A 55976-nucleotide genomic window follows, 5' to 3' on the forward strand; every position below is an offset into this window, starting at 1 on the left:
TCACTCTACCTTGCGCCCGGGCAAGGGACCAGAATGTCGGGCGTCACTTTCAACCGCAACCGGGTCAAACTCAAGAAGGTTCTGGGCATTCGCGCCCGGCTCGCCTTGCTTGCGGTGATGCTGGTCGCGCCCTTGATGCTCGATCGCGTCCGCACGCTGGAGAATTTCCGCTCGACGCAGATCGCGCAGGCCGCGGCCGGCTATGCCAACCTCACCGCGCACGCCGCCGAAACCCAGCGCGAGGTGGTCTCCTCGGTCGAGACCATGCTGAAATCGGCCGCCTATATCCGCGCCTCCGGTGGCATCGGGCAGAGCTGCGAGGTGCTGCGCGCCAGCCTGCCGACGGTGCTGCCGTGGATCCGCAGCATCATGTTCGTCTCCAGGGACGGTCTCGTGCAGTGTTCGACGCTCAACAGCCAGGTCGGACTCAATCTCGGCGACCGCGAATATTTCAAGAAGGCGCAGGACAACCGCGGCTTCGTGTTCAGCGACTATCTGCGCGGCAGGACCAACGGCCGGCCGATGATGATGGCCGCCTATCCGGTGGCCGCGATCAATCCGGAGCTCGACTCCATCGTCGTCGCCGGCATCAACATCGACTGGCTGTCGCAGATCATGGGCAATCTCGGCGGCCAGCCCGGCATGTCGGCGGTTCTCGTCGACTCGACCGGCGTCGTGGTCGCAGCCCCCACCGATCATGCGAGCCTGATCGGCCGCTCGCTCGACACCATCCCCTTGATGTCGGCGATCGCGGAGAAGGCGCTGAGCTACGACGAGCCGTCAGGCTCGGTGTCGTTCACGGCGTCCGACGGCGCGCAGCGCACGCTGAGCTTCGCCCGCATCGCCGGAACGCAATCCCGTCTGATCGTGAGCATGGATGAGGCCAAGGTGACGGCGGCGATCAGCCGCGAGATCCGCACCGCCTATCTGCAACTCGGCTTCGTCTGCCTTTTTGTGCTGCTCGGCGCGTTGGTCGGCGCGGAGCGGCTCGTCATCCATCCGATCGAGCTGATGACCAGCATGGCGCGTCGGTTCGGCGAGGGCGACTGGTCGGCGCGCGTTGCCAAGCACAAGCTGCCGTCGGAATTCGTGCCGCTGGCGCGCGCCTTCAACGCGATGGCGGCGCAGCTCAGCCAGCGCGAGCGTGAGCTCGTCGCCTCCAACGATCGTCTCACCGTGATGGCCTCGATCGATGCGCTGTCCGGCCTCGCCAACCGCCGCGGCTTCCAGAGCCGGCTCGATTTCGAGTGGATGCGGGCGCAGCAATATGAATGCGAGCTGTCGCTGATGATGATCGATGTCGATCACTTCAAGCTCTACAACGACACCTACGGCCATCCCGAAGGCGACGTCTGCCTGACCCGGATCGGCGAGACGCTGGCCGGGATCGCCGCCGACACCATGGGCTTTGCCGGCCGCTACGGCGGCGAGGAATTTTGTCTATTGCTGCCGAACACCGACGCCGCGCACGCACTCGCGATCGGCGAAACGGTGCGCACCGCAATCCTCGGCCTCGCCGTGCCGCATGCGCCTTCCAGCCATTGCGTCGTCACCGTCAGCGTCGGCGTCGCCACGACCAAGCCGAACGAAACCCAGCGCCCCGGCGATCTGATCGAGGCGGCGGACGCCGCCCTCTACGCCGCCAAACGCCGCGGCAGGAATGCCGTGATCGAGCACGGCTTCTTGCAGACGCTGGATGAAGCCGGGATGGCGCTGGCGAGTTAGTACCTCTGATCAAGGAGCGGGCGGAACGAACGGCAAAACTCGGACAAAACATGTCGCGAGGACGCGAAATCGGGCCCCATATCACGCTGTCATCGCCCGGCTCGACCGGGCGATCCAGTACGCCGCGGCCTCTCGGTTCAAGTATAAACGTCTCTGGAATACTGGGTCACCCGGTCAAGCCGGGTGACGACACCGGATCGGTTCCTAGCGGGCTGCCGTGTGGCGACCCTCACCCTTCCCCGCTGTACCGACGGCAGGCCATGAGCATTTGGCAGCCCCCAAGCCGTTGACCCCATGGGCGATTTTATGGCCTAGTCCGCCGTCCCCGGATGGGACCCGAAAACCACCCAAAGCCACCCAGAATCCCTGCGATTTCATGACCGCCGAACGCTACAACGCCCGTGAATCCGAACCCCGCTGGCAAGCCACCTGGGACGAAAAGGCGATCTTCGCCTCCAAGAACGACGATCCGCGGCCGAAATACTACGTGCTCGAAATGTTCCCGTACCCGTCGGGGCGCATCCATATCGGCCATGTCCGCAACTACACGCTCGGCGACGTGCTGGCCCGCTTCATGCGCGCCAAGGGCTTCAACGTGCTGCACCCGATGGGTTGGGACGCGTTCGGCCTGCCGGCGGAGAACGCCGCGATCGAGCGCAAGGTGGCGCCGAAGGCCTGGACCTACGACAACATCGCCGCGATGAAGAAGCAGCTCAAGTCGATCGGGCTGTCGCTCGACTGGAGCCGGGAGTTCGCGACCTGCGACCCCAGCTACTACAAGCATCAGCAGAAGATGTTTCTGGACATGCTGCGCGCCGGCCTCGCCGAGCGCGAGAAGCGCAAGCTGAACTGGGATCCGGTCGACATGACCGTGCTCGCCAACGAGCAGGTGATCGACGGCCGCGGCTGGCGTTCCGGCGCCGTTGTCGAGCAGCGGGAAATGAGCCAGTGGGTCTTCAAGATCACGAAGTACGCGCAGGAGCTGCTGGAGGCGCTGGACGGCCTGGACCGCTGGCCCGACAAGGTGCGGCTGATGCAGCGCAACTGGATCGGCCGCTCCGAGGGCCTGTTGATCCGCTTCGCGCTGGATCCGGCGACCACACCGGCCGGCGAGAGCGAGCTGAAGATCTTCACGACGCGGCCGGACACGCTGTTCGGCGCAAAATTCATGGCGATCTCGGCGGATCATCCGCTGGCGCAGGCGGCGGCCGCGAAGAATCCGGAGCTCGCCGAGTTCATCGCCGACATCAAGAAGATCGGCACCGCGCAGTCGATCATCGACACCGCCGAGAAGCAGGGTTTCGACACCGGCATCAAGGCGGTGCATCCGTTCGATCCGAGCTGGAAGCTGCCGGTCTATGTCGCGAACTTCGTGCTGATGGAATACGGCACCGGCGCCATCTTCGGCTGCCCGGCGCATGACCAGCGCGACCTCGACTTCGTCAACAAATACGGCCTCGGCAACGTGCCGGTGGTCTGCCCCGAGGGCCAGGACCCGAAGACGTTCTTCATCACCGACACCGCCTATGACGGTGACGGCCGCATGATCAATTCCCGCTTCCTCGACGGCATGACCATCGACGAGGCGAAGGAAGAGGTTGCGAAACGGCTGGAAGCCGAGCTGCGCGGGAATTCGCCGGTCGGCGAGCGGCAGGTGAATTTCCGGCTGCGCGACTGGGGCATTTCGCGCCAGCGCTATTGGGGCTGCCCGATTCCCGTCATCCATTGTCCGACATGCGACGTGGTGCCGGTGCCCGACGACCAGTTGCCGGTGACGCTGCCGGAGGATGTCAACTTCGACAGGCCGGGCAACGCGCTCGACCATCATCCGACCTGGAAGCACGTCACGTGCCCGAAGTGCGGCGGCAAGGCGGTGCGCGAGACCGACACGATGGACACCTTCGTGGACTCGTCGTGGTACTTTGCGCGCTTCACCGATCCATGGAACGCGACCGCGCCGACCACGCCCGCGGTCGCCAACCGGATGATGCCGGTCGACCAGTATATCGGCGGCGTCGAGCACGCGATCCTGCATCTGCTCTACAGCCGCTTCTTCACCCGCGCGATGAAGGCGACCGGCCACATCGACATGAGCGAGCCGTTCGCCGGCATGTTCACCCAGGGCATGGTGGTGCACGAGACCTACCAGAAGGCCGACGGCAGCTGGGTCACGCCGGCCGAGGTGAAGATCGAGGTCGGCGGCAACGGCCGCCGCGCGGTGCTGATGGCGACCGGCGAGGACATCGAGATCGGCCCGATCGAGAAGATGTCGAAGTCGAAGAAGAACACCGTCGACCCCGACGACATCATCGCAAGCTACGGCGCCGACGTGGCGCGCTGGTTCATGCTGTCGGACTCGCCGCCGGACCGCGACGTGATCTGGAGCGATGAGCGTGTGCAGGGCGCCTCGCGCTTCGTGCAGCGGCTGTGGCGGCTGGTGAACGAATCGGCCGAGATCGCCAAGCTGGCGTCGGCGGCCCGGCCCGGCACCTTCGGGCCCGAGGCGCTGGCGTTGCGCAAGGCGGCCCATGGCGCGCTCGACAAGGTGTCGTCCGGGATCGAGCGGCTGCATTTCAATGTCTGCCTCGCCCATATCCGCGAATTCGCCAATGCGCTGTCCGAGGTGCTGGCGAAAGGCGACAAGCCGGCGCCGGACGTCGCCTGGGCGGTGAAAGAGGCCGCGACCATCCTGGTTCAGCTGTTCTCGCCGATGATGCCGCATTTGGCCGAGGAGTGCTGGGTGGTTCTAGGCCAGTCCGGGCTGGTTTCCGAGGCCGATTGGCCGCAAATCGAACGCGATTTGCTGGTCGAAGACAGCGTGACCCTGGTCGTCCAGGTCAACGGTAAAAAACGAGGTGATGTTACCGTGCCACGGGCGGCGCAAAATGCGGATATAGAGGCTGCCGTTTTGGCGCTCGATGCGGTAAAAGCCGCACTGGGCGGCAAACCCGTCCGCAAGGTGATCGTGGTGCCCATGAGGATCGTCAATGTTGTCGGCTAGGATCAGGATCGCCGCCCGGCTCGTGGCCGTGGCAGCCTTGGCCGCGCTGACGGCTGGTTGCTTCCAGCCGATGTATGCCGAGCGCACCCTCGACGGCCAGTCGTCCGCCTTGCGCGAAAAGCTGATGGGCGTCGAGGTTCCCCCGGTCGACAAGGCGAACGCGTCCCGCGAGGCCCGGGTCGGCGTCGAGGTTCGCAACGCCCTCGCCTTCAAGCTCTACGGCACCGCCACCGGCGCACCGCCGACGCACCGGCTGGTGCTGCGCTTCTATACCAGCCGCTCCTCGCTGATGATCGATCCGACCACCGCGCTGCCGACCAGCGAGAACTACGGCATCGATGCCCAGTTCAACCTGATCGAGATCGCGTCGAACAAGTCGGTCATGACCGGCACCACGTTCTCGCGTGTGTCCTACGACATGCCGGGCTCGTATCAGCGCTTCGCCCGTACCCGCGCCCTCCGTGACGCCGAGGACCGCGCCGCGCAGGAGATCGCCGACAACATCCAGACCCGCCTCGCCTCCTTCTTCTCAGCCGGGACCTGATCGCCGCATTGGTCGCGCTTCGCGGAAAAGAGATCGACAGCTTCCTCGCCCGGCCTGACGCCGGTCGCCCGATCATCCTGCTTTACGGCCCGGACCTCGGCCTGGTGCGCGAACGCGCCGACGCGCTGATGGCCTCCGCCGTCGACGATCCCAACGATCCATTCTCGCTGGTGCGACTCGATGGCGACGATCTCGCCCCCGAACCATCGCGGCTGGTCGATGAGGCCATGACAGTGCCCCTGTTCGGCGGCCGCCGCGCCATCCGCGTCCGCGCCGGCTCGCGCAATTTCGCAAGCGGCGTCGAGACGCTGACCGAGACCCCAGCACTCAGGGATTGCCGCATCGTGATCGAGGCCGGCGAGCTCAGGCCGGAATCGCCGCTGCGCAAGATCTGCGAGCGCGCCAGGACTGCGGTGGCGATCGGCTGCTATCCCGACACCGAACGCGATCTGACCAAGCTGATCGAGGACGAGCTGCGCGTCTCCAACCTGCGGCTCGCGCAGGACGCGCGCGCGGTGCTGATGTCGCTGCTCGGCGGCGACCGCATGGCCTCGCGCAACGAGCTGCGCAAGCTCGCGTTGTTCGCGCATGGCAAGGGCGAGATCACGCTCGACGACGTGATGACCGTGGTCTCCGACGCCTCCGAGCTGAAGCTCGATCCGATCGTCGACGGCGCCTTCGCCGGCAACGCCGCGTTGGTCGAAAGCGAGTTCACCAAGGCAATGGTCGCCGGCACCTATCCCGGCGTGATCATCTCGGCCGCGCAGCGCCAGGCGGCGTGGCTGCATAAATCGGCGCTCACGATCGCGGACGGCACGCCGGCGTCAGCCGTGCTCGAAGGCGGATTTCCGCGCCTGCATTTCTCGCGCAAGCCGGCGGTCGAGGTCGCGCTGCGCAATTTCACGCCGCCGCGGCTGGTGGCCGTGATCGATCAGCTCGCGACCGCGGCGCTCGACATGCGCAAGCAGGCCGCGCTCGCCGCCGTGATCGCGCAGCGCGCGCTGCTCTCGATCGCGGCGAATGCGAAGCGACGGGGGTGAGACACGATTTTGGAGTGACGTCATTGCGAGCGAGGCGAAGCAATCCATCTTCCCGCATGCTCGGAAAGATGGATTGCTTCGTCGCTGTCGCTCCTCGCAATGACGGAGACAGATGTCGGCGGGCTAACCGCCTTCCAGCCGCCGCACCACCTCGTCGAGCTGCTCGAGGTTGCGGTAGCTGATCTGGACCGTGCCGCCGGGATCGCGATGGCTGACGGTGACGGCAAGGCCGAGCGCATCGCTGACGCGCTTCTCCAGCGCCAGCGTGTCGGCGTCCTTGTCGACCTTCGCCGCGCTGCTCCGCGGCTTCTGCGGCTTGCGCTCCGGCACGCCCTCCTCATGCGCCAGCGCCTCGGCCTGGCGCACGTTGAGGCCCTCGGCGACGATGCGCTTCGCGGCGGTGAGCGGATCGGGCACGCCGATCAGCGCGCGGGCGTGGCCGGCGGAGAGATCGCCCTTCGAGATCAGCGCCTGCACCTCGGCGGGAAGCTTGGTCAGCCGCATCATGTTGGCGACATGGCTGCGGCTCTTGCCGACGATCTTGGCGATGTCCTCCTGGCTGCGTTTGAACTCGTCGGCGAGCGCGTGATAGCCCAGCGCCTCTTCCATCGCGTTGAGGTCTTCGCGCTGGACGTTCTCGATGATCATGATCTCGAGCGCGTCGGAATCAGAGACCTCGACCGGCACGATCGGCACTTCATGCAGGCCTGCGAGCTGCGAGGCGCGCCAGCGGCGTTCGCCGGCGATGATCTCGTAGCGGTCCTGCACGCCCTTGATGGCGCGCACCACGATCGGCTGGATCACGCCACGCGCCTTGATCGAATCGGCGAGTTCGCCGAGCTCCGTGTCGGCGAAGCTGCGCCGCGGATTGCGCGGGTTGGCCTCGAGGAATTCGATCGGCACCTTGCGCTGCGTGCGCGGCCGCTCGACATGCGCGGCCGCCTCGCCGCCGACATCTCCGATCAGGCTTGCCAGCCCGCGCCCCAGTCGCGAACGCGCTTCATCGGCCATTGTTGCGAGCTCCCTTGGATTCACACGCAGTACTCCAGACTTGAATTTCAGAATCGTCGAATGGGCCGCGCGCAGCGAAACCCATCGCTCTCATTGTGTGCAATGATGGGGTTCGCTTCACGGCGCCCATCCACCACATCGTCAATGCGCGCGCAGCTCGCGCTCGCGCTGGATCACTTCGGTGGCGAGCTTGAGATACGCATCGCTGCCGGCGCATTTAAGATCGTAGACCAGCACCGGCTTGCCGTAGGACGGCGCTTCCGAGATGCGCACGTTGCGCGGGATCATGGTGTCGTAGACCTTGTTGCCCATGAACTGGCGCACGTCGGCAACCACCTGGTTGGACAGGTTATTGCGCGAGTCGAACATGGTCAGCACGATGCCGTGGATCGACAGGGTCGGATTGAGCGTCGAGCGCACCTGCTCAACGGTCTGCAGCAATTGCGACAGACCTTCGAGCGCGAAGAACTCGCATTGCAGCGGCACCAGGATCGCATCCGACGCTGCCATCGCATTCACGGTAAGCAGATTGAGCGAGGGCGGGCAGTCGATCAGCACATAGGTGTAGTCGGCTTCCGGCGAGACATTGTTGTTCAGCCCGGCGATCGCATCGCGCAGCCGGAAGGCGCGGCCCGGCGTGGTGCCGAGCTCGAGCTCGAGGCCGGAGAGATCCATGGTGGAGGCGGCGATGTGCAGCCGCGGCACGGCGGTCGCGACCACGGCATCGCGCAACGGCGCTTCGCCGATCAGGACATCGTAGGTCGAGCAGCTGCGGTTGCGGCGATCGATGCCGAGACCGGTCGAGGCGTTGCCCTGCGGATCGAGATCGACGATCAGGACGCGCTCGCCAATCGCAGCGAGTGCGGTGCCAAGATTGATCGCTGTGGTGGTCTTGCCGACGCCGCCCTTCTGGTTGGCGAGCGACAGGATGCGCGGATGGCCAGGCGGCTGGGACGCCTTATCCTCTTGATAAACCTCGTCCATCACAGTCATACCAAAATACCATTTGCTCTTGCGGAGTCCCCTAGCGCCGCTCGATTGACCCGAGTTCGACGATCCAGCCCTGTCCGCCGGTCCGGCTGGAGTGTAGCTTTGGCTCAATAATCCAATATTTAGTGGCCTCGGTCAATTCGGCCTCTACATCTTGACCCTTCAAAAACAGCGCCTTCGCGCCCTTTTTGACCCACGGCTCCGCAAAGCCGATGAGTTGATGTAACGGAGCCAGCGCCCGCGCGGTGACGCAATCGATGGGACCTGCGATTCTATCCACAGTATCCCCGATATCAGCCAGATGCACCGTTCCCGGTGATGCCGTTACCCGTATCGCCTCGCGCAAGAATGCGGCCTTCTTGGCGATTCGCTCAACCAAATGGATCCGCGCGCCTTGTGTCTCGGCCAACGCACAGGCGAGGACGACGCCGGGAAAGCCCCCGCCGCTGCCGAGATCGACCCAGGATTTTGCTGAGGGTGCGAGGCTCAGGAGCTGCAGCGAATCGGAGACATGCCGCGTCCAGAGATTCGGAAGCGTGGAGGGCGCGACGAGATTGGTCTTGGCCTGCCACTCCAAAAGGAGGGCGATGTAGCGATCGAGCCGTGCCTCTGTTTCACGTGAAACAGGCGTGAGCGCGAGCGCTGCGGCCTTGTCCTTGGCAGAGACGCTGAGTTCGGCGGATTGCGGGGCTGGAGCCATTCTTGGTACAGGCCGTTTGTCTGACGTAATGAAAGCCGGTCGCGAGGCCGACGAGCGGCGCGTCGATCGATTCGCCTTCACAAAAGATAGGCGCTCACCTCGCGTGTTTCACGTGAAACGTCAGGCGGTCGCCTTGGCCGATTTCCGCCGCGCCTCGCGCCGCAGATACGCCGCTAAAATACCCAGCGCTGCCGGCGTCATGCCGTCGATCCGGCCCGCCTGCCCGACCGTCCGCGGCTGCGCCTTCTGCAGCTTGGCGCGCGCTTCGTTCGAGAGACCCGGCACATCGGCATAGTCGACATCGGTCAGGACCAGGCCCTCGTCGCGCCGGAAGGCGTCGACATCGGCAGTCTGGCGCTTCAGATAGACGTCGTATTTGGCATCGATCTCGAGATGCACCGCGATCGCAGGGTCAATGGCCGACAGCTCCGGCCAGATCGCCTGCACCGCGGGCCACTCGATCTCCGGATAGGCCAGCAGCTCGAAGGCAGACCGACGATGACCGTCGCGATTGAGCGCCAGCCCGTGCTTGGCCGCCTCATTCGGCGTGATCGCAAGCGACTTCGCCAAGGTCTTGGCCGCATCCAGGGCCGCCATCTTGGTCCGATGGCGTTCCGCGCGCGGCGTTCCGACGCATCCGAGCGCGATGCCCTTATCGGTCAGCCGCTGGTCGGCATTGTCGGCCCGCAGCGTCAGCCGGTATTCGGCCCGCGAAGTGAACATGCGATAAGGTTCGGTGATCCCGCGGGTCACGAGGTCGTCGATCATCACCCCGAGATAGCCGTCAGCGCGGTCGAACACGATCGGATCGGTGCCGCTGGCCGCCAGCGCGGCATTGAGCCCGGCAACGATGCCCTGCCCCGCAGCCTCTTCATATCCCGTGGTGCCATTGATCTGGCCGGCCAGGAAAAGCCCGCGCAGACGCTTGGTCTGCAAGGTCGGATCGAGCTCGCGGGGATCGACGTGGTCGTATTCGATTGCGTAGCCCGGACGGACCATTTTCACCTGCTCGAGGCCGGGGATGCTGGCGAGGATCGCGAGCTGGACCTCTTCGGGCAGCGAGGTCGAGATGCCGTTGGGATAGACCGTGCTGTCGTCGAGCCCTTCCGGCTCCAGGAAGATCTGATGGCCGTCGCGATCGCCAAAGCGGACGATCTTGTCCTCGATCGAGGGGCAATAGCGCGGTCCGGAGCTCTTGATCTGGCCGGAATACATCGGCGAGCGATGCACATTGGCCCGGATCACCTCATGGGTCGCCGGCGTGGTGCGGGTGATGCCGCACTGGATTTGCGGAGTCGTGATCCGGTCCGTCATGACCGAAAACGGCTCCGGCGGCTCGTCTCCGGGCTGCATTTCGACCGCGGACCAGTCGATCGTGGTGCCGTCGAGGCGTGGTGGCGTCCCGGTCTTGAGCCGGCCGAGCACAAAACCTGCCCGTTCGAACGAGACAGACAGACCCATCGCCGGCGCCTCGCCGACACGGCCTGCCGGCCAGTTCTTCTCGCCGAGATGAATCAGACCGCGCAGGAAGGTGCCGGTGGTGATGACAACCGCACCCGCTGAAAGCTGGCGGCCATCGCCCAGGCGAATGCCGGTTACGCCTCCGTCGACGACAATCAGCTCGTCCGCCTCGCCCTCGATGACGCTGAGATGCGCGGTCTCGGTGATCGCCGCCTGCATCGCGGCCGCATAGAGCTTGCGGTCGGCCTGGGCCCGGGGCCCACGGACCGCCGGACCTTTGCGGCGATTGAGCATGCGGAACTGGATGCCGCCGGCGTCGGCGACCCGGCCCATCAGACCGTCCAGCGCATCGACCTCGCGCACCAGATGGCCCTTGCCGAGCCCGCCGATCGCGGGATTGCAGGACATCGCGCCGACGGTCGCGAAACGATGGGTCACCAGGGCCGTCTTCGCGCCCATCCGGGCAGCCGCACTGGCGGCCTCACAGCCGGCATGGCCGCCGCCGATGACGATGACGTCAAATGAGTCTGCCCTGATAGTCATGGCGGGACTTCTATCGCGGAGTGATGAAAGCCGGAAGAACGAAGTTAGGTCGCAGGTCCGAGAACCAAGCCTGGGTTGCTTCCGCCTTCGCCCAGCATTCGGCGGATAAGCTGCCTCGTTCGCAACAACGGGCGGACCTGTTTCACGTGAAACAGGCCCGGTCATGCCGCGACAATTGTTTCACGTGAAACGGGAGAAAGTGTCCTTAACCAGATCGAAACCATGTTTCACGTGAAACAGACGGCCGCCCGCTACTTCCCGACGCAGAACTCGCGGAAGATGACGTCCAGGATGTCCTCGACATCCACCCGACCGAGCAGACGTCCGAGCGAAAAAGCGGCCCTGCGAAGTTCCTCGGCGGCGAGTTCCTCGCCCTGCCCGACCACATCGATGCAACGCCGAAGAGATTCGACGGTCTCCTCAAGCATTCCGCGCTGCCGCGTCCGGCTGATCAGGCCGCCCTCGCTGGTTGCGAAATAGTCGTGAGCGAAACCGACCAATGCGGCGATCAGTTCGGAGAGGCCGTCGCCGCGGGCCGCCGAGATCCGGAACTCGGGGTAACTGCCCCCGTCCCCCGACGGGGCCCTGACGAGGTCGATCTTGTTCCGCACCAGCCACGTTGGCGTCGTTCCGCCATGCCCGACCTTGGCGCCGCGGCTGTCGGCCAGCCACAGCACAAGATCGGCTTCCGCGGCGCGGGCCCGGGCGCGGCGAACCCCCTCCTGCTCCACCGGGTCGTCGGTCTCGCGGATCCCGGCGGTGTCGATGACCGTGACTGGATAGCCGTCGAGATCGAGCTGCACTTCGATCACGTCGCGCGTGGTGCCGGCATGCGGCGAGACGATCGCGACCTCGCGCTTGGCGAGCTGATTGATCAGGGTCGATTTGCCGACATTCGGCGGACCTGCGATCGCGACCACCAGGCCGTCGCGCAGCCGCTCGCTTTGGCCCTGCCCCGCCAGCACCTGCTTGATCTCATCATGCAGCGCCCGGATCTTCTCGAGCGCCGGCGCGATCAGCTCTGCCGGCACATCGCCTTCATCTGAGAAATCGATGCCGGCCTCGATCAGCGCCGACGCCGCGATGATCCGCTCGCGCCAGTCGCGCGCGCGATCGCCGAGCAACCCTTTCAGCTGGCGCAGCGCCTGGCGCCGTTGACGGTCGGTATCGGCATGGATCAGATCGTCAAGGCCTTCGGCCTCGGTCAGGTCGAGTTTGCCGTTCTCGAACGCCCGCCGGGTGAACTCGCCGGGCTCGGCCGGCCGCACATTCTCGAACGCCGCGATCGCATCGAACAGCGCTGCCAACACCGCGCGTCCGCCATGGACATGAAACTCGGCCACGTCCTCGCCGGTCGCACTCGCCGGTCCCGGGAACCACAGCACGACCGCATCATCGATCGGCTGATGGTTCGAATCGCGGAGCAACGCGCGGGTCGCCATCCGCGGGGCCGCCGTCTTGCCTGCCAGTCCGGTAATGACCGACTCGGCCATTGGGCCAGACAACCTGACAATGGCGATCGCACTCGGCGGCCGCCCGGAGGACAACGCGAAGATGGTCTGGTCGCGCGGATGCATTGCCTATTTCTTCCAGCAAATCGGCAAAGGCAATGCCGCTTCCATTTTGCACGCCGTGCCGCAATATGCTGCGCTGCAACACAGCTAATCTCGTTGCGGCCCAGCGCGCAGCAATTTTGCTGCACTACCGTCGACCTGACCACAATCTCTACGGTATAAAGGTAAATTATATCAGATAGTTATGTGAATATTCGGTGAGCCGAACCTGCTCTATCCATGCTGCGCCCTACCGCAGTAAATCCGCAGCATGAAAAAGGCGCCCCGTTTGTGCGGAGCGCCCTATTCGGTTTGGCCGTGGCCTCAGGTGTTCATGGAATCGAAGAATTCCGAGTTGCTCTTCGTGTTCCGGAGCTTGTCGAGCAGGAAGTCGATCGCGTCCATGGTGCCCATCGGATTGAGGATGCGGCGCAGGACGTACATCTTCTTCAGCACCTGCGGATCGGTGATGAGCTCCTCCTTGCGGGTGCCGGAGCGGGCGATATCGATCGCCGGGAAGGTCCGCTTGTCCGAAACCTTGCGGTCGAGGATCAGTTCGGAGTTACCGGTGCCCTTGAACTCTTCGAAGATGACTTCGTCCATACGGCTGCCGGTATCGACCAGCGCGGTCGCGATGATGGTCAGCGAACCGCCCTCCTCGATGTTGCGCGCGGCACCGAAGAAGCGCTTCGGGCGCTGCAGGGCGTTGGCGTCGACACCGCCGGTCAGCACCTTGCCCGATGACGGCACCACGGTGTTGTAGGCGCGGCCGAGACGCGTAATCGAGTCGAGCAGGATCACGACATCGCGGCCGTGTTCGACGAGACGCTTGGCCTTCTCGATCACCATCTCGGCGACCTGGACGTGACGCACGGCGGGTTCGTCGAAGGTCGACGACACCACCTCGCCCTTCACCGAGCGCTGCATGTCGGTGACTTCTTCCGGACGCTCGTCGATCAGAAGTACGATCAGATAGCAGTCGGGATGATTGGCGGTGATGGAGTGCGCGATGTTCTGCATCAGCACCGTCTTGCCGGTGCGCGGCGGCGCCACGATCAGCGCGCGCTGGCCCTTGCCGATCGGCGCGACGATGTCGATCACGCGGGCAGAGAGATCCTTCTTGGTGGAATCCTCAAGCTCCATGCGGAAACGCTGATTGGGAAACAGCGGCGTGAGGTTGTCGAAATTGACCTTGTGCTTGGCCTTCTCGGGATCCTCGAAATTGAGCGTATTGACCTTCAGCAGCGCGAAGTAGCGTTCGCCTTCCTTCGGGCTGCGGATGTGCCCTTCGATGGTGTCGCCGGTGCGCAAGCCGAAGCGGCGGATCTGCGAGGGCGAGACGTAGATGTCGTCGGGACCAGGCAGGTAGTTCGCGTCGGGCGAACGAAGGAAGCCGAATCCGTCGGACAGCACCTCCACGACGCCCTCGCCGACAATGTCGGTCTCGGCGGCGGCGAGGTTTTTGAGAATGGCGAACATCAGCTCCTGCTTGCGCATGGTGCTGGCATTCTCGACCCCGTTCTCTTCCGCGAACGAGACGAGCTCGGCCGGCGTTTTCGATTTGAGGTCCTGGAGTTTGATTTCCCGCATCGGGGTCGTCCTGTGAGGAAGTAAGTAGGGAAGGGGTGCGAGGTGGCTTGGAAAAAGCGGACGCCAAAGGAAGGTCCGCAGGTCTCAGCCAGGAAAGTGCCGTTTGGGCTTTCAAACCTGATGCGGCGCCGGCCCGAAAAGAACCGAAACGCGACCACATCCGCCTGCGTGGGGTGGGATAGGACCTATATAGAAAATCGATTCGTTCTTCGCAAGAAGGACTGAAGCATGGGTCCTAAACATCGCGATGTCTAGAACGGCTTCACGACCACCATGATCACGATCAGGATCATCAGAAGCGTCGGCACCTCGTTGATAATGCGATAGAATTTCTGAGTACGTTGATTCCGGTCGGCGGCGAAATCCTTCACGCAGCGAGACAAAAAGCCGTGGATACCCGACATGATGAGGACCAGCGTAAATTTGACGTGAAACCAGCCCGATAGGTACCAGTGTCCGGCCCAGGCCAGATAAAGCCCGGCGAGCCAGGCCACGATCATCGCGGGGTTGATGATCGCCTTCAAAAGCCGCCGCTCCATGACCTTGAAGGTCTCGGACTGCTTCGAGCCTGTCTCGGCCTCACAATGATAGACGAACAGCCGCGGCAGATAGAGCATGCCCGCCATCCAGGAGATCACGGCAACGATGTGCAGGGCCTTGATCCAGTCATACAACATCGCGGCGATGCCTTTCAGGGAACAGCTCGGGTGGTCTCAGCGTTGCGAGCCAAGCTCTGCTTGCGAGGGACCGATACATATCCGCTCACACGGCTCTCCTAAACTTAATTAAGTTTAGAATCTAAGGTTTGAGTCTAAGTGACGGTGAATTGGACTCATGCAAAACAATCCAGCCGTTCTTGCGGGCTTGTTCACATCCCTCAACATTTCGGCCAGCAGGACCGGATATCCGGAATCTGTCGCTCAACTCAATCGGTTGCGTACCTCTGTGACCAGCTTATGAAGAGACAAATCCACAGCGGTTCACTATCATCCGTCCGATGACGTCGACTTATCCTTTTCGGCGGTGCTGTGAAGAAGGGGACGAGATATACAGGGACCTGGCGGCGGACCCGGATTCTTCTCCTCGACCTCCACAGGGATTCACAGGATAGACAGGGGCCCCGGTGCCGACGACCTCCAATTATTTCCACCTGCATCTGGTGTCTGATTCGACCGGCGAGACGCTGATCACCGTGGCGCGCGCGGTCGCCGCGCAATACGCCAACGTGACGGCGGTCGAGCATGTCTATCCTTTGGTGCGCAGCCAGAAGCAGCTCGATCGCGTGCTCGACGAGATCGAGGAATCGCCCGGCATTGTCCTGTTCACGCTGCTTGAGAAGGATCTGGTCGGTCGGCTCGAGGGCAAGTGCAAGGCGATCAACGTTCCGAGCCTGTCGATCATAGGGCCGGTGATGCAGTTGTTCGAGGCGTATCTGGGTGCCGCGACGACCGGACGCGTCGGTGCGCAGCATGTGCTGAACGCGGAATATTTCAGCCGCATCGACGCGTTGAATTACACGATGATCCATGACGACGGTCAGCATGTCGAAGGCCTCGAGGACGCCGACGTCGTCCTGGTCGGTGTGTCCCGCACATCGAAGACGCCGACCTCGATCTATCTCGCCAACCGCGGCATCCGCACCGCGAATGTGCCGCTGGTGCCGGGCATCCCGCTGCCGCACCAGCTCGAGACCCTGAAGAAGCCATTGGTGGTCAGCCTGCATGCGACGCCGGAGCGCTTGATCCAGGTCCGGCAGAACCGCCTGCTCACGATGGGCGATCGCGACAACGACACCTACATCGACAAGCAGGCGGTGGCCGACGAAGTCGCGTTTGCACGGCGCCTGAGTGCGAAATTCAACTGGGCATTGCTCGACGTGACGCGTCGCTCGATCGAGGAGACTGCGGCTGCGATCATGAAGCTCTATAACGACCGCCAGCGCGCGCGGCCGTCGGAGTAACGGCCAAATCATGAGCATCTGGCGCGGCCCGCAGAAGCTGATCCTTGCGTCGCAAAGCCGTGCGCGAAGGATGCTGCTCGAAAACGCCGGCCTCGAGTTCGAGGCGCTGCCGGCCGATATCGATGAACGCGCGGTGCAGAAAAACTCCGGCCTTTCGGCGCCGGGCGAGATCGCATCGCTCCTGGCGCGTGAGAAGGCGCTGTTCATATCGAGGCAGAGGCCGGGTCAATATGTCGTCGGCGCCGACCAGACGCTGGCGCTGGGGGAGCGGATGTTCAGCAAGCCTGCCGGCCGTGCCCAGGCTGCCGAGCAGCTCGGCCTGCTCGCCGGACAGACGCATGCGCTACATTCAGCCGTCTCGGTCGCGCGCGATGGGAAAGTCCTGTTCGACGATGTGAGCGTGGCCCTGATGACGATGCGGCGGCTTGCTGCCGAGGAGATCGAAGCCTATCTCGACCAGGCCGGGGAGGCGGTGACGACCAGCGTCGGCGCCTACCAGCTCGAGGGCCTCGGCGTGCATCTGTTCGAGCAGATCGAAGGCGACCATTTCACCATCCTCGGCCTGCCGATATTGTCGCTGCTCGCATTCCTGCGCCGCGAAAAACTGCTCGCGGTGTGAGGTGCCGAGGCATGGCGACGGAGAGATGCTGAACCGATGTTGATTTTGGGACTGACCGGCTCGATCGGGATGGGAAAATCCACCACAGCCAAACTCTTCATCGAGGCCGGCGTGCCGGTGTATGACGCCGATGCGGCCGTGCATCAGCTCTATGAGGGCGAAGCCGCACCTGCGATCGAGGCAGCCTTTCCCGGCACCACGGCGAACGGCAAGGTCGACCGCGCAAAACTCTCGGCACGCGTGGTGCACGACCCTGCGGCAATGCGGCAGCTCGAGCAAATCGTGCATCCGATGCTTGGCGCGTCGCGGCAGAAATTCTTTGCCGATGCGGAAGCCGCCGGCGCGCCGATCGTCGTCGTCGACGTGCCGCTGCTGTATGAGACCGGCGGCGAGAAGCGCGTCGATGCGGTCGTCGTCGTTACCACCTCGCCGGAACTGCAGCGCGAGCGCGTGCTGGCGCGGGGCACCATGGATGCCGCCAAGCTCGACGCCATCATCGCCAAGCAGATGCCGGACGCCGAGAAGCGCAAGCGCGCGGATTTCATCGTGGATACCTCGCACGGACTTGATCCGGTGCGGGCGCGCATCCGCGACATTCTGGCCGAGGTTGTTAAGATGCCGGAGCGGCGAACCTGATTCGCCCCGCTTGTCCGGGATTCCCTCACGTCATGCGCGAAATCGTTCTCGATACCGAAACCACTGGCCTCGATCCGCTGCGCGGCGACCGGCTGGTCGAGATCGGCTGCGTCGAGATCTTCAACCGCATGCCGACGGGGCAGACCTACCACGTCTACATCAATCCCGAACGCGACATGCCGGCCGAAGCGTTCGCCGTGCACGGGCTGTCGACCGAATTCCTGGCCTCCAAGCCGCTGTTCAATGAGGTGGTCGACGAGTTCCTGGCCTTCATCGGCGATACGCCGCTGGTGATCCACAACGCGTCGTTCGATATCAGCTTCATCAATGCCGAGCTCGACCGCATCAAGCGGAAGGCCATCCCGAAGGACCGGCTGGTCGATACGCTGCTGCTGGCGCGACGCAAGCATCCCGGCGTGTCGAACCGGCTCGACGATCTCTGCTCGCGCTATCAGATCGACAATTCGCGCCGCACCAAGCACGGCGCCTTGCTCGATGCCGAGCTGCTGGCCGAAGTCTATATCGACCTGATCGGGGCGCGGCAGTCGCAGCTCATCCTGGCGTCGGAAAATTCGGATGCGCGCAGCGGAAGCTATGGCGATACGCCGCGGCGGCAGCGCGAGACGGCGCTGGTTGCGCGGGTCAGCGACGCGGATCGCGAGGCCCACCGGGCGTTCGTCGCGACGCTCGGCGACAAGCCGATCTGGAACGATTACTTGCCGCCGCCAGCGCCCGCTGCAGCACCGGCGGCTTGATCGCTTATACGTATTCCCGTCATGCTGAGGAGCCGCGAAGCGGCGTCTCGAAGGATGAACGGCCCGGCCGGTGGCCCGTCGGTCCTTCGAGACGCGCTACGCGCTCCTCAGGATGACGGGGTCAGGCTTCGGTATTCTCTAACTCAGTTCAGCTCGGCTTGACGCCAGAAGCGGCCTGGGCGGCTGCCTGCCGCTCCATGTTCTGGCGGTAGAGGCCGACGAAATCGACGGGGTCGAGCAGCAGGGGCGGGAAGCCGCCGTCGCGGACCGAGGTCGCGACGATCTCGCGCGCGAACGGGAACAGCAGCCGCGGGCACTCGATCATGACCAGCGGGTGCAAATTCTCCTTCGGCACGTTCACGATCCGGAAGACGCCGGCATAGGCGAGGTCGAAGCTGAACATCACCTTGCCGGCCGACTCGGCCTTGCCCTCGATCGAGAGGATCACCTCGTACTCGTTCTCCGACAGGTTGTTGGCGGAGACGTTGATCTGGATGTTGATCGCCGGCTGCTGTTGCTGCTGGCCGAGCGAGGTCGGCGCATTCGGGTTCTCGAACGACAGATCCTTGGTGTACTGCGCCAATACGTTGAGCTGGGGAGCGGGCTGCTCGACGGGGGCGCCGTTGCCATTGGTCATGAAAATGTCTCCTGGAGCGGCGCTCGGGACTGGATGTCCGACGGCACGCGTTAAGGTTTGGGAATGCCGATGCCGGCGAGTGGCTATCATAGGCCCGGCTCGGTCCACAAGGACGACGAGCGCGTGCGGGCTGGCGTCCCTGCGGCCAAATCGCCGGCATCGGGATCGTGAACGCAACTCCGCCCAATCCCTTAACGGCTTCCTAAATTATTGAAGATACGCGATTTCCGGGAAGGAACGGGTTTCCCCCCGGGGTCAAAACGCGCTACACTTGCCCGTGCCAAAAAGCGCCATTGGCCGGGCATAGTTTCGTGCCTACATGCTGCGGACTCAATCGGTGATGTAATCTCTGCCGTTCCCGACCGGGAACGCTTTGATGCCCGGCCCGTTGCCGGCAGAGACCAGAAAGCGAATTCGACGTGGATATCTACACCATCATCTTCCTGGCGCTGGCCGTATTCATCTTTCTGCGCCTGCGCAGCGTTCTCGGCCAGCGCACGGGAAGCGAGCGGCCGCCGTATGATCGTGCAGCACCCAACGTCCTGCAGCGCAGCCAGGATAACAACGTCGTGCCGATCCCGGGATCGGTGATCGATCAGCCGGCCCCGGCCGCGCCCGCCGAACCGGTCGAACCCACGGAACGCTGGAAGGGCATCGCAGAGCCCGGCACGCCGCTGGCGCAGGGTCTTGACGCGGTTGTCGCCCAGGATTCCTCGTTCGATCCGCGGCATTTCCTCTCGGGCGCCCGCTCGGCCTATGAAATGATCGTGCTGGCCTTCGCCAACGGCGATCGCCGCGCGCTGCGCGACCTGCTGTCGGCCGAGGTCTATGAAAGCTTCGAGGCCGCGATCAAGGATCGCGAGAAGCACGAGCAGAAGACCGAGACGCGGTTCGTGTCGATCGACAAGGCCGAGATCGTCAGCGCCGAGACGCGCGATCGCTCGACCCAGCTGACCGTCCGCTTCGTGTCGCAGATGATCTCGGTCACGCGCGACAAGGCGGGAACGATCGTCGACGGCAGCCCGGACAAGGTCGCCGACATCACCGACATCTGGACCTTCGCCCGCGACTCGACTTCCCGCGATCCGAATTGGAAGCTGGTTGGAACTGGAAGCGCTCACTAAACATCTCAGCTACGGGCGCCTCGCGATCGCGTGCTGTGCGCTCGCGGTTGTGTGCTCCACCGCGGCGATCGCCGCGCGCTACAGGTCGAGCCGGCACGCTCCGCCGCGACACGAGCATAGCCACCCGATCCCCTATCCCAATCTGGAACTGCCGTTGCAGGTCAGCGGCAGCCAGTACGAGCCGCTCGCCTGGGCCAACGTCTCCGGCTGGAGCGACGACGATCATCTCGCGGCCTACAAGGCGTTTCGCACCAGCTGCAAGCCGATCGCGGCCCAGCAGGGCGCGCCCGCGGATTCGAAGGCGCTCGGCAGCTCGCTGCGCGATCCCTGCGGGATCGCCAAGGGACTCGATCTCGCCAGTGGCGCGAAAGCGAAGGAATTCTTCGAGCAGAATTTTGTGCCGCTGCGGATCTCGCGGCTCGGCGAGGATGCCGGCTTCGTCACCGGCTATTACGAGCCGGTGCTCGATGGCTCGCGGACCCAGACCGACGTCTACAATGTTCCGGTCTATCGCCGGCCGTCCAACCTGTTCGTGCGCGGCAAGACGCAAGCGTCGGTCGGCCTGCCCAACAGCGGTCCTGTGTATCGCAAGATCGGCCGGCGCAAGCTCGTGCCCTATTACGATCGCGGTCAGATCGAGGACGGCGCGATCGCCGGCCGTGGGCTGGAGATCGCCTGGCTGAAGAGCCAGACCGATCTGTTGTTCGCGCAGATCCAGGGCTCGGCGCGGATCAAGTTCGAGGACGGCACCACCCTGCGCATCAATTACGACGCGCATAATGGCTATCCCTATACGCCGGTCGGACGGGTCCTGATCGACCGCGGCATCATCCCGAAGGACCAGATGTCGATGCAGAAGATCAGGGAGTGGATGGAGCAGAATCCCGACGGTGCCAAGGAGCTGCGGCGGCAGAATCGCGCCTATGTGTTCTTCCGCGAGGTTCCGCTGTCCGACAAGGACGAGGCGGTCGGCGCGCAGGGCGTGCCGCTGACGCCCGGCCGCTCGATCGCGGTCGACAAGGCGCTGCACGTCTACGGCACGCCGTTCTTCATTGCCGGCGAGCTGCCGATCGAATCCGAGCAATCCAAGACGCCGTTCCATCGCCTGATGATCGCGCAGGATACTGGATCGGCGATCGTCGGCCCGGCGCGCGCCGATCTCTATTTCGGAGCCGGCGCGGACGCCGGAAAGGTCTCGGGCCGGCTGCGGCACAATATGCAGTTCGTGATGCTGGTGCCGAAGGGTCTCGATCCCGTTGCGCGCGGCCACAAGCTGCCGATCCCTGACGAGCGGCCGTCGGCCAAAATCGCGAAGCTGTTTCCGCAGACCGATCCGCAGAAGGACAAGCCGGCGGATGTACCGACTGCGACCGTCGCTAGGGCTGGGAGCAAGGACGCCGCCAAGGCCCCGCCCGCGAAGGATGCTGCGCCCGCAGCACCGGCTGCAATGACCTCTGTTGCACAGTCGGCGCCTGTGGCAGAACCTGTGCCGCTGCCGGTCGCCCGGCCCGACATTCCGCAACCGGAGAAGCGGCGCACTCGGCGCTATCGCCATCACCGCGATCAATGAAACGACCCGCGCCGATCCCCGACCTGTCCGCTCCGTCACGGCGCAAGCGTGCGCTGAGCGAGGAAGAGCGTGCGCTCTGGGAGAGCGTGGCCAAGCAAGTCAAGCCGCTGCGCAAGAAGCCGGCCGCACCGAAAGCCCACGCCGACGCTTCTGACCCGGCCACGCACCACGCCGCGGCCAAGCCCATCCCGGTCAAGCCGGTGACGTCGGTCAAGGCGACGCCGGCGCCGCGCCCACAGGTGCCGCCGCTGGCGCCGATCGGCCGCCGCGAACGTGCAAAGCTGTCGCGCGGCCGGCAGGAGATCGATGCGCGGCTCGATCTGCACGGCATGACGCAGATCCGCGCGCACCGCGTGCTGTTCACCTTCCTGCAACGCGCGCACAGCGACGGGCTCACCTTCGTGCTCGTCATCACCGGCAAGGGCAAGGTCGGGGGGGCGGATTCCGAACGCGGCGTGCTGCGCCGCCAGGTGCCGGAATGGCTCAGCCTGCCGGAATTCCGTTCGCTGGTGGTCGGCTTCGAGGAAGCGCATATCGGCCATGGCGGCGAGGGCGCGCTCTATGTGCGCGTCCGGCGCGCGCGCTGAGCATGATCCGGAAAAGTGTGAAGCGGTTTTCCGAGAATGATCATGCGCAAACAAAATGATTAGAACGGCCGCACGATTCCGACGCGGGGGATCAACGTAACGATCCAGCCTGATATCGTCGTCTTGCGATCGTCTGACGGGATCGGCGGCACGTCCTTCGACGCTGGCAGCATCCTGGTGGCGTGCAGCATCAGGAACATGCAAACCGCCCAGTTCGAGATCCAGCGCGAATAGTCGAACACGGTCACGAACATCCCGAAATAGCCGGCGCTGATCATGATGAGTGCGGCGAACACGATCCGCCGATGCAGCTCGTTCGCAAGCGCGCCGATCAGCCGCGCGAAATAGCGCCACAGCGGCGCATGCAGCCAGATCAGCAGCGCAAACACCGGGACGCCCAGGATGTTCGAGGGCATCCGCGCCCAGGTGTCGGCGAACTCCTTCGACAGCGGCTGGTACCAGATGTAGCCGAACTGAAGCAGGTCGGTCCGCGACGGATCGGCCATCCGGCTTTGCAGGTGACGGATGAATTCATCGTAAGGCACTTCGACCGTGCCGGCGAACTGCGCGACCAGGAACAGGATGCCGACTGCCGCGAGCGCCATAAGGCCGATGGCGATGTTCCGCGGCGTCACGCGTTGCATCAGATAGAAGCGCAGCACCACGATTGCCGCGATGGTCGGCACATACATCAGGACGAAGATGTGATGGATCAGGATCAGCAGGATCGAGAACAGCGCCGCGATCAGCACATAGACGACCGAGCGCGCCGGAATCAGCAGCAGCACGATCGTCAGCGCGCAGCCATAGATGTCGAAATGGCCGAGGGTGTGCATGAAATTCTTCAGGAAGAACGGCGATCCCGCGATGAAAATGAACAGCGGCCAATGCGCATCGTCGAAGCCGAATGTCCTCTGAAAGAGTGTGGCGAACAGGGCGAGCGTTACCAGCCAGACCGCGCCAGCCAACGCGAACACCAGCCACACCGGCACCTTGTCGGTGAACAGCGACACGATCGCGCCGATCAACGCGCGCTTGGTGAAGCCGTAGTGATAGTCGACCAAGAGATGGATGTACGGGACGAAGGGCGGCAGCGCGATCTTGTGCAGGAACACCCCGACCAGCACGGCCGCGTTGACGGCCAGCATCAAGCGCCAGGGATTTTGCCACCATCCTAGGTTCAAACTCATTGTCGTCCCGGGCAAGCGAAGCGCGACCCGGGACCCATAACCACAGGCCCGCGTTTGACGAGGACTGGTGCTGCAGCTTGCTTCAACGACGGGTGCCGGTGGTTATGGGTCCCTGCTTTCGCAGGGACGACGATCTTAGCGGGGCTGCCTACAAAATAAACCGGCTCAGATCGGCGTTCTTGGCGAGGTCGCCGACATGCTTGGTCACGTAATCGGCGTCGACCTGGATGGTCTCGCCGTGGCGATCGGGCGCGGTGAAGGAGATCTCGTCCAGCACCCGCTCCATCACGGTCTGCAGCCGGCGCGCGCCGATATTCTCGACCGTGGAATTCACCGCGACTGCGACATCGGCCAGCGCATCGATTGCGCTGTCGGTGACGTCGAGCGTGACGCCCTCGGTCTTCAGCAGCGCGACATATTGCTTGATCAGCGACGCCTCCGGCTCGGTCAGGATCCGCCGCATGTCGTCGCGGGACAGCGCCTGCAGCTCGACGCGGATCGGCAGGCGACCCTGCAGTTCGGGCAGCAGGTCCGAGGGCTTCGCGATATGGAAGGCGCCCGAGGCGATGAACAGGATGTGGTCGGTCTTGACCGCGCCGTGCTTGGTCGAGACCGTGGTGCCCTCGATCAGCGGCAGCAGGTCGCGCTGCACGCCTTCGCGGGAGACGTCGCCGCCCTGGCGGTTCTCGCGCACGCAGATCTTGTCGATCTCGTCGAGGAAGACGATGCCGTTGTTCTCGACGGCGTTGATCGCCTCCTGCACCAGCTGGTCGGTGTCGAGCAGCTTGTCGGATTCCTCGTTGACGAGGATCTCGTGCGAGCCTTCGACTGTCAGGCGGCGCGTCTTGCTGCGTCCGCCCATCTTGCCGAAGATGTCGCCGAGCGAGATCGCGCCCATCTGGGCGCCGGGCATGCCGGGGATTTCGAACATCGGCATGCCGCTGCCGGACGACTGCGTCTCGATCTCGATTTCCTTGTCGTTGAGCTCGCCGGCGCGCAGCTTCTTGCGGAACGACTCCCGCGTCGCCGGGCTCGATGCGGGGCCGACCAGCGCATCCAGCACGCGCTCCTCGGCGGCGAGCTGAGCACGGGCCTGAACGTCCTTGCGCTTGCGCTCGCGGGTCTGCGAAATCGCCACCTCGACGAGGTCGCGGACGATCTGCTCGACGTCGCGGCCGACATAGCCGACCTCGGTGAACTTGGTGGCTTCGACCTTGAGGAACGGTGCGCCCGCAAGCTTGGCCAGCCGCCGCGCGATCTCGGTCTTGCCGACGCCGGTCGGCCCGATCATCAGGATGTTCTTGGGCAGAACCTCCTCGCGCAGGGAACCGGCAAGCTGCAGCCGCCGCCAGCGGTTGCGCAGCGCGATCGACACCGCGCGCTTGGCATCGGCCTGGCCGACGATGAAACGGTCAAGTTCAGAAACGATTTCGCGGGGGGAGAAGTCGGTCATTGGCTCTAGCTAGGTTGAAAGAATGGTCTCGGCAAGCGCCGTTCCGCGCCTGCGACGTTAGCTCATTGTTTGAGCATGATCTTTTCGGAAAACCGCTTCGCACTTTTCCGGATCATGCTCTAGGTCATTTGTCGCGGATCATCAGCAGCGCAGGCCCATCAGGCGTATCGACCATTCCGGCCTCCCGAAAGCCCGCTTTCGCATAGGCACGCACGGCACGCGCATTGGCCGGATCGGGATCGGTGACGATGCGTGGCGCGCCTTGCGCCAGCCGGTCGTCGACAAAGGCGCGGATCAGCGCCGAGCCGTGACCACCCACCATCATGTCGGGCGCGCCGATGAAGAGATCGATGCCGCGGGTGCCTTCCGGTTGCTTGCCGAAGCCGGAATTCCACGCCGTCAGGTCGTAGCACTGGATGTAACCGAAATCGTTGCCCTCGGCGGCAACGATGAACTGGTCCATCGCCGGCTCGTCGAGGTCGCCGCTGACGAGCGCATATTGCTCGGCCGGATCGCCCCACCACTCCCTGACATGCGGCAACGCCAGCCACTGCCTGATCCGCGGCAGGTCGGCTGTCGTCATCGGGCGGAAACGATAGGGGCCGGCCATGCTCAGCCGCCGATCGTCTCGATCGTCACGTTCCGGTTGGTGTAGACGCAGATATCGGCGGCGATATCCAGCGCGCGGCGAACGATGGTCTCGGCGTCCTTGTCGGTATCGACCAGCGCCCGGGCCGCGGCGAGGGCGTAGTTGCCGCCGGAGCCGATCGCCATGACCCCGGATTCGGGCTCCAGCACGTCGCCGGTGCCGGTCAGCACCAGGGAAACGTCCTTGTCGGCCACGATCATCATGGCTTCCAGCCGGCGCAGATAACGGTCGGTCCGCCAGTCCTTGGCGAGCTCGACGGCTGCCCGGGTCAGCTGCCCCGGATATTGCTCCAGCTTGCTCTCCAGCCGCTCGAACAGGGTGAAGGCGTCGGCGGTGGCGCCGGCAAAGCCGCCGATCACGTCGCCCTTGCCGATCCGGCGGACCTTCTTGGCGTTGGCCTTGATCACGGTCTGGCCGATCGAGACCTGCCCGTCGCCGCCGATCACCACCTTGCCGCCCTTGCGGACCGTGCAGATCGTGGTGCCATGCCAGACCGGCAGCTCATTTTGGGATGCTTGCATAGGTTACCTCTCTTCCGGGCCAGATTTAGGCGGTCGGGCAGGGGGTTACAATCAGGCGATTTAGCAAGGAATTTGGGTCACCATGGCCCGAAGTTAGGGCGTTTCGGGGTCATCCCGCAGTAGCGAAGGTGACATCAGCCTGTTAAAAGACCGGCGTTTTCGGCACGGGAAAGCTTAATCTTCATGCGCACGGCAACCATCAAGCGCAAGACCAAGGAGACCGACATCGAGGTGACGGTCAACCTCGACGGAGCAGGCGTATCCACGGTTTCGACCGGGATCGGCTTCTTCGACCATATGCTCGACCTCCTGGCCCGGCATTCGCGCATCGACATCACGGTGAAGGCGGATGGCGATCTCCATGTCGATTACCACCACACCACCGAAGACGTCGGGATCGCGCTCGGGCAGGCCGTGAAGCAGGCGCTCGGCAACATGGCCGGCATCACCCGCTACGCCTCGATCCACATGCCGATGGACGAGACGCTGTCGCGCGTCGTGATCGACATTTCCGGCCGCCCGGTGCTGGTCTTCAAGGTCGAGTTCCCGCGCGACAAGATCGGCGAGTTCGACACCGAGCTGGTGCGCGAATGGTTCAACGCCTTCGCGATGAACGCCGGCGTGACTCTCCACGTCGAGACCCTATATGGCGAGAACAGCCATCATATCTCCGAATCCTGTTTCAAGGGTTTGGCGAGGGCACTCCGGACCGCGGTTGCGATCGATCCGCGTGCCCAGGGCGAAGTGCCCTCGACGAAGGGTCAGCTCGGCGGCTGACCCCGGGAGCATGATCCGGAAACGGTGGCACCGGTTTTCCCGGAGATCATGCGGTAAGTAAAAGTCCATCCTCGGCGGAGCGTTCGATGCCGGTCTATACAGTGCATGCCCCCGTGGCCAACGGCGCCGATCTCGCGGCGGCCGACAAGTTCGTCTTCGTGCGCGACGGCTTCCATTTCTGGGCCGCGGTCGCCGGCGTGGTCTGGCTGGCCTGGAACAGGCTCTGGCTGGCGCTGATCGGCTGGCTGGTGCTGACCTTTGCGATCGACTTTGCGCTGGCCAAGCTCGGGATCGGCCGCGGCGCGATCTTGCTCGTCGACCTGGTGTTGATGGTGCTGATCGGGCTGGAGGCCGCGACCTTGCAACGCTGGACGCTGTCGCGGCGCAAATGGCGCCAGATCGATATCGTCGTGGCCGACAACAGGGACGCCGCCGAGCGCCGCTTCTTCGAGCGCTGGACCGCGCGGCATCGCGGCGCCGTCAACGACCAGCGGTCTGTCGATCGCGGCGGACCGCCGCCGACCCGGGACGTTCCCGGTCAATCATTCTCAAAACCCCCGCCGATGCCGCAGGGCGGCATCATCGGATTGTTTCCAGAGCCAGGAGGATCGCGATGACCGTTGCAATCATCGATTACGGCTCCGGCAATCTGCATTCGGCGGCAAAGGCCTTCGAGCGCGCCGCGCGCAGCATGCAGGATCCGCAAGCCATCAAGGTGACGCGCGATCCCGATGCGGTGTATCGCGCCGATCGGATCGTGCTGCCTGGCGTCGGCGCGTTCGCCGATTGCCGCCGCGGCGTCGATGCGGTCGACGGTATGCTGGAAGCGCTCACCGAGGCGGTGCGGGTCAAGGCGCGGCCCTTCTTCGGCATCTGCGTCGGCATGCAGCTGATGGCGACGCGCGGCAAGGAGCACGTGATCACCGAGGGCTTCAACTGGATCGGCGGCGATGTCGTGAAGATCGAGCCGCGCGACGAGAGCCTGAAGGTCCCGCACATGGGCTGGAATACGCTCGACATGGTGCGCGAGCACCCGGTGCTGGAGCGGCTGCCGCTCGGGCCGAAGGGGCGTCACGCCTATTTCGTGCACTCCTATCACCTCAACGCCGCCAACGAGGCGGACGTGCTGGCGCGCGCCGACTATGGCGGGCCGGTGACTGCGATCGTCGGCAAGGACACCGCGATCGGCACCCAGTTTCACCCCGAGAAGAGCCAGCGCTTCGGCCTCGCTTTGATCTCCAACTTCTTGAAGTGGAAGCCGTGATTCTCTTTCCAGCGGTTGATCTGAAGAACGGCCAGTGCGTGCGCCTGGAGCAGGGCGACATGGCACGCGCCACCGTGTTCAATCTCGATCCGGCGGCGCAGGCTAAGAGCTTCGCCGCGCAGGGCTTCGAATATCTCCACGTCGTCGATCTCGACGGTGCCTTCGCGGGCAAGCCGATGAATGCGCATGCGGTGGAGGCGATGCTGAAGGCCGTCACCATGCCGGTGCAGCTCGGCGGCGGCATCCGCGACCTCAAGACCATCGAGGCCTGGCTCGGCAAGGGCATCACGCGCGTCATCATCGGCACCGCGGCGGTGCGCGATCCTGAGTTCGTGAAGGGCGCCGCCAAGAAATTCCCCGGCCGCGTCGCCGTGGGCCTCGATGCGCGCGACGGCAAGGTCGCGGTCGAGGGCTGGGCCGAGACCTCGCATGTGACCGCGCTCGAGATCGCGCAGCGCTTCGAGGACGCCGGCGTCGCCGCGATCATCTTCACCGACATCGCCCGCGACGGCCTGCTCAAGGGCCTCAACCTCGACGCCACGATCGCCCTCGCCGACCGCATCTCGATTCCGGTGATCGCCTCCGGCGGCTTTGCCTCGATCGACGACGTCAAGGCGTTGCTGGAGCCGCGTGCCAACAAGCTCGCCGGCGCCATCGTCGGCCGCGCGCTCTACGACGGACGGCTTGATCCCGCCGCCGCGCTCAAGCTGATCCGCAGCGCGGCTTAGGAGACAGAGACATGTTCAAGGTTCGTGTGATCCCCTGTCTCGACGTCAAGGACGGGCGCGTGGTCAAGGGCGTCAACTTCGTCGATTTGCGCGACGCCGGCGATCCGGTCGAGGCCGCGATCGCCTATGACGCCGCCGGCGCCGACGAGCTCACCTTCCTCGACATCACCGCCACCCATGAGAACCGCGGCATCATGCTGGATGTGGTGCGGCGGACGGCGGAGGCCTGCTTCATGCCGCTGACCGTGGGCGGCGGTGTCCGCACTGTCGACGACATCAAGACCCTGCTGCGGTCCGGCGCCGACAAGGTCTCGATCAATTCCGCGGCCGTCAGCCGCCGCGAATTCGTCAAGGAGGCGGCCGAGAAGTACGGCGAGCAATGCATCGTGGTCGCGATCGACGCCAAGCGGGTCAAGCGCGCCGGCGGCTCGGAGCGCTGGGAGATCTTCACCCATGGTGGGCGTAATGCCACCGGGATCGATGCCATCGAATATGCCCAGGAGGTCGTCGCGCTCGGCGCCGGCGAAATCCTGCTGACCTCGATGGACCGGGACGGCACGAGGCAGGGCTTTGACCTGCCGCTGACCCGGGCGATCGCGGACAGTGTTCCCGTACCGGTCATCGCGTCCGGTGGCGTCGGCAATCTCGATCATTTGGTCGATGGCGTCCGCGAGGGTCATGCCACCGGCGTGCTGGCCGCCTCGATCTTCCACTTTGGGGAATTTACCATCCGCCAAGCCAAGGATCACATGGTGCGCGCCGGCCTGCCGATGCGCCTCGATCCTTAGTGCGTGGTCCGGAATAGTGGAGACGGGTTTTCCGAAAAGACCACGCTCAAACAGAGTGGTTGGGGACTCCTTGTCACAAAAATGCTAAGCCCCCACGTAGGGATGGCACCAAAGCGGTGCCGGTGCGCATGCTTGAGTTGAGTTGATGTCGCGTTTCACGGTCCACGATCTGGCTGCCACCATCGACGCCCGCGCTGCAACGGGCGGCGAGGCGTCCTATACCCGCAAGCTGCTCGACAAGGGCGCGGAGCATTGCGCCAAGAAATTGGGCGAGGAAGCGGTCGAGACCGTGATCGCCGCGGTCGGGAATGACCGTGATCATCTCATCGCGGAAAGTGCCGATCTGGTGTTTCATCTGCTGGTTCTGTTGAAGTCACGCGGCGTGAAGCTGGAGGATGTCGAGGCCGCGCTGGAGAAGCGCACCTCGATGTCGGGACTGGAAGAGAAGGCGTCGCGCAAGCGCGACTAGCGCACATGATCGAGCGCATTGATGAGAGGGGCGGCCTCATGGACATCCGGGCACCAGATCAACAATACAACCCCTACCGCACCTTCACGCGCCAGCAATGGTCGCATTTGCGCGACGATACGCCGATGACGCTCGAGCCGGGCGAGTTCGACCGCCTGCGTTCGATGCACGACCGCCTCGATTTGCAGGAGGTCGAGGACATCTACCTGCCGCTGTCGCGACTGCTCTCCATTTATGTCGATGCGACCCAGCGGCTGTATTATTCGCAGCGCCAGTTCCTCAACATCCGCGACCGCAAGATGCCCTATATCGTCGGCGTCGCCGGCTCCGTCGCGGTCGGCAAGTCGACCACGGCCCGCGTGCTGCAGGCGCTGTTGGCGCGCTGGTCACCGCGGCCGAAGGTCGACCTGATCACGACCGACGGTTTCCTGTTTCCGAATGCCGTGCTCGAGCGGCAGGGCATCATGCAGAAGAAGGGCTTTCCTGAGAGCTACGACCTGCCGACCCTGCTGTCGTTCCTCAGCGACATCAAGGCGGGACGGCGCCGCGTGCGTGCGCCGGTTTATTCGCATCTGACCTATGACATCGTGCCGAACAAATGGGTCGAGATCGACCAGCCCGACATCCTGATCGTCGAGGGTGTCAACGTGCTGCAGACCGGGCGGCTGCCGCGCGACGGCAAGGCGGTGCCGTTCGTTTCCGACTTCTTCGATTTCTCGGTCTATATCGACGCCGACGAGTCCGCGCTGCGGCAGTGGTACATCAAGCGCTTCCTGGCGCTGCGCGACACCGCGTTCACCGATCCAAGGTCCTACTTCCACCGCTATGCGCTGCTGTCGGACGAGGAAGCGACCGCAACCGCGATCGCGATCTGGGAGCGCACCAACCTCGCCAATCTCGAGGACAACATCCTGCCGACCCGGCCGCGCGCGACGCTGATCCTGAAGAAGGGCGCCGACCACGTGGTGCAATCGGTCGCGCTGCGCCGGCTGTAAGTTCTGACCCGCTAAAAGCTGACCACATCAGTGGTGTCGTCCCGGCCAAGTGCGCAATTGCGCACGGGGGGCCGGGACCCATACGCCGCCGGCCCTTGCAAAAGGCACGCGGAGAGACGGTCGTTCACCAATTAACATTAGTGGTTATGGGTCCCGGCCTTCGCCGGGACGACGCGGAGTTTGCGGCCACTACGCCGCGACATGCCGCGCAGCGGCCAGGCCCGCGAGCGCTTCCTCAAGCTTCTCGCGGTCGAGTGGCTTGATCAGGAAGCCATCCATGCCGGCTTCGAAGCAGGCGTAGCGATCCTCCACCAGCGTGTTGGCGGTCAGCGCCAGGATCGGCGTCCGGCGTCCGGACTGGCCGGCCAGCCCGCCGGACTCGTGGGCGCGGATCTGCTTGGTGGTCTCGATGCCGTTGAGGCGCGGCATCTGGATGTCCATCAGCACGAGATCATAGGGCGTGCCGGCCGACGTCGCCGAGAGCCAGGATTCCATCGCCTGCTCGCCATTGGTGGTGATGACGACGCTGTGGCCGAGCCGGGCGAGCAGCGAGCGCATCAGGAGCGCGTTGATCTCATTGTCTTCTGCAACCAGGATCGTGAGCCCTAGCGGCGCGGCCGCCGGCGCAGTGGGCGCGGACTCAGTGACTGTCTCGATTGCAGGGCTTGGCGTCGCAAGACTTGGCGTCACAAGGCTTGGTGCGGTGATTTCGGGTGACGCGGTCAGGCGCGCGGCGAGCGACGACGCACGCAGCGGCTTGACCAGATAGCCGGTGAATGCGGCCGTCTCGGAGGCCGAAAGGTCCTGCCGCGTCGCCGGCGTGACCATCACGATGCGATGGGTTGCGTGGATGCGAGCGGCGTTGGCGAACGTCTCCATCGCCTGCGTGCCGAGCGTGTGATCGATCAGGACCGTGTGCCAGCCCCGCTCCGGCAGCAATGCCTCGGCGACATTGGGATCCGACACGATGCAGGTCTGCGCGCCCCAGCGCTGCAACCGCCGCGAGATCAGCGAGGCCTCGATGCTGTGCGGCGCAACCAGCATGATGGATTGGCCGGCGAGGTCGGGCGCTGTGAAGCCATGGGCCTCGCCGGTGTCGGCGGCGGCGAGCGGGATTGAGACCTCGAAGGTCGAGCCTGCGCCCGGCGTGCTTGCGAGCGAGATGCGGCCACCCATTCGCTTGACGATGCGGTCGCTGATCGAGAGGCCGAGGCCGGTGCCGCCATAGCTGCGCGCGATGCGGTCGTCGGCCTGCTCGAACTCCCGGAAGATGCGCTGCTGCGCTTCCGGTGCGATGCCGATGCCGGTGTCGCGAACCAGGAAGCTGATCTCGTTCGGCCAGATGCCGGGCTCGACGATCAGCGCGACGCCGCCGGTCGCGGTGAATTTGATGGCATTGCCGGCGAGATTGAGCAGCACCTGACGCAGCCGCGCGGCGTCGCCGGTCACCTGCATCGGCAACCGCTCGTCGACATAGGCGGCGATCTCGATGCCCTTGGCCTGTGCGCGGGGCGCCAGCAATTCGGTGATGTCCTCGATCAGGCCGGACAGCGCAAAGGCGCGGTGTTCGAGATCGATCTTGCCGGCCTCGATCTTGGAATAGTCGAGCAGCTCCTCGATCAGCGCGAGCAGCGCGTCGCCTGAGGTCTTGACCGCCTTGACGTAGGTCGTCTGCTCCGGTGTCAGCTGGGTGTCCATCAGCAGCCCGCTCATGCCGATGATGCCGTTCAGCGGGGTGCGGATCTCGTGGCTTGCCATCGCAAGGAAGCGCGACTTGGCGCGGTTGGCGGCGTCGGCCTGATCGCGCGCTTCGGCCAGCGCGCGCTCGCTCTCGGTGCGGTCGGTGACGTCGCGGCCGACGCTCTGCATCTCCGCCGGCGCGCCGGCATCGTTGCGCACGAGGCCCTCGCGCCAGGCGATCCAGCGCGGCCCGAGCGGTCCCTCGATCTTCTGGTCGTAGACCCGCGTGCCGTTGGATTCGAGCGCGGTGTCGCCCTGCTCGAGCACCTTGAGGGTCGCGGTGCTGCCGATCAATTCGCCACGGGGGATTTGTGCCAGCTCGCAATAGGCGTCGTTGGCGTAGGTGATGAGGCCGTCGAGGTCGCGCAGCACGATCAAATCGTCTTGCGCCTCGAACAGGGTGGAGGCGCGCTGTTCGGCCTCCTGCAGTTCCCAGTTGCGATCGGCCATTGCCTCATTGTGCATGACGATGGTGCGCAACCTTCTGCGCATCAGCCGCAACCGGATGCCGAGCGTCACGATCCAGAGACAGGCGAGCGCGAACAGGAAGCTGACGCCGATCGCGAATATGTTGGGATCGTAGCCGCTGTGGCTCGAGAGGGCGCCGGAAATGAACCCGAAGGCGCCGCCGAATGCGACGGAGAAGATCGTGAAGGAACGGACGATCGTCGCGACCCAGGAATGGCGCCGCAGGAAGCGGCGAAGGCGTAACTTGATCCGGAAGAAACGCCCCATCAATGGTGGTCCTGAGAGTGCCCGATCTGGTGATGACGATGCGTCGGCCACCTTGAAAAGTGCTTGAGGTTGGTGACGGTTTCGCGCCGGCCCTCGGAACAGGGTTAGCGGGAGGTTAACTCCGCCATTGTCTGGTCGCGGAAGCGCGCGTGCGGCGCGAGCGATGCCGCTTCGAGACGGCGGTGTCCGCCGCGGGCGCTGACGATCAGCGCCGCGGCGTCGCGCGCCGAGAACGTCTTCGACTGCACGTAGACGCGGTAATCGAACGGACCGTCATGGGAAAGATAGATGATCGGGCCGGTTGCGGTCGGCGCGCCGGAAATCCCGATCAGCTGCGGCACGGCGTTGCTTTCGCAGGCGCCGGCCTCGGCATCGTCGATGTCGTCGATCATCGTGAAGTCGGCGGCCTCGGCGCTGTCGGCGATCCGGACCCGGACGGTGGCAAGGCTGGGGTCGTCGGTGAAGCTGACGTGAAGCTGCGCCTGCCAGGGGACCGATGCGATCTGCATCGTGGCGCCGCCGACCTCGATGCAGGGCCCAGGACCCGGCAGGAATTCAGCGCGGGCGAATACCGCGGCCACGGCAAGGGGGACCACCGAGGCCAGAACCTTCATACGCAACATGACACAACTCGCTCGACCCAAGCTTGCCGCGGATCGCGGTGCTTATGGTTTGCGGAGCGTAAATGAGAGTGGTTACCGTCGTGTTGACGCGGATGATTCCGGCATGAATCGGGACAGTGCTCCGGTTCGAGTCACGCCGCGCGGCGCAAATCGTCGGCCAATGCACGATAGGACAGCGCTTCGGCGAGGTGCAGCCGGCCGATCGTCTCGGCGCCGTCGAGATCGGCGAGCGTGCGCGCCACCCGCAGCACGCGGTGATAACCGCGCGCGGTGAGGTGCATGGTCTCGGCCGCTTCGCGGAGCAGCTTCTGGCCATGCGCGTCGGGCTGCGCGATGGTCTCGAGCAGCGCGCTCGGCGCTTCCGCATTGGTGCGGACATGCGGCATGCCGGCCGCCGCGAAGCGCGCAAGCTGGATGTCGCGCGCGGCCGCGACGCGGGCGGCGACCTCGGCCGAGCCCTCCGCCGGCGGCGGCAGGATCAGATCGGCCGCGGTCACGGCCGGCACCTCGATCCGCAGGTCGATCCGATCCATCAGCGGCCCGGAGATCCGCATCTGGTAATCTGAGGTGCAGCGGTCGAGCCGGCCGCGCTTGCAGGAATAGCCGGGCTCAAAGGCGTGGCCGCAGCGGCACGGGTTCATCGCTGCGACCAGCATGAAGCGCGCCGGATAGGTGACGCGATGGTTGGCCCGGCTCACCGAGACTTCGCCGTTCTCGAGCGGCTGGCGCAGCGAATCCAGCACACGCGGATCGAACTCCGGCAATTCGTCGAGGAACAGCACGCCCTGATGCGCGAGCGAGATCTCGCCCGGCTTGGCGCGCATGCCGCCGCCGGTCAGCGCCGCCATGCTGGCGGAATGATGCGGGCTGCGGAACGGGCGCCGCGCGGTCAATGCGCCGTCGCGGATCTCGCCGGCGACGGACGCGATCATCGAGACTTCGAGCAATTCGGATGGCGACAGCGGTGGCAGGATCGAAGGCAGCCGCGCCGCCAGCATCGATTTGCCGGCGCCGGGTGAGCCCATCATGAGCAAATGGTGTCCGCCGGCGGCGGCGATCTCGAGCGCGCGCTTTGCGCTCTCCTGGCCCTTGATGTCGCGCAGGTCGAGCAGCGCTTCCTCGCGCGCCTCGTTTTGGTCTTGCACCTTCGGCTGCGGGCGCGACAGCACCTGCGTGCCCTTGAAGTGATTGGCGATCTGGATCAGCGATTGGGCTGCGATGATCTGGATGTCCGGGCTCGCCCAGGCGGCCTCCGAGCCGCAGGCGGCCGGACAGATCAATCCCTCGTCGCGCGAATTGGCGCCGATCGCCGCCGGCAGCACGCCCGCCACCGGTGCGATCGAGCCGTCGAGCCCGAGTTCGCCAAGCACGGTGAAGCCGCTGAGCGCATCCGGCGGGATCGCCCCGATCGCCGCCATCAGGCCGAGCGCGATCGGCAGGTCGTAATGGCTGCCCTCCTTGGGCAGGTCGGCCGGCGCGAGGTTGACGGTGATGCGGCGGGCGGGAAGCGCGAGGCCGGAGGCGATCAGCGCCGAGCGCACCCGCTCGCGCGCCTCCGACACCGCCTTGTCGGGCAGGCCGACGATCGCAAACGCCGGCAATCCCGGCGCGACCTGGACCTGTACGTCGACCGCACGGGCCTCAATCCCCTCGAAAGCGACGGTGGAAACCCGCTGGACCATGCTGCCCCTATCTTCCGCCACCCAAGGTAGCGGAGCGGATTGCCCAGCGCAAGAACATTAAGGGAACATCCGGAGGCAGCGCACGCCGTCCCCGGATGCGCCGCCGTTACAACGTCATCTGCATCGGTTCCGGATAGTAGTGGAAGCCCTCGCCGGCCTTGGCGACGTGGCCGTAGCCGGGCCAGGCGAAGTGATAGGACATGACAGGCGTCTTGTTCGCGGCCAGCATCTCGAGGAGCTTGACCCGCGAGTTCGCCGCCTGCTTCGGATCGGTATCGTAGGAGAACTCCATCCGCGGCCGCTCCAGCAGCAGCACCGCGTGATGCGAGAGGTCGCCGAGGAAGGCAAAGGACTTGCCGCCCGAGCTCACCATGAAGATGGTGTGGCCCACGGTGTGGCCGGGCGCTGCGATCGCCTGCACGCCGGGCAGGAATTCCTGGCCATCCTTGAAGAACACGATGCGATCGCGCACCGGCAGCAGGTTCTTGCGGGCGTGCACCACAAAGTCCTTCAACGGACTGCCCATCTTGCCTTCGTCGGTCCAGAAATCGAGATCGCTTTGCGCGATGTAGTACTGCGCATTCGGGAACAGCGGCTTGTTGTCGGCATCGACAATGCCGCCGATATGATCGATGTGCGCGTGCGACAGCACGACGGCGTCGATGTCCTCCGGCTTGATGCCGGCTTCCTTCATGCTCTTCTGCTGCCGGCCGGTGGTCGGACCGAACGCCTTCGACGTGCCCATGCCGGTATCGAACAGGATCAGTTTGTCGCCCATGTTGACGATCGGCGAGTTCTGCTCGAGCACGACATTGTCGGGCGAGAGGAAGTTGTCGGAGAGCATCTTCTTCACTTCTTCCTTCGGCACGCCGGTGAAGGTGCCGGAGGGATCGCCGAGCGGAAGCGGGCCGTCGGAGACGACGGTCACTTCGGCATCGCCGAGAACGAAGCGGTGCCAATAGGGTGTCTGCGTGCCGAGCTTCGGCGCGCGTGCCTGCGCGGTGCCGCCGAGAAGTGTGCTGGCGCCGAGACCGGCACCGAGCGCGAGCAAGGATCGTCGTGAGACATTGAGCGTCATAACGTCTTCCTCCACAATTTTTATGATGTTTTCGCGTTGTTGCCCGCGCGTTGACCCGCCGCTTGACCTGACGCAGGCAAGAGAATGCTGCCCTCGCCCGCGCAAGCTGGCAAGTAGAATAAGGCGAACGCACACGCGCCCGTACGCTGGCTAAATTTCAGCCAGCCTGTGCAGCGCACAAGGGAGGAGGATTATTTCGCGGCGCGCTTCTTCTCGATGGTATCCCAGATCATCGCTGCGACATCCGGGCCGTTGAGCCGCTGGATGGCGCGGATGCCGGTCGGCGAGGTGACGTTGATCTCGGTCAAATTGCCGTCGATCACGTCGATGCCGACGAACAGCAGGCCGCGTTCGCGCAGCGCAGGTCCAAGTGTGGCGCAGATTTCGCGCTCGCGATCCGAGAGCTCGGTCGCCTTGGCCGCACCGCCGCGCACCATGTTGGAGCGCAGATCGTCGGCTGCCGGCACGCGGTTGACGGCGCCGGCGAATTCGCCGTCGACCAGGATGATGCGCTTGTCGCCATGCTTCACCTCGGGGAGGAAGCGCTGGATCACCCAGGCCTCCTTGAAGGTCACCGAGAACATGTCGAACAGCGAGCCGAAGTTCATGTCCTCCGGCAGCACGCGGAAGACCGCGGCGCCGCCATGGCCGTGCAACGGTTTCATCACGACGGCGCCGTGCTGGTCGCGGAACGCGTTGATCTCGTCGAGGTCGCGCGAGATCAGGGTCGGCGGCATCAGCTGCGGGAAATTCATCACGAACAGCTTTTCCGGCGCGTTGCGCACGCTGGCCGGATCGTTGACGACCAGGGTGCTCGGATGGATGCGCTCGAGGAAATGCGTCGAGGTGATGTAGGCGAGGTCGAACGGCGGGTCCTGCCGCAGCAGCACGACGTCGAAGCCGTTGAGCGCCTCCCGCTTCGGCTCGCCCAGCGTGAAGTGATCGCCGACCTCGTCGCGCACGGTGAGCGACTGCACCGGCGCCACCAGCTCCTCGCCGCGCAGCGACAGCTTGTCGGGCGTATAGTAGGAAATGCCGTGGCCGCGCTTCTGCGCCTCGAGCAGCAGCGCGAAGGTCGAATCGCCGCGGATGTTGATGCGCGCGATGGGATCCATCTGGACGGCGATCTTCAATTTCATAAGCGTGTCCCGCGAGGTCTGAGGGTAACTTTAAGGGCTTGCGTCGAATGCCGCTAACAAATGGCGCGGCAGGCTCTTCGGCGCAATCAGCACGGCGTCGAATCTGAGATCAAATTCGGCATGTTCGGGGTGCGCCATCAGCCAGGCCTGGGCGGCGTTGACGATGCGCTGCTGCTGGCGCGGCGTCACCGCATAGGCGGCGTCGTCGAGGCTGGCACGGGCCTTGACCTCGACGAAGGCGAGCAGATTGCGCCGGCGCACCACCAGGTCGATCTCGCCATAGGGGGTGCGGAAGCGCCTTGCCAGGATGCGATAGCCCTTGGCGATCAGAAGCGCCGCGGCGCGGCTTTCGGCCGAGATGCCGGTGCGGAATGCCGCGACGCGTTCAGGCGAGGCGCTGTCAGTCTTCGCCATCGCCGTCCCCGATGGTCTTGGCAATTTCTTTGGCGAGCTCGAGGGCGCGGGCGTAGACCTCGCGGCGCGGCCGACCCGACAGCTCGACGGCGTGCGCCACCGCATCCTTGACGCTGCCGCGCGCGAGCTGCACGCGCAGGAGATCGTCGAGTGCGTCCTGGCCCATCATGCCGGCATCGTCTGGTGGCGGCCCGATGACGAGCACGAATTCGCCGCGCGTCTCCAGCGCGTCCGCGCCTGCCGCAAGCTCGGCGACCGGCGCGCGCTTGACCTCCTCATGCAGCTTGGTCAGCTCGCGGCAGATCGCCGCATCGCGTCCAGCCATGATCGCGGCGAGATCGCGCAGCGTGTCCTGCACGCGATTGCCGGATTCGAACATCACGAGCGTCGCATCGATCCGGGCGAGCTCGGTAAGCCGCGCGCGGCGCGCGTGCTCCTTCGCCGGCAAAAATCCCTCGAAGAAGAACCGGTCGGTCGGCAGCGCCGCAACCGACAGCGCTGATAGCACCGATGATGGCCCCGGCACCGAGATGACGGCATGCCCGGCGGCGCAGACGTCGCGCACCAGCTTGAAGCCGGGATCGGAGATCAGCGGCGTGCCGGCATCGGAAACCAGCGCGATCGAGGCGCCCTGCGCCAGCCGCTCGAGGATCTTGGGCCGGGCCTGGGCCGCGTTGTGCTCGTGATAGAGCGCCAGCTCGGCGGTGATTGCGTAACGTTCGGTCAGCCGGCGCGTAATCCTGGTGTCCTCGCAGGCGATGACGTCGACGCCCGCCAGCGTCTCCAGCGCGCGAAGGGTGACGTCGGCGAGATTTCCGATCGGGGTCGCCACCAGATGGAGCCCGGGCGCGGCCTTTGGCGCAGCAAGCTGCTGGCCGCCGATCGAAAAGGTCCTGGCCGCTGTGCCTGTCGTGGCATCGGAATGGTGGAGGGAACTGGCTTTTGCGCGCATAATGCCAATCTAGAGGGATGGCAGCACTTGCGCCACATCCGGCAACCGCGATGACGGTAGGCGGTTGCTGAGGGAAACGGGAGCCGCGGCAACGGCGCCGCGAGGCCATAATCCTTTTGTTTTAGTTAACTATTCGCCGACAATATGCCTGAATCCACCCGCCTCATCAGAGCTGGATGGAGTCCTGGCCGATCCTGGTCGGTCAAGAGAAGAGAGACGATGGCAGGCCCGCATCACCGCATGTCCCCGCCGTCGGGCACGACCCGGCGAACCGCGCTAGGTCTGCTCGTGGGCGCGCCGTTGCTGACGGCCTGTTCTGGCGTCCAGCAGAGCCTGAGCCAGTTTTCCAGCCCGTTCGGCGGCAACCAGGAAGCCGGTCCTGCCGGCCCGCCGCAACAGCCGCAGGCGGTCGGCACCGGGCAAGTCAAGATCGGGCTGATCCTGCCGCTGTCGGCCTCCGGCAATGCCGGGCTCGCCGCGCAGTCGATGCGGAACGCCGCCGAAATGGCGCTGGCGGAATTTCAGAACCCCAACATTCAACTCCTGATCAAGGACGATGGCGGCAGCCCGCAAGGTGCGGCGCAGGGCACCCAGCAGGCGCTGTCCGAGGGCGCCGAGATCATTCTGGGACCGCTGTTCGCAGGCTCGGTGCCCGCCACCGCGCAACTGACGCGGCCGCGCGGCACCTCGGTGATCGCATTCTCCACCGATTCGAGCGTCGCCGGGCGCGGCGTCTATCTGCTGAGTTTCCTGCCGGAGTCCGACATCAATCGGATCGTCGACTATTCCTCGGGGATCGGAAAACGCTCGTTCGCCGCGATGGTGCCGGACAACGCCTATGGCAACGTGGTCGAGGCCGCGTTCAAGCAGGCGGTCGGCCGCAAGAACGGCCGCGTCGTTGCCTTCGAGAAATATGGCGCCGACCGCGCGACGCCGGCGCGGACCGTGGCCCAGGCGCTCGGCCAGGCCGACGCGCTGCTGCTCGCCGACGACGGCGATTCGGTGGTCGCGACCGCCGACGCACTCACCGCAGCGGGTGCCAATCTGCGCAACATCCAGCTGCTCGGCACCGGGCTGTGGGACAATCCGCGGGTGTTCGCGAGCCCGGTCCTGCAGGGCGGCCTCTACGCCGCGCCCGATCCGTCCGGCTTCCGCAGCTTCGCCGGCCGCTATCGCGCCAAATACGGCGGCGAGCCGGTGCGCACCGCAACGCTTGCCTATGACGCCGTGGCGCTGATGGCGGCGCTGGCGCGCACCCAGGGCGCGCAGCGTTTTGCGCCGGAGACGCTGACCAATCCATCCGGCTTTGCCGGCATCGATGGTCTGTTCCGTTTCCGCTCCGACGGCACCAATGAACGCGGCCTTGCCGTCATGAAGGTGGCTTCCGGCGGCGGCACGCCGGTCGCCGGCTCGCCGAAGAGCTTTGGCGCTTAACTTTCGTCAGGCGGTCAAGCTGCCTTGTCGAGCGCCGGAACCCGCCAGCTACTTTGCATGGGGTTGTTTTCGATATTTTGGCAGCGTGCACCTAGAGCGTTTTCGAGCGAAGTGGATACCGGTTCGCGTGAAGAAAACGCGTCAAAACAAGAATCTGGAGCCCCGTTCCGATTCAATCGGAACGGGATAGGCTCTAGGCGGCGAGATCCGCGACGACCGCGTCGAGCACCGGAAATCCCGACTTGGTCACGCGCAGCCGTCCGTCGGCATCGACGGCGATGGCGCCTTCCTCGCGCAGCATCGCGATCCGGTGCGGGTCGAGCTTGCGGCCGGAAAGCTTCGCATAGCGCGTGGGATCGATACCTTCGGCGAGCCGCAGCCCCATCAGGAGGAATTCGTCGGCGCGCTCTTCGCTGTTGAGGCTGTCATCGGTGACGACGCCATGGCCCCGCTCCTCGACGTTCAACAGCCAGGCCTCGGGGCGCCGCTCGGTCGCGGTTGCGTGCCTGACGCCGTCGATGTCGAGCCTGCCATGCGCGCCGGGGCCGATACCGGCATATTGCTCGCCGCGCCAATAGACGAGGTTGTGCTTGCACTCGGCGCCGGTGCGGGCGTGGTTGGAGATCTCGTAGGCCGGCAGTCCTTCGCGGGCGCAGACCTCCTGCGTCACGTCGTAGAGCGCGCGCGCGGTCGCTTCATCCGGGGTCTGCAATTTGCCGGCGGCATGCAGCCCGAAGAACGGCGTGCCTTCCTCGATCGTGAGCTGATAGAGCGACAGATGCTCGGCCGCTTCCGAGATCGCCTGCTTCAATTCGTTGGCCCACATCTGCGGCGTCTGGTCGGGCCGCGCGTAGATCAGGTCGAACGAGTAACGGTCGAACGCGCTTCGCGCGATCGCAACCGCGTCGAGCGCTTCGCGCGCGGTATGCAAGCGGCCCAATGCCTTGAGCGACGCATCGTCCAGCGCCTGCACGCCGAGCGAGACGCGATTGACGCCGGCTGCGCGATAGCCGCGAAAGCGCGTCGCCTCGACGCTGGTCGGATTGGCCTCGAGCGTCACCTCGACATCGCGCGAGACCTGCCAGTGCTTGCCGATCGCATCGAGCACGGCGCCGACGGTCTGCGGCTGCATCAGCGAGGGTGTGCCGCCGCCGAGGAAGATCGACGACACTTCGCGTCCCGGCACCCGTGCCGCCGTGGTCTCGATCTCGCGGGCGAACGCGCGCACGAAGCGCGCCTCGTCGACCGGCGCGTGCCGGACGTGGCTGTTGAAATCGCAATACGGGCATTTGGACAGGCAGAACGGCCAGTGCACGTAGACGCCGAAAGCTTCTCGTTCAGCGTGGCTCAAGGCAGATCTCCGCGAGCTTCACGAAAGCGCGGGCGCGATGCGACAGGCCGAGCCCGAGCGGCGGCAGGCCGTGCTTCTCGATGCTGCTCATCTCGCCAAAGGTCCGCGTGTGCCCGTCGGGCAGGAAAGCCGGATCATAGCCGAATCCGGCGGTGCCGCGCGGCGGCCAGACCAGGGTTCCATCGGCGCGGGCCTCGACCTCTTCGAGGTGATCGTCCGGCCAGGCCACGCACAGTGCGGAGACGAAGTGCGCACTTCGGCGGTCCGGCGCGGTGGCGCCGCGCTCCTGCAGCAGGCGCTCGATCCGCGTCATCGCCGCCATGAAGTCCTTGCCCTCGCCGGCCCAGCGCGCCGAGTAGATCCCGGGCGCGCCATCGAGCGCGTCGACCACGAGGCCGGAATCGTCGGCGAAAGCCGGCAGTCCCGTCGCCTTCGCGGCCTCGATGGCCTTGATCGCCGCGTTGGCGCGAAAGCTGTCGCCGGTCTCCTCGGGCTCGGCGAGACCGAGCTCGCCGGCCGACACCGCCTCCACGCCGTGCGGCGCCAGCAGTTCCCGCATCTCGGCAAGCTTGCCGGGATTATGGGTGGCGATGACGAGCCTTCCGGTGATTCGGCGGTGCATGACCAATCTGACTACGCCACCGCGATCTTTTGCAAGTCGACCAGACGCGCGACACCTTTGCGCGCCAGGGCCATCAGCGCCAGGAATTCACCTTCCGAGAACGGCGTCTTCTCGGCGGTGCCCTGCACCTCGATGATGCGGCCGTCGCCGGTCATGACGAAATTGGCGTCGGTGTCGGCCTCGGAGTCCTCGGCATAGTCGAGATCGAGCACCGGCGTGCCCTGGTAGATGCCGCAGGAAATCGCCGCCACGTTGTCGCGCAACACGTTGGTCTTCAGCATGTTGCGGGTCTTCATCCAGTTGATGCAGTCGGCCAGCGCCACCCAGGCACCGGTGATCGAGGCGGTGCGGGTGCCGCCATCGGCCTGGATGACGTCGCAATCGACCGTGATCTGGCGCTCGCCGAGCGCCTCGAGGTCGACGGCCGCGCGCAGCGAGCGGCCGATCAGCCGCTGGATCTCGACCGTGCGGCCGCCCTGCTTGCCGGCGGAGGCCTCGCGGCGGGTGCGTTCCAGGGTGGCGCGCGGCAGCATGCCGTATTCGGCGGTGACCCAGCCGCGGCCCTGGCCCTTCAGCCAAGGCGGCAACCGCTCTTCCAACGTGGCGGTCACCAGCACATGGGTGTCGCCGAACTTCACCATGCAGGAACCCTCGGCATATTTGACGACGCCGCGTTCCAGCGACACGGGACGCAGTTCATCGGGCGCACGGCGGCTTGGCCGCATTGGAAATCCTCCAGAATTCCGAGAAAGTGGGTTGGGCGTGCTTGTAGGAGGGGGAAGGGGCAGCGGCAAGGGTTTTCGGCCCCGGTATGGTCCGGTGCCGGGGGGCCGAATGCATGCTTGTCACCGGCCTCCGGGAGCGACAGATTAGGCAGCAATTGTGAAGGACTGGGAGTGTGACGCACCACGATCCGATAGGCCTGATCGCCCCGCATGCCGGGCTCGCCCAGCTCAACGAGCGGTCGCGCGACATTTTTCGTCAAATCGTCGAAAGCTATCTCGCGACCGGCGAGCCGGTCGGTTCGCGCAATATCTCGCGCCTGATCGCGTTACCGCTGTCGCCGGCCTCGGTCCGCAATGTGATGTCGGATCTCGAGCAGCTCGGCCTGATCTATGCGCCGCACACCTCGGCGGGCCGGCTGCCGACCGAACTCGGCCTGCGCTTCTTCGTCGACGCCCTGATGCAGGTCGGCGACCTCACCGAGGCCGAGCGGCAATCGATCCAGACCCAGCTTGCTGCCGTCGGCCGTGCGCAATCGGTCGAGGCGGCGCTTGGCGAAGCGTTGACGCGGCTGTCGGGGCTGACCCGTGCGGCGGCGGTGGTGCTGACGCAGAAGTCGAACGCGCGGCTGAAGCACATCGAATTCGTCCGGCTGGAGCCGGAGAAAGCGCTGGTCGTGCTGGTCGGCGAAGACGGCCAGGTCGAAAACCGGGTGCTGGCATTGCCGCCGGGCGTTCCCTCCTCGGCCCTGATCGAAGCGACCAATTTCCTCAATGCGCGGATTCGTGGCCGGACGCTGGCCGAAGCGCGGCTCGAACTCGAGACGGCATTGACGCAAAACCGCGCCGAGCTCGATCAGCTCACGCAAAAGGTCGTCGCGGCCGGCATCGCGAGCTGGTCCGGCGGCGAGAGCGAGGACCGCCAACTGATCGTGCGCGGTCACGCCAATCTGCTCGAGGATCTGCATGCGCTGGACGATCTCGAGCGCATCAAGTCGCTGTTCGACGATCTCGAGACCAAGCGCGGCGTGATCGATCTGCTTGGCCGTGCCGAGCGCGGCGAGGGCGTGCGGATCTTCATCGGCTCGGAGAACAAGCTGTTTTCGCTGTCGGGTTCCTCCACCATCATCGCGCCCTACGGCGACGCCCAGGGCCGGATCGTCGGCGTCCTCGGCGTGATCGGACCGACGCGGCTGAACTATGCGCGGGTGATCCCGACCGTCGACTATGCCGCGCGCATCGTCAGCAAGATGCTGGGTGGCTGAGCGGACTGGATTTCGCCTTCATTTGACGGGTTTTCTTCGCCCGAACTGGAGATCCCACTGCCTGAGGCCGGTATGTTGCGCTTGATTTTCGCCGCCCAAAGCACGATATCCCGGGCAGCAATCCCCAAGATTTGAACCGACGCGAGTTTTCGAGAAGGCAAGCCATGACCGATCCGAACCGGGCCAATGATAACACCGAGAATTCGGCGCCGACGGGTGAGCCCGTGGTCTCGAAGCCCTACATCATGCCTGACGATCCCGAGGTGGGATCGGTTGAGGCGCTGACCAAGGAACTCGCCGAGGCGCGCGACCGGACGCTGCGCACGCTGGCCGAGATGGAGAACCTCCGTCAGCGCACCCGCCGCGAGGTTGCCGACGCCAAGACCTACGGTATCACCGGCTTCGCCCGCGACGTGCTCGATATCGCCGACAATCTGCAGCGCGCGATCGATGCCGTGCCGGCCGAGACCAAGGAATCCGCCGATCCCGGCCTGAAGGCGCTGATCGAAGGCGTCGAGCTGACCGAGCGTTCGCTGCTCAACGCGCTGGAGAAGAACGGCGTGAAGAAGTTCGATCCGATCGGCGAGAAGTTCGATCCGAACTTCCAGCAGGCGATGTTCGAGGTGCCGGACACCTCGGTGCCGTCGGGCACCGTGGTGCAGGTCGTGCAGGCCGGCTACATGATCGGCGATCGCATTCTGCGTCCGGCGCTGGTCGGCGTCTCCAAGGGTGGCGCCAAGGCGGCCCCGAGCGCCGACATCACGGTCTGATCGCTTCGACGCCAGCCCTGAAGCTGCGAGCTTGCTGCTGTCGTTTCACGGCAGCGGCTTCTTATGCGCCTTCGGCCAATAGGTGCCGAAGCTCCAGAGATTTCCTTCCGGGTCACGGCAGGCGAAATCGCGGCTGCCATAGTCGGTGTCACGCAGTTCCATTTCGTCGCGGTAGATCACGTGCTCGGTGAATCCGATCACTGTCTTGAGCCAGCCGATCATCGCCTCGGCGTCCTTGCAGCGCAGGGTCGGGTAGATGCGCGGGGATTCGATGTCGTGCGTCATGGTCGCGCCGTCTCGCGGTAACCTGTAATTCCGACAATCGCCTCAAGCTCGGCCATGCGGATCTCGCGCGGAATGCCTACGCGATGTCCGACGACTGGATCCGCTTGACGCCGGCCTTGTCCATGTCGGTCCAGGCCTTGGCGAGCGATCCCTGGGTGTCGATGCCGCGGCAGGCGTCCTCCACAACATAGGTTTCGAAGCCGGCCTTGCGCGCATCGAGCGCGGTCCATGCCACGCAGAAATCGGTGGCGAGCCCGGCCACGAAAACCCGCTCGACATTGCGCGCCTTCAGATAGGCGGCAAGCCCCGTGGTAGTCTTGCCGTCGGCTTCGGTGAAGGCGGAGTAGCTGTCGACGTCCTTGTGAAAACCCTTGCGGATGATCAGCTCGGCCTGCGGGATCGCGAGATCCTTCGACAGCGAGGCGCCGTCGGTGCCCTGCACGCAGTGGTCGGGCCACAGCACCTGCTTGCCATAGGCGAGGTCGATGGTCTCGAACGGCTTCTTGCCGGCATGGACCGAGGCAAACGAGATGTGTCCAGGCGTGTGCCAGTCCTGCGTCATCACCACATTGGCAAAGCTCTTGGCGATCTTGTTGATGACAGGCACCACCTGCTCGCCGTCCTTCACCGCGAGGCTGCCGCCGGGCAGGAAGCAGTTCTGGACGTCGATCACGAGCAGCGCGGAGCCATCGTCGGGCTTGATCGCAGCCGCCCAGAGGCTCCTGGGAACCAGGGTCGCAAGCGCCAACGTGCCGAGGCCTGCAAATATCTGTCGTCGATCCAACATCGCGCCCCTCCTCGCTTTGATACCGCGCGAGGAGGCTAGTTCCGTTCGGCGAACGGCGAAAGTGGGATTTTTCCAACCGGCCTTGCGAAGGGCCGATCAGCCGCGCGGCTGGATGCCGTCGCGGACCGCGCGGAAGCGCGGGAAGGCCGTCTCCCAATCGGTGCGCGGCGAGCTGCCGATGACCCGCAGCGATGTCTGCGCGCCGAACCGCAGCCACTGCACGATGGTCACCGGGGTGTTGTCCTTGCCGCTGACGGCGTCGATCCGGGTCTCGAAGCCGGGCTGGCCGTCGATCCGGATCGGTTCGGACATGGTGATCCGCCCGTCGCGCACGCCGGGGATCGTGGTGGCGATCTGCTGGGCAAAGCGGCCGCGATCGTCGGGCGTGGCCGGCGCCGAAGTGATGATGCCGAGCAGCATGAAGGGCTTGGCCTCAAGGGCCTTGTCGTCGCCGTCGGCCATCAGCAGCGCTGCGCCCGGCGCCAGCATGCGGATGTTCTTGAAGCTGCTGAGCTCGGTGACCTTGAACGGCATCATGGCGAGCTGTTCGTCGACCGGCACATCCTTGCGGATTTCGGCGGAGGCGAACATCTGCCGGACGGCGTCGTCGGTGTAGATCTTGCTCGCGTTCTCCGGCACTTGCACCGCGACATAGCCGGAGAAGGTCGGCCCCGGCAGGATCATGGAATAGCGCCGCACATTGCTGGCGCCGTCGCGGGCGCTCTCCACGGTGTAGTAGGCGAGGCCGGCCGGCGTCTCGAGGCTCTCGGGCTTGATGTTTCCGGTGCCGGCGGGGTTGGCCTTGAAGGCCGTCACGACCTCGTTGTAGGCGTCCGCGGGCAGGTCGGCGATCAGGACCTTGACGCCTTGGTCCTCGGTCTCGAAGCCGATGAATGATTTGGCGCGGACGAGGCCCACCAGCGGTTTCATCCCGACATGCGCGCCCGGCGGAAACACCACGTCGGCGGCAAAGCCACGACAGGTGGCAGCAATCAGCAAGGCAACCGCAGCGAGAACTCGAAAAGGCGTCATGGGGGATCTACCGGTTTTGCTTGGTGGCCGCGCAACGGGGCCGGTGCAGGGCTGGATGGCCTCTTCAGTCGGACCGCTTTTAGCGGTTTTGATGGCCCTGCAACAGGCCGCCAAATCTCCGCCCCGGACCGGCCAGCTCGATTCCATAGGCTTTTCGCCTTGATTGGCAGGCACTTTCCAGTTTCCCGAGGTTTCCAGGAGCGACCACCTGCGGCCGCCAGCGGCCAAACAGCGCGCCCTCGACCCGTGCGCCGCTCTCGCATACGACGTTTGTGAGCGTTCACTCAACAGCGCTGTCGTCGCGCCGTTGATGTCGCGGTCGACGACGGGCGGCATTCTTGCCGATTTGTTAACTTGGTCTGGGCTTGAACCGGGGCCGCAGCCGGGCTGACACAATCTTTCAAACGTCAGTCTTTTCAGGCCTCAACGTTGCGTCCAGTCCTTGCGGGCAGGACCCTCTCTCCTATATCAGGCTCACCGTCGCAATATCGCGAGTATGTGAACGTCTGGGGGTTCGGTACGGAGCGCCGTCAGGGCCCAACCAACCTGCCGTAGCAAAGAGGATATCAAAACCATGGGTAAGGTCATTGGGATCGACCTCGGCACCACGAATTCGTGCGTCGCCGTGATGGATGGCAAGAACGCCAAGGTGATCGAGAATGCCGAGGGCATGCGAACGACGCCGTCGATCGTTGCTTTCACTGACGATGGCGAGCGCCTCGTCGGACAGCCGGCGAAGCGCCAGGCGGTGACCAATCCCGAGCGTACGTTCTTTGCGGTGAAGCGCCTCATTGGCCGCCGCTATGACGACCCGATGGTCGAGAAGGACAAGAAGCTCGTTCCCTACAAGATCGTCAAAGCATCGAACGGCGATGCCTGGGTCGAAGCCGACGGCAAGACCTATTCGCCCTCGCAGGTCTCGGCCTTCATTCTGCAGAAGATGAAGGAGACCGCGGAGGCGCATCTCGGCCAGAAGGTCGATCAGGCCGTCATCACGGTTCCTGCTTATTTCAACGACGCGCAGCGTCAGGCCACCAAGGATGCCGGCAAGATCGCCGGCCTCGAAGTGCTGCGCATCATCAACGAGCCGACGGCTGCCGCGCTCGCCTACGGTCTCGACAAGACGAAGGCCGGCACGATCGCCGTGTACGACCTCGGCGGCGGCACCTTCGACGTCTCGATCCTCGAGATCGGTGACGGCGTGTTCGAGGTGAAGTCGACCAACGGCGACACCTTCCTCGGTGGTGAAGACTTCGACATGCGCCTGGTCGGCTATCTCGCCGACGAGTTCCAGAAGGAGCAGGGCATCAACCTGCGCAACGACAAGCTCGCCTTGCAGCGCCTGAAGGAAGCCGCCGAGAAGGCCAAGATCGAGCTGTCGTCGACCACGCAGACCGAAATCAACCTGCCGTTCATCACGGCTGACCAGACCGGTCCGAAGCATCTGACGATGAAGCTGACCCGCGCCAAGTTCGAGGCGCTGGTGGCCGACCTCGTCGAGAAGACCATCGAGCCGTGCCGCAAGGCGCTGAAGGATGCCGGCCTGACCGCCGGCGAGATCGGCGAAGTGGTGCTGGTCGGCGGCATGACCCGCATGCCGAAGATCCAGGAAGTGGTGAAGCAGTTCTTCGGCAAGGAGCCGCACAAGGGCGTCAATCCCGACGAAGTCGTCGCGATCGGCGCTGCGATCCAGGCCGGCGTGCTGCAGGGCGACGTCAAGGACGTGCTGCTGCTCGACGTGACCCCGCTGTCGCTGGGCATCGAGACGCTGGGCGGCGTGTTCACCCGCATCATCGACCGCAACACCACGATCCCGACCAAGAAGAGCCAGGTGTTCTCGACGGCCGAAGACAATCAGGGCGCCGTCACCATCCGCGTCTTCCAGGGCGAGCGTGAAATGGCGGCCGACAACAAGATGCTCGGCCAGTTCGATCTGATGGGCATTCCGCCGGCTCCGCGCGGCATGCCGCAGATCGAGGTGACCTTCGACATCGATGCCAACGGCATCGTCAACGTCTCGGCAAAGGACAAGGCGACCGGCAAGGAACAGCAGATCCGGATCCAGGCATCCGGCGGTCTGTCCGAGGCCGACATCGACAAGATGGTCAAGGACGCCGAGGCCAATGCGGCCGAGGACAAGAAGCGCCGCGAGGCGGTCGACGCCAAGAACCATGCCGATGGCCTGGTTCATTCGACCGAGAAGGCTTTGGCCGAACACGGTTCGAAGATTCCGGAGACGGATCGTCGCGCCATCGAAGACGCCGTCAGCGACCTCAAGGAAGCGCTGAAGGGCGACGACGCCGAGGCGATCAAGGCCAAGACCAACACGCTGGCGCAGGCCTCGATGAAGCTCGGCGAGGCCATGTACAAGCAGCAGGCCGAGGCCGATGCGGCCAAGGACGCTGCGAAGGATGACGTTGTCGACGCGGAGTTCACCGAGGTCGACGACGACAAGAACAACAAGAAGTCTGCTTAAGCGGGCTTGCGATCATGGCCCTCACACCAAAGAGCACGCGACGCGTCTCGGAGGGGTGGGGGTCATTTTTCTTTAAGGCGATCGCTGCATCTTCCAGACAGGCGCAATCCTTGACGCAATCCTTGACGCAATCCCTTGCGCAATCCTCTGCGCAATCCTTGGCGATCGCGACGAACTTCGGACGGAATTGAAGGATGTCCACCAAGCGCTGCTATTACGAGACCCTCGAGGTTGAGCGGAACGCGGACGAGACCAAGCTGAAATCGGCTTTCCGCAAGCTCGCGATGAAATGGCATCCGGACAAGAACCCGGGCGACGCCAGCAGCGAGGTCCGGTTCAAGGAAATCAACGAAGCCTATGAGGTGCTGAAGGACGGCGACAAGCGCGCCGCCTATGACCGCTTCGGCCATGCCGCTTTCGAGCAGGGCATGGGCGGCGGCGGTCCCGGCTTCGGCGCCGGCTTCGCCTCCTCCTTCTCCGACATCTTCGAGGACCTGTTCGGCATGGCCGGGCAGCGCCGCGGCGGCGGCGGCCGTGAACGCGGTGCCGACCTGCGCTACAATATGGAGATCACGCTCGAGGAGGCCTTCCAGGGCAAGACCGCGCAGATCGAGATCCCGGTCTCGGTGACCTGCGAATCCTGCTCCGGCACCGGCGCCAAGGCCGGCACCAAGCCGAAGACCTGCTCGCATTGCGGCGGCGCCGGCCGTATCCGGCAGGCCCAGGGCTTCTTCACGCTGGAGCGGACCTGCCCCGGCTGTCAGGGCCGCGGCCAGATGATCGAGGACGCCTGCACCTCCTGCGCCGGTTCCGGCCGGGTGACGCGCGAGCGCACGCTGTCGGTCAACATTCCCCCGGGCGTCGAGGACGGCACCAGGATTCGTCTCGCCGGCGAAGGCGAGGCCGGTGTCCGCGGCGGACCGCCCGGCGACCTCTACATCTTCCTGTCGCTGACCACGCACCAGTTCTTCCAGCGCGACGGCGCCGACCTGCACTGCCGCGTGCCGATCTCGATGGTGACCGCAGCCCTCGGCGGCGAGTTCGAGGTGCCGACCATCGACAAGAGCAAGACCAAGGTGAAGGTGCCGGCCGGGACCCAGTCCAGCCGCCGATTCCGCATCGCATCAAAGGGTATGCCGGTGCTCCGCTCGCGCCAGACCGGCGACATGTATGTCCAGGTTGTGGTCGAAACGCCGCAGAATCTGACCAAGAAGCAGCAAGAATTGCTGATGGAGTTCGAAAAACTGTCGTCCGGCGCAACTCAACCGGAGGCAGCGGGTTTCTTCTCTAAGGTCAAGGACTTCTTCGGAAGCCGCTCCGTCTAGCCGCAGTCGTTATGCTTGACCGTAACGACTTCGATCTATACGTGTTTATGACTGTTTTCTGACAACCGCTCGATTGTGCGCGGTCCCGCCTGGTAGCGACATGCCTCTGCAATCGTCCGTGCGTGCGTCGAAGAAGCCCCTCCGTCTCGACGACGAGGTTCGATTTCTCCGTTCATGGATCGAGAAGCCGCTGCATATGGGCGCGGTGATGCCGTCCGGGCGGCTGCTCGCACGCACCATGGCGCAATATGTCGATCCCGAAGCCGAAGGACCGGTTGTCGAGCTCGGACCCGGCACCGGTGCGATCACCAATGCGCTGATCGAGCATGGCGTCGATCAAAAGCGTCTCGTCCTGGTTGAGTACAATCCCGGCTTCTGTGCGCTGCTGCGCGAACGCTATCCGCAGGCCAAGGTGGTCCAGGGCGACGCCTACAGGCTTCGCGATACGTTGTGGGACGTCATGAAGTCTCCGGCCTCGGCCGTGGTCTCCGGCCTGCCGCTGGTCACCAAGCCGATGCTGACCCGCCTGAAGCTGGTCCGCGACGCCTTCCTGGCCCTCGCGCCCGGTGCGCCGTTCGTCCAGTTCACCTATTCGGTGGCGCCGCCGATTCCGAAGTCGCTGCCCGGCGTGTCCACAGAGGCGTCCGAGCGGATCTGGATGAACCTTCCGCCCGCGCGGGTCTGGGTGTATCGCAAGGGCTGACGCGTATTCCGCAAAAGTGGGTACCGGTTTTGCGCATGGAATACGCGCAGAACATTAGCTAAGAGCATTTTCAGAGAAAATGCTCGCCCTGCGTCGTCGCGCCGGGTCGACGACCCAACCGCGATTGCCAAATGTCCGCGCTGAAAATCCTCGTGATCCCCGGATCGCTTCGATCAGGCTCGCTCAACGCGAAGCTCGCCGCTGTCTTGGCCCAAGAGCTCGCGCAGCTCGGGGCCGACGTCACCCGCATCTCGCTCGGCGATTTTCCGCTGCCGATCTATGACGGCGATCTGCAGGCCAAATCAGGCGTGCCGCAGCACGCCGTCAATCTGAAGCGGATGATCGGCGCCCATCATGGCGTGCTGATCGTGACGCCGGAATACAATTCCTCGGTGCCGGCGCTGGTGAAGAACACGATCGACTGGGTGAGCCGCGTGCAGGATCTGCACGAGACCCGTGGTCAGGTGTTCCATGGCCGCGCCTTCGCGCTAGCTGCGGCATCCGGCAACCGGCTCGGCGGCACGCGCGCGCTGGCGGCGCTGCGCCTGATCCTGACGGCGTGCCATGCCGCCGTGATCCCGAACCAGCTCGCGCTGTCATTTGCCGAGCACGCCTATGACGACATGGATCGTCTGAAGCACCCGGCCGACATCGATACGATGCGGGCGCTGGTGCGGCAGCTGATCGACCATTCCCAACGCATGATGTGAGGTGACATGCAGCCAGCCAAGATCGCTCCAAGGATCGCTCCAAGAGACCGGTTGATTGTGGCGCTCGATTTGCCGTCGGTCGCCAGCGCCGAGGCGATGATCGACAGGCTCGGCGACAGCGTTACCTTCTACAAGATCGGCTATCAGCTCGGTTACGCCGGCGGCCTCGCGCTGGCGAAGCAGCTTGCGGGCAGCGGCAAGAAGGTCTTTCTCGATCTCAAGCTGCACGACATCGGCAACACGGTGGCGCGCGGGGTCGAAAGCGTCGCCGCTCTCGGCGCGACCTTTCTCACCGTGCATGCCTACCCGCAGACCATGAAGGCGGCGGTCGAGGCGCGTACCGGCTCCGGTCTGAAGATCCTCGCGGTGACGGTGCTGACCTCCTACGACGACAGCGACCTGCACGCGGCGGGCTATCGCCTCAACGTCTCCGATCTCGTCGAAGCGCGCGCCAGGCAGGCGCAGGCACTCGGTGTCGACGGCCTCGTCAGCTCGCCCGAGGAAGCTGCCGCCCTGCGCAAGATCGTCGGTGATCAGATGAACCTGGTGACACCGGGCATCCGCCCCGCGGGCTCGGCGACCGGCGACCAGAAGCGCATCATGACGCCGGCCCGCGCCATTACCGCCGGCGCCGACTATCTGGTGGTCGGACGTCCGGTGATGGAAGCCGCCGATCCGAAAGCCGCGGCCGAAGCCATTCACACCGAGATCGCCCAGGCACTCGCCTGAGCCAACAACAAGGGAGAACAGAGATGGCGAAGGGATACTGGATTGGACGCGTCGACGTTCATAACGAGGAAGGCTACAAGCCGTACATGGCGGCCAACCCGGCGATCTTCCAGAAATTCGGCGGCAAGTTCATCGTTCGCGGTGGCAAGTTCACCGGCGTGGAGGGCCAGAGCCGCTCGCGCAACGTCGTGATCGAATTCCCCGATTACGCGACCGCGCTCGCTTGCTACCAATCGCCGGAATACCAAGCCAACATCAAGGTGCGGCAGCCGCACTCGATCGCCGACCTGATTATCATCGAGGGGCACGACAGCCCGTAGCCCGGACGCCGGTTCGGCCGCTCGGAACAAGCCTCCGATGGCCGTCGTTTAGGCATGTTGTCGTGCCGGAAAACCGGTTTCCACTTTGCCGGATCATGCTTTATACGGCGGTGAGAGGTGAGCCATGGCTGACATGCGTCTGATTGTTGCGGGAGCCGGCGGCCGGATGGGCCGCACGCTGACGCGGGTGATTTCCGAAACCCCGGGGGCGGTGCTGGTCGGCGCGCTGGAAGCGCCGGGCTCGGAACTGCTCGGCAAGGACGCCGGCGTGCTCGCCGGCCTTCCCGCCAATGACGTCAAGCTGTCGGCCGATCTGTGGTCGATGTCCGCGGCTGCCGACGGCATCCTGGATTTCACCGTGCCGGCCGCGACCATCGCCAATGTCGCCATCGCGGCCGAGCGCGGCCTTGTTCACGTCATCGGCACCACCGGCCTGTCGCAATCCGACGATGCGGTGATCCGCAGCGTCACCAACCGCGCCATCGTGGTGAAGTCGGGCAATATGAGCCTCGGCGTCAATCTGCTTGCCGCGCTGGTCAAGCGCGTCGCGCAGTCACTCGACCAGAGCTTTGACATCGAAATTCTCGAGATGCACCACAAGTCCAAGATCGATGCGCCGTCGGGCACCGCCTTGATGCTCGGCGAAGCCGCCGCCGCAGGACGCAAGATCGCGCTGGAGCAGCATTCGGCGCGCGGCCGCGACGGCCTGACCGGCGCACGGCGCGCCGGCGATATCGGCTTTGCCTCGCTGCGCGGCGGCACCGCGGCCGGCGATCACAGCGTGATCTTTGCCGGCCCGTCGGAGCGCATCACGCTCTCGCATCATGCCGAGGACCGCGCGCTGTTCGCGCAGGGGGCGCTGAAGGCGGCGCTGTGGGCGCACGGCAAGAAGCCCGGCATGTATTCGATGACCGACGTTCTCGGGTTGAGCGACTGAGACCGCGCGACGAAATCAAATCCAGCCAAGCGAAAACGGAATCTGAAATGAGTGATCGTCTTCTTGTGCTCGTTCGTCACGGTCAGAGCGAATGGAATCTGAAGAACCTGTTCACCGGGTGGAAGGATCCCGATCTCACCGAGCAGGGCATCGCCGAAGCCAAGGACGCCGGCCGCAAGCTGAAGGCGCAGGGCCTGTCGTTCGACGTCGCCTTTACGTCAGACCTGACGCGCGCGCAGCACACGCTGAAGCTGATGCTGGAGCAGATCGGCCAGACCGGGTTGCCGACCACGAGGAATCTGGCGCTCAATGAGCGCGACTACGGCGATCTCTCGGGCCTCAACAAGGACGACGCCCGCAAGAAGTGGGGCGAGGACCAGGTCCTGGTCTGGCGCCGCTCCTACGACGTGCCGCCGCCCGGCGGCGAGAGCCTCAAGGATACGCTGGCGCGCACGCTGCCCTATTACGTGCAGGAGATCCTCCCCGGCGTGCTGCGCGGCCAGCGCACGCTGATCGCCGCCCACGGCAATTCGCTGCGCGCGTTGATCATGGTGCTGGAGAAGCTTTCGCCGGAGCAGATCCTCAAACGCGAACTCGCAACCGGCGCGCCGGTGGTCTATCGGCTCAACGCCGATTCCACCGTTGCGTCCAAGGTCGATCTCGCGGCTTAAAAACGTTTAATCCGTCATCCTGAGGTGCGAGCGGAGCGAGCCTCGAAGGATGCACGGCCACCAGCGGGGCCGTCGACCCTTCGAGACGCGCTTCGCGCTCCTCAGGGTGACGGTGAGAGACCGGTTTTGCTTAGTGCAATCCCACCTGGCCGGCTTCCCAGCCCAGCATCGCCTGCTTGCGGGTGATGCCCCAGTGATAGCCGGTCAGCGCACCGCTCTTGCCGAGTGCGCGATGGCAGGGCACCACGAACGACACCGGATTGCGGCCAACCGCGGCGCCGACGGCGCGCGAGGCCTTCGGGTTGCTGATCTTGCTGGCGATGTCGGAATAGCTTACGGCGCGGCCCATCGGGACCTTGAGCAGCGTTTCCCACACCCGCACCTCGAAGTCGGTGCCGATCAGCACGACGCGCAGCGGCTGGTCCGCCCGCCACAGCCGTGTATCGAACACGCGCTGCGCCAGTGCGGTGGTGCCGTCGGTGTCCTCGACAAAGGTCGCGTTCGGCCAGCGGCGCTTCATGTCGGCAAACGCGGTCTGCTCGTCGCCGGGGTCGGCGAAGGCAAGCCCCGCGAGCCCGCGGTCGGTTGCGATCA

Annotated in this window: 56 protein-coding genes (1 of these 56 cut by a window edge); 30 read left to right on the forward strand and 26 right to left on the reverse strand. The window is 64.9% G+C overall.

Going from position 1 to position 55976, the window contains the following annotated elements; all coding sequences use genetic code 11:
* Positions 1 to 33 precede the first annotated feature (33 nt).
* The 4 genes from JQ573_RS33785 (at position 34) to holA (ending at position 6310) form a co-directional block, all read left to right on the forward strand.
* Positions 34 to 1725 (forward strand): diguanylate cyclase domain-containing protein, encoded by a 1692-nt coding sequence (locus tag JQ573_RS33785; RefSeq protein ID WP_212312783.1) that lies wholly within the window; start codon positions 34 to 36, stop codon positions 1723 to 1725.
* A gap of 376 nt (positions 1726 to 2101) precedes the next feature.
* On the forward strand, positions 2102 to 4726 hold the full coding sequence (leuS, locus tag JQ573_RS33790; RefSeq protein WP_212312781.1) for a leucine--tRNA ligase: 2625 nt from the start codon (positions 2102 to 2104) through the stop codon (positions 4724 to 4726).
* A complete protein-coding gene (lptE, locus tag JQ573_RS33795; protein ID WP_097676204.1) occupies positions 4713 to 5270 on the forward strand; it encodes an LPS assembly lipoprotein LptE in 558 nt (185 codons plus the stop codon). Before leuS ends, lptE begins: the two co-directional genes overlap by 14 nt.
* 8 nt (positions 5271 to 5278) lie before the next feature.
* Entirely contained in the window at positions 5279 to 6310 is a 1032-nt protein-coding gene (gene holA, locus JQ573_RS33800) for a DNA polymerase III subunit delta (RefSeq protein WP_212312778.1), read from the forward strand.
* 123 nt (positions 6311 to 6433) lie between these two features.
* Here the strand turns inward: holA and JQ573_RS33805 are convergent, their stop codons facing one another.
* From JQ573_RS33805 to mnmE, 5 genes are all read right to left on the reverse strand, one after another.
* A complete protein-coding gene (locus JQ573_RS33805) occupies positions 6434 to 7321 on the reverse strand; it encodes a ParB/RepB/Spo0J family partition protein (RefSeq protein ID WP_212312776.1) in 888 nt (295 codons plus the stop codon).
* A 141-nt stretch (positions 7322 to 7462) separates the two neighbouring features.
* Positions 7463 to 8314: a ParA family protein gene (locus JQ573_RS33810; RefSeq protein ID WP_212312775.1), complete on the reverse strand. Its 852-nt coding sequence runs from the start codon at positions 8312 to 8314 to the stop codon at positions 7463 to 7465.
* Positions 8315 to 8345: 31 nt separating this feature from the next.
* Positions 8346 to 9011, reverse strand: a complete 666-nt coding sequence (gene rsmG / locus JQ573_RS33815; protein WP_212312773.1) for a 16S rRNA (guanine(527)-N(7))-methyltransferase RsmG — start codon at positions 9009 to 9011, stop codon at positions 8346 to 8348.
* A 120-nt stretch (positions 9012 to 9131) separates the two neighbouring features.
* Entirely contained in the window at positions 9132 to 11015 is a 1884-nt protein-coding gene (mnmG, locus tag JQ573_RS33820; RefSeq protein ID WP_212312771.1) for a tRNA uridine-5-carboxymethylaminomethyl(34) synthesis enzyme MnmG, read from the reverse strand.
* A gap of 251 nt (positions 11016 to 11266) precedes the next feature.
* Positions 11267 to 12592 carry a tRNA uridine-5-carboxymethylaminomethyl(34) synthesis GTPase MnmE gene (gene mnmE / locus JQ573_RS33825; protein WP_212312769.1) on the reverse strand — a complete coding sequence of 442 codons (1326 nt, stop codon included), beginning with the start codon at positions 12590 to 12592 and terminating at the stop codon, positions 11267 to 11269.
* On the opposite strand from mnmE, the gene JQ573_RS33830 reads away from it, so the two are divergent.
* Positions 12528 to 12680, forward strand: coding sequence for a hypothetical protein (locus tag JQ573_RS33830; RefSeq protein ID WP_249132639.1), 153 nt, complete (start codon positions 12528 to 12530; stop codon positions 12678 to 12680). The two genes, mnmE and JQ573_RS33830, sit on opposite strands and share 65 nt — an antisense overlap.
* Positions 12681 to 12892: 212 nt before the next feature.
* On the opposite strand, the gene rho is transcribed toward JQ573_RS33830, so the two are convergent.
* Entirely contained in the window at positions 12893 to 14158 is a 1266-nt protein-coding gene (rho, locus tag JQ573_RS33835) for a transcription termination factor Rho (protein ID WP_028341998.1), read from the reverse strand.
* A gap of 251 nt (positions 14159 to 14409) precedes the next feature.
* Positions 14410 to 14832, reverse strand: coding sequence for a protoporphyrinogen oxidase HemJ (gene hemJ / locus JQ573_RS33840; RefSeq protein ID WP_212313001.1), 423 nt, complete (start codon positions 14830 to 14832; stop codon positions 14410 to 14412).
* Positions 14833 to 15281: 449 nt separating this feature from the next.
* Here hemJ and JQ573_RS33845 point away from each other — a divergent pair, with 449 nt between their 5' ends.
* The 4 genes from JQ573_RS33845 to dnaQ are packed head-to-tail and all read left to right on the forward strand — an operon-like array spanning position 15282 to position 18128.
* Positions 15282 to 16118: a pyruvate, water dikinase regulatory protein gene (locus tag JQ573_RS33845; protein WP_212312755.1), complete on the forward strand. Its 837-nt coding sequence runs from the start codon at positions 15282 to 15284 to the stop codon at positions 16116 to 16118.
* A 10-nt stretch (positions 16119 to 16128) separates the two neighbouring features.
* The gene (locus JQ573_RS33850) at positions 16129 to 16737 is read left to right on the forward strand and encodes a Maf family protein (RefSeq protein ID WP_212312753.1); all 609 of its coding nucleotides are present in this window, start codon (positions 16129 to 16131) and stop codon (positions 16735 to 16737) included.
* A gap of 36 nt (positions 16738 to 16773) precedes the next feature.
* Positions 16774 to 17373, forward strand: a complete 600-nt coding sequence (coaE, locus tag JQ573_RS33855; RefSeq protein WP_212312752.1) for a dephospho-CoA kinase — start codon at positions 16774 to 16776, stop codon at positions 17371 to 17373.
* 32 nt (positions 17374 to 17405) lie between these two features.
* Positions 17406 to 18128 carry a DNA polymerase III subunit epsilon gene (dnaQ, locus tag JQ573_RS33860; protein ID WP_092121030.1) on the forward strand — a complete coding sequence of 241 codons (723 nt, stop codon included), beginning with the start codon at positions 17406 to 17408 and terminating at the stop codon, positions 18126 to 18128.
* 148 nt (positions 18129 to 18276) lie between these two features.
* On the opposite strand, the gene secB is transcribed toward dnaQ, so the two are convergent.
* The gene (gene secB / locus JQ573_RS33865) at positions 18277 to 18765 is read right to left on the reverse strand and encodes a protein-export chaperone SecB (protein ID WP_092121028.1); all 489 of its coding nucleotides are present in this window, start codon (positions 18763 to 18765) and stop codon (positions 18277 to 18279) included.
* Positions 18766 to 19184: 419 nt separating this feature from the next.
* Between secB and JQ573_RS33870 the strand changes: the two genes are divergently transcribed.
* From JQ573_RS33870 to JQ573_RS33880, 3 genes are read left to right on the forward strand one after another with little or no spacing between them, the layout of a single operon-like run.
* Positions 19185 to 19889, forward strand: coding sequence for a Tim44/TimA family putative adaptor protein (locus JQ573_RS33870; protein ID WP_212312750.1), 705 nt, complete (start codon positions 19185 to 19187; stop codon positions 19887 to 19889).
* Positions 19873 to 21459 carry an MltA domain-containing protein gene (locus JQ573_RS33875; RefSeq protein ID WP_212312993.1) on the forward strand — a complete coding sequence of 529 codons (1587 nt, stop codon included), beginning with the start codon at positions 19873 to 19875 and terminating at the stop codon, positions 21457 to 21459. Before JQ573_RS33870 ends, JQ573_RS33875 begins: the two co-directional genes overlap by 17 nt.
* The gene (locus tag JQ573_RS33880; protein WP_212312748.1) at positions 21456 to 22046 is read left to right on the forward strand and encodes a Smr/MutS family protein; all 591 of its coding nucleotides are present in this window, start codon (positions 21456 to 21458) and stop codon (positions 22044 to 22046) included. The genes JQ573_RS33875 and JQ573_RS33880 overlap by 4 nt, the downstream gene beginning before the upstream one ends.
* Before the next feature lie 59 nt (positions 22047 to 22105).
* Here the strand turns inward: JQ573_RS33880 and JQ573_RS33885 are convergent, their stop codons facing one another.
* From JQ573_RS33885 to hslV, 4 genes are all read right to left on the reverse strand, one after another.
* On the reverse strand, positions 22106 to 23236 hold the full coding sequence (locus JQ573_RS33885; RefSeq protein ID WP_212312746.1) for a hypothetical protein: 1131 nt from the start codon (positions 23234 to 23236) through the stop codon (positions 22106 to 22108).
* Positions 23237 to 23384: 148 nt separating this feature from the next.
* Positions 23385 to 24689 carry an ATP-dependent protease ATPase subunit HslU gene (gene hslU / locus JQ573_RS33890; protein WP_212312744.1) on the reverse strand — a complete coding sequence of 435 codons (1305 nt, stop codon included), beginning with the start codon at positions 24687 to 24689 and terminating at the stop codon, positions 23385 to 23387.
* A 124-nt stretch (positions 24690 to 24813) separates the two neighbouring features.
* Complete coding sequence (locus JQ573_RS33895) at positions 24814 to 25299, reverse strand: GNAT family N-acetyltransferase (protein ID WP_212312742.1); 486 nt, start codon at positions 25297 to 25299, stop codon at positions 24814 to 24816.
* A 2-nt stretch (positions 25300 to 25301) separates the two neighbouring features.
* The gene (gene hslV, locus JQ573_RS33900; protein ID WP_024583062.1) at positions 25302 to 25859 is read right to left on the reverse strand and encodes an ATP-dependent protease subunit HslV; all 558 of its coding nucleotides are present in this window, start codon (positions 25857 to 25859) and stop codon (positions 25302 to 25304) included.
* Positions 25860 to 26042: 183 nt separating this feature from the next.
* Here hslV and hisB point away from each other — a divergent pair, with 183 nt between their 5' ends.
* The 7 genes from hisB to coaA all read left to right on the forward strand — a co-directional run bounded on the left by hisB (position 26043) and on the right by coaA (position 30880).
* Positions 26043 to 26636, forward strand: a complete 594-nt coding sequence (hisB, locus tag JQ573_RS33905; protein WP_021078165.1) for an imidazoleglycerol-phosphate dehydratase HisB — start codon at positions 26043 to 26045, stop codon at positions 26634 to 26636.
* A gap of 86 nt (positions 26637 to 26722) precedes the next feature.
* Positions 26723 to 27253 (forward strand): DUF2628 domain-containing protein, encoded by a 531-nt coding sequence (locus JQ573_RS33910; protein ID WP_212312740.1) that lies wholly within the window; start codon positions 26723 to 26725, stop codon positions 27251 to 27253.
* Positions 27250 to 27900, forward strand: coding sequence for an imidazole glycerol phosphate synthase subunit HisH (gene hisH / locus JQ573_RS33915; protein WP_212312738.1), 651 nt, complete (start codon positions 27250 to 27252; stop codon positions 27898 to 27900). Before JQ573_RS33910 ends, hisH begins: the two co-directional genes overlap by 4 nt.
* Complete coding sequence (hisA, locus tag JQ573_RS33920) at positions 27897 to 28628, forward strand: 1-(5-phosphoribosyl)-5-[(5-phosphoribosylamino)methylideneamino]imidazole-4-carboxamide isomerase (RefSeq protein WP_212312736.1); 732 nt, start codon at positions 27897 to 27899, stop codon at positions 28626 to 28628. Before hisH ends, hisA begins: the two co-directional genes overlap by 4 nt.
* An 11-nt stretch (positions 28629 to 28639) precedes the next feature.
* Complete coding sequence (gene hisF, locus JQ573_RS33925) at positions 28640 to 29416, forward strand: imidazole glycerol phosphate synthase subunit HisF (protein WP_092121002.1); 777 nt, start codon at positions 28640 to 28642, stop codon at positions 29414 to 29416.
* A 145-nt stretch (positions 29417 to 29561) separates the two neighbouring features.
* Positions 29562 to 29885 (forward strand): phosphoribosyl-ATP diphosphatase, encoded by a 324-nt coding sequence (locus JQ573_RS33930; RefSeq protein ID WP_176534535.1) that lies wholly within the window; start codon positions 29562 to 29564, stop codon positions 29883 to 29885.
* Between the two features lie 38 nt (positions 29886 to 29923).
* Positions 29924 to 30880, forward strand: coding sequence for a type I pantothenate kinase (gene coaA, locus JQ573_RS33935; RefSeq protein ID WP_092126399.1), 957 nt, complete (start codon positions 29924 to 29926; stop codon positions 30878 to 30880).
* Between the two features lie 189 nt (positions 30881 to 31069).
* Here the strand turns inward: coaA and JQ573_RS33940 are convergent, their stop codons facing one another.
* From JQ573_RS33940 to rsmI, 7 genes are all read right to left on the reverse strand, one after another.
* A complete protein-coding gene (locus JQ573_RS33940) occupies positions 31070 to 33355 on the reverse strand; it encodes a PAS domain-containing hybrid sensor histidine kinase/response regulator (protein ID WP_212312734.1) in 2286 nt (761 codons plus the stop codon).
* A 104-nt stretch (positions 33356 to 33459) separates the two neighbouring features.
* Entirely contained in the window at positions 33460 to 33978 is a 519-nt protein-coding gene (locus tag JQ573_RS33945) for a hypothetical protein (protein WP_212312733.1), read from the reverse strand.
* 131 nt (positions 33979 to 34109) lie between these two features.
* Positions 34110 to 35660, reverse strand: coding sequence for a YifB family Mg chelatase-like AAA ATPase (locus tag JQ573_RS33950; protein WP_212312731.1), 1551 nt, complete (start codon positions 35658 to 35660; stop codon positions 34110 to 34112).
* Positions 35661 to 35766: 106 nt separating this feature from the next.
* Positions 35767 to 36738 carry an MBL fold metallo-hydrolase gene (locus JQ573_RS33955; protein WP_212312729.1) on the reverse strand — a complete coding sequence of 324 codons (972 nt, stop codon included), beginning with the start codon at positions 36736 to 36738 and terminating at the stop codon, positions 35767 to 35769.
* Positions 36739 to 36929: 191 nt separating this feature from the next.
* Positions 36930 to 37877: a glutathione synthase gene (gshB, locus tag JQ573_RS33960; RefSeq protein ID WP_212312727.1), complete on the reverse strand. Its 948-nt coding sequence runs from the start codon at positions 37875 to 37877 to the stop codon at positions 36930 to 36932.
* Positions 37878 to 37907: 30 nt separating this feature from the next.
* Positions 37908 to 38291 carry a YraN family protein gene (locus JQ573_RS33965; protein ID WP_166212917.1) on the reverse strand — a complete coding sequence of 128 codons (384 nt, stop codon included), beginning with the start codon at positions 38289 to 38291 and terminating at the stop codon, positions 37908 to 37910.
* Positions 38278 to 39243, reverse strand: a complete 966-nt coding sequence (gene rsmI / locus JQ573_RS33970) for a 16S rRNA (cytidine(1402)-2'-O)-methyltransferase (RefSeq protein ID WP_212312725.1) — start codon at positions 39241 to 39243, stop codon at positions 38278 to 38280. Before rsmI ends, JQ573_RS33965 begins: the two co-directional genes overlap by 14 nt.
* A 219-nt stretch (positions 39244 to 39462) precedes the next feature.
* Between rsmI and JQ573_RS33975 the strand changes: the two genes are divergently transcribed.
* A complete protein-coding gene (locus JQ573_RS33975) occupies positions 39463 to 40677 on the forward strand; it encodes a penicillin-binding protein activator (protein WP_212312723.1) in 1215 nt (404 codons plus the stop codon).
* A 193-nt stretch (positions 40678 to 40870) separates the two neighbouring features.
* Here the strand turns inward: JQ573_RS33975 and hemW are convergent, their stop codons facing one another.
* From hemW to rph, 3 genes are read right to left on the reverse strand one after another with little or no spacing between them, the layout of a single operon-like run.
* Positions 40871 to 42028 (reverse strand): radical SAM family heme chaperone HemW, encoded by a 1158-nt coding sequence (hemW, locus tag JQ573_RS33980; protein ID WP_212312721.1) that lies wholly within the window; start codon positions 42026 to 42028, stop codon positions 40871 to 40873.
* Entirely contained in the window at positions 42015 to 42650 is a 636-nt protein-coding gene (gene rdgB, locus JQ573_RS33985; protein ID WP_212312719.1) for an RdgB/HAM1 family non-canonical purine NTP pyrophosphatase, read from the reverse strand. Before rdgB ends, hemW begins: the two co-directional genes overlap by 14 nt.
* Positions 42651 to 42661: 11 nt before the next feature.
* Complete coding sequence (gene rph, locus JQ573_RS33990; protein WP_016841497.1) at positions 42662 to 43375, reverse strand: ribonuclease PH; 714 nt, start codon at positions 43373 to 43375, stop codon at positions 42662 to 42664.
* 173 nt (positions 43376 to 43548) lie between these two features.
* On the opposite strand from rph, the gene hrcA reads away from it, so the two are divergent.
* Positions 43549 to 44637: a heat-inducible transcriptional repressor HrcA gene (gene hrcA / locus JQ573_RS33995; protein ID WP_173639821.1), complete on the forward strand. Its 1089-nt coding sequence runs from the start codon at positions 43549 to 43551 to the stop codon at positions 44635 to 44637.
* Between the two features lie 164 nt (positions 44638 to 44801).
* Positions 44802 to 45407, forward strand: coding sequence for a nucleotide exchange factor GrpE (gene grpE, locus JQ573_RS34000; RefSeq protein WP_212312709.1), 606 nt, complete (start codon positions 44802 to 44804; stop codon positions 45405 to 45407).
* Positions 45408 to 45452: 45 nt separating this feature from the next.
* Here grpE and JQ573_RS34005 read toward each other — a convergent pair whose 3' ends face one another.
* The 3 genes from JQ573_RS34005 to JQ573_RS34015 all read right to left on the reverse strand — a co-directional run bounded on the left by JQ573_RS34005 (position 45453) and on the right by JQ573_RS34015 (position 47511).
* On the reverse strand, positions 45453 to 45692 hold the full coding sequence (locus JQ573_RS34005; protein WP_212312707.1) for a hypothetical protein: 240 nt from the start codon (positions 45690 to 45692) through the stop codon (positions 45453 to 45455).
* 76 nt (positions 45693 to 45768) lie between these two features.
* Positions 45769 to 46479, reverse strand: coding sequence for a bifunctional nicotinamidase/pyrazinamidase (gene pncA / locus JQ573_RS34010; protein WP_212312705.1), 711 nt, complete (start codon positions 46477 to 46479; stop codon positions 45769 to 45771).
* 96 nt (positions 46480 to 46575) lie between these two features.
* Positions 46576 to 47511: a hypothetical protein gene (locus JQ573_RS34015; RefSeq protein ID WP_212312696.1), complete on the reverse strand. Its 936-nt coding sequence runs from the start codon at positions 47509 to 47511 to the stop codon at positions 46576 to 46578.
* Positions 47512 to 48085: 574 nt separating this feature from the next.
* On the opposite strand from JQ573_RS34015, the gene dnaK reads away from it, so the two are divergent.
* The 8 genes from dnaK (at position 48086) to JQ573_RS34055 (ending at position 55382) form a co-directional block, all read left to right on the forward strand.
* Positions 48086 to 49987: a molecular chaperone DnaK gene (dnaK, locus tag JQ573_RS34020; protein WP_097671378.1), complete on the forward strand. Its 1902-nt coding sequence runs from the start codon at positions 48086 to 48088 to the stop codon at positions 49985 to 49987.
* 194 nt (positions 49988 to 50181) lie between these two features.
* Positions 50182 to 51312: a molecular chaperone DnaJ gene (gene dnaJ / locus JQ573_RS34025; protein WP_212312694.1), complete on the forward strand. Its 1131-nt coding sequence runs from the start codon at positions 50182 to 50184 to the stop codon at positions 51310 to 51312.
* Between the two features lie 100 nt (positions 51313 to 51412).
* Entirely contained in the window at positions 51413 to 52015 is a 603-nt protein-coding gene (locus JQ573_RS34030; protein ID WP_092120946.1) for a class I SAM-dependent methyltransferase, read from the forward strand.
* 131 nt (positions 52016 to 52146) lie between these two features.
* Positions 52147 to 52725 (forward strand): NADPH-dependent FMN reductase, encoded by a 579-nt coding sequence (locus tag JQ573_RS34035; protein ID WP_212312692.1) that lies wholly within the window; start codon positions 52147 to 52149, stop codon positions 52723 to 52725.
* Between the two features lie 6 nt (positions 52726 to 52731).
* On the forward strand, positions 52732 to 53454 hold the full coding sequence (gene pyrF, locus JQ573_RS34040; protein ID WP_212312691.1) for an orotidine-5'-phosphate decarboxylase: 723 nt from the start codon (positions 52732 to 52734) through the stop codon (positions 53452 to 53454).
* A gap of 23 nt (positions 53455 to 53477) precedes the next feature.
* On the forward strand, positions 53478 to 53774 hold the full coding sequence (locus JQ573_RS34045) for a DUF1330 domain-containing protein (RefSeq protein ID WP_057020363.1): 297 nt from the start codon (positions 53478 to 53480) through the stop codon (positions 53772 to 53774).
* Positions 53775 to 53898: 124 nt separating this feature from the next.
* Positions 53899 to 54711: a 4-hydroxy-tetrahydrodipicolinate reductase gene (gene dapB, locus JQ573_RS34050; protein WP_212312689.1), complete on the forward strand. Its 813-nt coding sequence runs from the start codon at positions 53899 to 53901 to the stop codon at positions 54709 to 54711.
* 47 nt (positions 54712 to 54758) lie between these two features.
* Complete coding sequence (locus JQ573_RS34055) at positions 54759 to 55382, forward strand: 2,3-bisphosphoglycerate-dependent phosphoglycerate mutase (protein ID WP_212312687.1); 624 nt, start codon at positions 54759 to 54761, stop codon at positions 55380 to 55382.
* A gap of 130 nt (positions 55383 to 55512) precedes the next feature.
* On the opposite strand, the gene JQ573_RS34060 is transcribed toward JQ573_RS34055, so the two are convergent.
* On the reverse strand, positions 55513 to 55976 hold the 3' portion of the coding sequence (locus JQ573_RS34060) for a bifunctional helix-turn-helix domain-containing protein/methylated-DNA--[protein]-cysteine S-methyltransferase (RefSeq protein ID WP_212312991.1). 436 nt of this gene lie beyond the right edge of the window; 464 of the gene's 900 nt are visible here — the last part of the coding sequence; its start codon lies off the right edge, out of view — the gene reads right to left on this strand; the stop codon is at positions 55513 to 55515.

The sequence above is a fragment of the Bradyrhizobium sp. AUGA SZCCT0105 genome (assembly GCF_018129565.1).
In the GTDB taxonomy this organism is placed as follows: domain Bacteria; phylum Pseudomonadota; class Alphaproteobacteria; order Rhizobiales; family Xanthobacteraceae; genus Bradyrhizobium.

Coding starts and splice junctions, on each gene's coding strand:
- dnaK (WP_097671378.1), top strand. CDS start 48,086: ATGGGTAAGGTCATTGGGATCGACCTCGGCACCACGAATTCGTGCGTC.
- rsmI (WP_212312725.1), bottom strand. CDS start 39,243: ATGCGCGCAAAAGCCAGTTCCCTCCACCATTCCGATGCCACGACAGGC.
- JQ573_RS33805 (WP_212312776.1), bottom strand. CDS start 7,321: ATGGCCGATGAAGCGCGTTCGCGACTGGGGCGCGGGCTGGCAAGCCTG.
- coaA (WP_092126399.1), top strand. CDS start 29,924: ATGGACATCCGGGCACCAGATCAACAATACAACCCCTACCGCACCTTC.
- JQ573_RS33930 (WP_176534535.1), top strand. CDS start 29,562: ATGTCGCGTTTCACGGTCCACGATCTGGCTGCCACCATCGACGCCCGC.
- JQ573_RS33950 (WP_212312731.1), bottom strand. CDS start 35,660: ATGGTCCAGCGGGTTTCCACCGTCGCTTTCGAGGGGATTGAGGCCCGT.
- JQ573_RS33810 (WP_212312775.1), bottom strand. CDS start 8,314: ATGACTGTGATGGACGAGGTTTATCAAGAGGATAAGGCGTCCCAGCCG.
- JQ573_RS33975 (WP_212312723.1), top strand. CDS start 39,463: ATGGCAGGCCCGCATCACCGCATGTCCCCGCCGTCGGGCACGACCCGG.
- leuS (WP_212312781.1), top strand. CDS start 2,102: ATGACCGCCGAACGCTACAACGCCCGTGAATCCGAACCCCGCTGGCAA.
- mnmE (WP_212312769.1), bottom strand. CDS start 12,592: ATGCATCCGCGCGACCAGACCATCTTCGCGTTGTCCTCCGGGCGGCCG.
- JQ573_RS34055 (WP_212312687.1), top strand. CDS start 54,759: ATGAGTGATCGTCTTCTTGTGCTCGTTCGTCACGGTCAGAGCGAATGG.
- grpE (WP_212312709.1), top strand. CDS start 44,802: ATGACCGATCCGAACCGGGCCAATGATAACACCGAGAATTCGGCGCCG.
- pyrF (WP_212312691.1), top strand. CDS start 52,732: ATGCAGCCAGCCAAGATCGCTCCAAGGATCGCTCCAAGAGACCGGTTG.
- JQ573_RS33965 (WP_166212917.1), bottom strand. CDS start 38,291: ATGGCGAAGACTGACAGCGCCTCGCCTGAACGCGTCGCGGCATTCCGC.
- JQ573_RS34030 (WP_092120946.1), top strand. CDS start 51,413: ATGCCTCTGCAATCGTCCGTGCGTGCGTCGAAGAAGCCCCTCCGTCTC.
- JQ573_RS33910 (WP_212312740.1), top strand. CDS start 26,723: ATGCCGGTCTATACAGTGCATGCCCCCGTGGCCAACGGCGCCGATCTC.
- coaE (WP_212312752.1), top strand. CDS start 16,774: ATGTTGATTTTGGGACTGACCGGCTCGATCGGGATGGGAAAATCCACC.
- secB (WP_092121028.1), bottom strand. CDS start 18,765: ATGACCAATGGCAACGGCGCCCCCGTCGAGCAGCCCGCTCCCCAGCTC.
- JQ573_RS34035 (WP_212312692.1), top strand. CDS start 52,147: ATGTCCGCGCTGAAAATCCTCGTGATCCCCGGATCGCTTCGATCAGGC.
- JQ573_RS33850 (WP_212312753.1), top strand. CDS start 16,129: ATGAGCATCTGGCGCGGCCCGCAGAAGCTGATCCTTGCGTCGCAAAGC.
- JQ573_RS33885 (WP_212312746.1), bottom strand. CDS start 23,236: ATGAGTTTGAACCTAGGATGGTGGCAAAATCCCTGGCGCTTGATGCTG.
- rdgB (WP_212312719.1), bottom strand. CDS start 42,650: ATGCACCGCCGAATCACCGGAAGGCTCGTCATCGCCACCCATAATCCC.
- hisF (WP_092121002.1), top strand. CDS start 28,640: ATGTTCAAGGTTCGTGTGATCCCCTGTCTCGACGTCAAGGACGGGCGC.
- rsmG (WP_212312773.1), bottom strand. CDS start 9,011: ATGGCTCCAGCCCCGCAATCCGCCGAACTCAGCGTCTCTGCCAAGGAC.
- JQ573_RS33830 (WP_249132639.1), top strand. CDS start 12,528: ATGGCGATCGCACTCGGCGGCCGCCCGGAGGACAACGCGAAGATGGTC.
- dapB (WP_212312689.1), top strand. CDS start 53,899: ATGGCTGACATGCGTCTGATTGTTGCGGGAGCCGGCGGCCGGATGGGC.
- hisB (WP_021078165.1), top strand. CDS start 26,043: ATGCGCACGGCAACCATCAAGCGCAAGACCAAGGAGACCGACATCGAG.
- mnmG (WP_212312771.1), bottom strand. CDS start 11,015: ATGACTATCAGGGCAGACTCATTTGACGTCATCGTCATCGGCGGCGGC.
- JQ573_RS33785 (WP_212312783.1), top strand. CDS start 34: ATGTCGGGCGTCACTTTCAACCGCAACCGGGTCAAACTCAAGAAGGTT.
- JQ573_RS33895 (WP_212312742.1), bottom strand. CDS start 25,299: ATGGCCGGCCCCTATCGTTTCCGCCCGATGACGACAGCCGACCTGCCG.
- rph (WP_016841497.1), bottom strand. CDS start 43,375: ATGCGGCCAAGCCGCCGTGCGCCCGATGAACTGCGTCCCGTGTCGCTG.
- hslU (WP_212312744.1), bottom strand. CDS start 24,689: ATGACCGACTTCTCCCCCCGCGAAATCGTTTCTGAACTTGACCGTTTC.
- rho (WP_028341998.1), bottom strand. CDS start 14,158: ATGCGGGAAATCAAACTCCAGGACCTCAAATCGAAAACGCCGGCCGAG.
- JQ573_RS33940 (WP_212312734.1), bottom strand. CDS start 33,355: ATGGGGCGTTTCTTCCGGATCAAGTTACGCCTTCGCCGCTTCCTGCGG.
- gshB (WP_212312727.1), bottom strand. CDS start 37,877: ATGAAATTGAAGATCGCCGTCCAGATGGATCCCATCGCGCGCATCAAC.
- JQ573_RS34005 (WP_212312707.1), bottom strand. CDS start 45,692: ATGACGCACGACATCGAATCCCCGCGCATCTACCCGACCCTGCGCTGC.
- hslV (WP_024583062.1), bottom strand. CDS start 25,859: ATGCAAGCATCCCAAAATGAGCTGCCGGTCTGGCATGGCACCACGATC.
- dnaJ (WP_212312694.1), top strand. CDS start 50,182: ATGTCCACCAAGCGCTGCTATTACGAGACCCTCGAGGTTGAGCGGAAC.
- pncA (WP_212312705.1), bottom strand. CDS start 46,479: ATGTTGGATCGACGACAGATATTTGCAGGCCTCGGCACGTTGGCGCTT.
- lptE (WP_097676204.1), top strand. CDS start 4,713: ATGTTGTCGGCTAGGATCAGGATCGCCGCCCGGCTCGTGGCCGTGGCA.
- JQ573_RS34045 (WP_057020363.1), top strand. CDS start 53,478: ATGGCGAAGGGATACTGGATTGGACGCGTCGACGTTCATAACGAGGAA.
- JQ573_RS34015 (WP_212312696.1), bottom strand. CDS start 47,511: ATGACGCCTTTTCGAGTTCTCGCTGCGGTTGCCTTGCTGATTGCTGCC.
- JQ573_RS33945 (WP_212312733.1), bottom strand. CDS start 33,978: ATGTTGCGTATGAAGGTTCTGGCCTCGGTGGTCCCCCTTGCCGTGGCC.
- JQ573_RS33955 (WP_212312729.1), bottom strand. CDS start 36,738: ATGACGCTCAATGTCTCACGACGATCCTTGCTCGCGCTCGGTGCCGGT.
- hisH (WP_212312738.1), top strand. CDS start 27,250: ATGACCGTTGCAATCATCGATTACGGCTCCGGCAATCTGCATTCGGCG.
- JQ573_RS33880 (WP_212312748.1), top strand. CDS start 21,456: ATGAAACGACCCGCGCCGATCCCCGACCTGTCCGCTCCGTCACGGCGC.
- dnaQ (WP_092121030.1), top strand. CDS start 17,406: ATGCGCGAAATCGTTCTCGATACCGAAACCACTGGCCTCGATCCGCTG.